Here is a 57,671-nt window from a genome sequence, read left to right as displayed (position 1 = left end):
TTCCACACCAGCAGCCGCATGCTCGAAACGCTCGATGTTGCGCTTCATTTCGCTGTACCAAGTCGCCAATTTAAGACCAAAAGTTGTAGGCTCAGCGTGCACACCGTGGGTACGCCCCATCATGATGGTGAACTTGTGCTCCTTAGCCTTATCAGCGATGATGTTGGTGAAGTTTTCAAGGTCACGACGAATGATGTCGTTTGCCTGCTTGTAAAGGTAACCATAGGCAGTATCCACCACGTCGGTAGAAGTCAAACCATAGTGAACCCACTTGCGCTCTTCGCCAAGCGTTTCAGAAACCGCACGTGTAAAGGCAACCACATCGTGGCGAGTTTCCTGCTCAATCTCCAAAATACGGTCGATGTCAAAATCCGCTTTTTCACGAATCAAAGCTACATCTTCCTTAGGGATTTCCCCCAACTCAGCCCATGCCTCGTCAGCCAAGATTTCCACCTCAAGCCAAGCACGGTATTTATTTTCTTCACTCCAAATATTCGCCATCTCAGGGCGAGAGTAACGGTCGATCATATTGTTAATTTTTCCTTTCTTCGTAAGCTGTTGGGAATAAGTTATCTAGGTAAACCAAGATTTCTACTCAAACTCCTCTTTTCCAATAAACACAGATGGATAGTGTGGTAATTCATTGAGATCAGTATCCAATGGTAAATCATAAATTGCTAAATAGTTTTCAGGATATTGTATAGCTAGTTCTTCATATTTAGCTTGTACCTTATTTTGGTCAGCACTAGCAAACAAGACTTCGACAACTGCTCCAGTCTTATCTTTTTCAATAAATGCATTAACGATAATTTGTATCATAGACTTGTCCTAAAAATCAATCCCTTTCCCAAACTCCTCAATCTCATCTGGCACATCACTAAACAAAGTCACATGTCCCATCTTGCGGTTGTGCTTGTCTTCTATAATCATTTATTTACCCCCCACTCCGCCGCTTTCTCTGCATGAATCACTGTTGTGTCGTAGAGAGGCAGGTCGGTGTCTGATTGCTTGACGAGGAGACCAATCTCGGTACACCCCAAGATAACAGCTTCAGCGCCTGCTTTTTTCAAATCATCTATAACGGCAAGATAAGTCTGCTTTGAGCTTTCTTTGATATTCCCTAGGCAAAGTTCGTCATAAATGATTCGATTGACCTCTGTAATACCAGCTTGGTCTGGAATCAGCACTTCTAACCCAGACTCTATTAATTTCTCCTTGTAAAAATCTTGAGTCATGGTGTACTTGGTCCCTAGGAGGCCGACTTTTTGAATACCGTCAGCCAACAAGGCCTGCGCAGTTGCCTGCGCAATATGCAAGATTGGAATCGTAATCTGCTCCTGTATCTGCGAAGCAACCTTGTGCATAGTGTTGGTACAAATAACGATGAAATCTGCACCAGCTTGCTCCAAGCGCTGAGCAATATCTGCCAAAAGTTGACCGCTTTTCTCCCAGTCTCCGACTGCTTGATAATGCTCAATCTCTGCAAAATCAACACTATAAAGTAGAATCTTAGCTGAATGCAAGCCACCCAGCTCTTTTTTGATGGTTTCATTGATGATTTGGTAGTAAGATGTGGTACTTTCCCAACTCATACCACCAATCAGACCGATAGTTTTCATAGGCTAATTAAACTCCTCCTTGCTTATCGCCACCGACAGATAATGCAGCAAGCTACTTAGATCCGTATCCAATGGCGAATTAAATCTAAATAACTTAAAAATTATTGATATAAGTGTTATACAGCTTAATTATTTAAATATTTAATAATCATTTCTGTTACAATTCTCACAGGATTTTGCTCAATATTATAAAATGCGTATCCCAGTAAGATGAATAATGATATACAATAAAAAGCTACAAAACTTTTAGATGATATTTTTAGATTTTCCTTTTTCTGCAATACAGATGTTCCTTCATAAAGTAGAACAAATAAAGTCATTATCAAAATTGAAAAAATTGAAATATTTCTGACTCTATCAATTTTAAAATTTGTAAACAACTTTAAAAACTCTGGTATAGGAGCTGAAATTGATTCAATGGTTGATTGTAAACCAGAAAACTTACTAAAATCAATTTTTGTATTTGTTTCCCAAAATTCTTTTACATTAGTTGGTAAAAAATTTAAAAGATAAAAAACTACAATACTTACTACTGGAGGAATCAGTTCAAATTTATAGTCAATTCCTAACCTCCAATATCTTAAAATTTTTATCAATGAAATTACCATAATTATAAGAATCATTAACTTTCCTGCCAATGAATAAAAAAGGTAGATCCCAAAAAATATCAAAAAACATAAAACCATAGGACCATAATCGCTATGATTTGTTGAATTAGAATTATTACTTTCTTTGTTGATATTCTGAGTAAAATAATACTTGTCACCAATATCAATATTTACCGATGGAGTAGATGGTTTGAAAAGAAAAACAACACCAATAAATGACATGATTAATTCTAGAATTGGCACAATATATTGAACAAAAGTTTCCAAAACTACCTCCTAAAAATCAATCCCCTCACCAAACTCAACCACACTATCCGGCACATTACTAAACAAAGTCACATGTCCCATTTTGCGGTTGTGCTTCGCTTCTATTTTACCATACATGTGGAGGTGGGCGCTTGGATTTTCTGTGACATATTTTTCAGCAGCCTCAACGTGTTGGCCGAGTACATTAAGCATAACGGCTGGCGCATACAGTTTGATAGCTGGCAATGGCGATCCCAGAACGCCTAGAATATGGGTATCAAACTGGGAGAAGTCGCAGACTTCAATCGAGTAGTGTCCAGAGTTGTGTGGGCGTGGGGCGATTTCGTTGACAATGATGTCATCAGCTGTCGCAAACATTTCCACGCAAAGAGTTCCAGACAAATTAAGCTGTTCAGCAATTCGCACTGCCATGGTTTTTGCTTTGGCTGCTAGACTTTCTGAAATGCGGGCTGGCACAATGGTTTTTGAAAGAATGTTGTTTCGGTGGATATTTTCCTGAACCGGGAAAACTGTCACGTCCTTGCCATTTCCTGACACGATGACAGAAATTTCAAGGTCAAAGTTGACGAACTCTTCCAAAACGCAGTCTGCTGAGTCGGCTAGTGCACGGGCTTCTCCCAAGTCTGCTTCCGAGCGAATGACTTTTTGTCCATGCCCATCGTAGCCACCGGTAGCAGTCTTTAGGACATAATTTTTAGAAAGGTCAATAACTTCCAAATCTTGGCTTGAGGTCACAACCTTGTAAGGTGCCACAGTGACTTGAGCCTTGTTTGAGAGAAAGTCCTTTTCAAAAATGCGATTTTGCGAAATGCGGAGCAGGTCGGTCCCTTGAGGGAGTTGTCCTTCCTTGATAACCGCATCCAAACCATCAGCATCGACATTTTCAAACTCATAGGTCAGGACATCACAACGCTCAGTCAGCTGACGAAGGGCGTTCACATCATTATAAGGCGCCACGATGATTTCCGCTACACGAGAGGCTGGGCAATCCGCTGCAGGGTCAAGCGCAATAACCTTGTGCCCCATGTAGATAGCAGAAATGGCCATCATCTGACCGAGCTGGCCACCACCGATGATTCCGATTGTTTTAGATGAGCTCATTTGTAGACTCCTCTGCGATTTTTCCTTGCTCTTCTGCGAAATCTACCAAAGCTGTCGCGATAGCCTGATCTTCTACTGAAAGGAGACGGAGGGCAAAGAGGGCCGCATTAGTCGCACCTGCTTCACCGATAGCCATAGTCGCAACCGGTACGCCACCCGGCATCTGCACGATAGAGTAGAGTGAATCCACGCCACTAAGGACACGCGATTTGACAGGCACCCCGATGACAGGAAGGGTTGTTTTAGCTGCGACCATACCTGGCAAATGGGCTGCGCCACCAGCACCTGCGATAATGGCCTTGATGCCACGGCTACGAGCCTCCTCCGCATGTCTGAACATGAGGTCTGGTGTACGGTGGGCAGAAACAACTTTCTTTTCGTAGGCTACACCGAAGCGGTCTAGGACTTCTGCTGTTTTTTGCATGGTTGCCCAGTCTGATTTTGAGCCCATGATAATGGAAATTACGGGTTTCATTTCTTCTCCTTTTTCTTCTTTTTCAACAATCACCTTAGGTTGTGAGGGACGGCAGCAGCCACCAAAGGTGTCTCATGTCTAAATCGGAAGTCCAAGGTCTTCCAATTTCCCTGAACGATTGGATTATCATCCAATCGTTCTTTCACAACAGTAGTAATTGTTCTATATTAGCTTGCTAACGCTCGCAAACCATACGACCATTAACGTATTTTGTGAATTTTTATTTTTCTTTTTAATAATCGTCTAATGTAGTGCGGACGTAAGCGAACGCTTGTGGCGTTCCATTACTAAAACTGGAGCTTAGGTCTCCAGTTTTCCGCTCCTAGTAGCAAAGCTACTAGGAGTTCCACTACTGCGACGATTATTCTATAGTGGCTCGCTTTCGCTCACCATGACAATTTTTGTGTCTGTTAATCTTTTATGGCCTTGCTTCCGATATCTGTTCGGTAAAAGAGGCCTTCTGTTTTTTGTTGGGCGAGTTCTTGGTAGATGGTGTCTTGAGTTTCTTTGACAGTATCTGCTGTGGTGACGAGCATATAGACACGTCCGCCGTTTGATAGCAGTGCTCTGCTATTTTCCGCAAACTTAGCCCCTGCATAATAGGTGATAATGTCACCTTCTGTCTTGGCTGGTAACTTGACACCTTTTTCATAGTCTAGCGGATAACCGTTGGATGCGACAACCACACCCAGAGTCACACCCTTGTCCGTCCAGGTGATGTTTGGCTCCTTGCCATCGAGGATATCCGTAATATTTTGTGCAAAGTCAGATGTTAAACGAGGCAAGATGATTTGCGTTTCAGGATCTCCAAAACGAGCGTTGAACTCGATGACCTTAGGTCCATCAGCTGTCAAGATAAGCCCTGCGTAAAGGATACCCAGATAAGGGCGACCTTCTTTAATCATCCCTTCGAGGACTGTCTTGACAATGGTGTCAACCGCTGTATCAACTACACTCTGTGGTAAGTGTGGAACTGGCGCATAGGCACCCATCCCCCCCGTGTTAGGCCCCTTATCGCCATTATAGGCACGTTTGTGGTCCTGAGCTGTTGGCATGATGTAGAACTTATCACCATTGACAAAGGCAAAGAGTGAAAATTCCTCTCCTTCAAGGAATTCCTCAATAACCACACGCGCACCTGAGTCACCAAATTTATTGTCCAAAAGCATCTCGTGAGCGGCTTCGACCGCTTGCTCAACCGTCTCCGCAACGACGACACCCTTACCAAGCGCCAAGCCATCCGCCTTGACTACGATAGGCGCACCCTGCTTTTCGATATAAGCCTTGGCTTCCTCGAAATCTGAAAATGTGCCATAGGCTGCTGTCGGAACGCCATATTTGACCATGATTTCCTTAGCAAAATCTTTGGACCACTCTAGCTCTGCCGCCAATCTTGTCGGACCAAAGGCTTTGAGACCAGCTGCATTAAAATCATCCACGATACCAGCAGCAAGGGCATCATCTGGACCGATAAAGGTCCAAGCAATATCGTTGGCCTTTGCGAAGTCAATCAATTTAGAATATTCGGAAATAGAGGTATTTACCAATTCCAGACCATCCAGAGTCATCCCATCATTCCCAGGAGCTACAAAGACCTTTTCAACGTCTTTTGATTCAAGCAACTTCTTAGCAATCGCATGTTCACGACCACCCGAACCGACAACTAACAGCTTCATTTCTCAACCTCTTTTGCGAATTATTTAATAATATTATATCATAAACGTTCGTTTTAATCTTGTTTCACTCCGCATTTTTACGCAAAAAAGAGTCTGGGACAAAAAGATTTTGATTTTAGGAATTCTTTATTATAAATTTTAAAAATCGATAGATTAGACAAAAAAGCGAACAAGACAGAATTCTGAGTGTCAGATAACTTGTTTTGTTCGCTTTTTATATTTAAGGTTAGACTTTTATCCCAGACTCTTTACGTTCTTAATGTCTAAAATGTCTCACTCCGTTATATATTCCTCTTTCAACACTTTAGCAATGTTCGGTTCCAATAAATTAATAAAATACCTTTTCAAATTTAAAATATTATCAACCTGTTCTTTATCTAACCTAAAAGAACGACCCGTTTGAGGCTCCTTTAATGTACGTAATAAATCTTTGCCAGTTGGCCACACTAATTTTCTTGCCTGAGGTTGAAAAGGGCTTACCCCCGTTCCTGGCATTGTTCCCCCAATAAATCCATTTGAATTTGCCGTACTTGAACTTTTGTTTATCAATGTAATAGTAGCAAATCCTAACGAATCTTCGCCAAATACAACAATAATGAACGGACGAATATCATACTCTGATTCACTATTAGAATAATAATTAAGCTCTTTTTCAATTCCATATTCATACTTGTTATTTTTAAAAATATTTTTCTTTAGTTTAACCACTGTTAAATCATCATCATTTAGCGAATGCTCTTTACTATTAAATTCTATCAGATTATCATTCTTTGAAAAAAGCATAAATACATCTGGATTTGGTCCAAATTCTCCTTCGAATGCTATCGAAGAGAAGGCATAAAAACCATGCTTGTAATCACCTCTAAGTTCCCATGACATAGTACTTTGACCCGCAAAAGGAAAATGTATATTATCAATCCTGCTTTTTCTGATATATCTCTTTTTATTTATAACATTTATAAATTCTCTAAAATCTGGACTAATTCCAATGGTTGGTCCTGATAATGACATCCCTATATTTAACGACATCTTAACTTCTCCATTCTATTGATTTACCTAATTATATAAAAATACCAGGTTCTTCTATAAACCTCATTTTTCAATGTCTAAAATGTCTCACGCCTGTGAAGACCATAGTCAAGCCATATTTGTCAGCGGCTTCGATAGACTCTTGGTCACGGACCGATCCACCGGGCTGGATGATAGCCTTGATACCTGCTTTGGCGATTTCTTCCACGTTATCCGCAAATGGGAAGAAGGCATCAGAAGCAAGGACAGCGCCGTCAAGACGGTCTTTAGCTTGATCAATGGCAATACGGACTGAAGCCACACGGTTAGTTTGACCTGGACCAACACCAAGTGTCATGTGGTCGTTAGTCACGATAATTCCGTTTGATTTGACGTATTTAATAGCCTTCCAAGCGAACTCAAGAGCTGTCGCTTCTATCTCAGTTGGCTGGCGTTTGGTCACCACTTGCCAGTCAGTTGGGCTTTCTTTGACCACGTCTTGGTTTTGAACGAGGAGTCCACCGACAACACCTGTGTATTCTGCTTCCACTTCGCTAGCCTCTTGAGCATCAAATGTCAAGGCAAGGATACGCAAGTTTTTCTTTTTATTGGTCAAAATGGCTAGCGCTTCATCCGTATAGCTTGGTGCAATGATGATTTCAAGGAATACACCATGCATCTTCTCAGCTGTCGCAGCATCCACCTCACGGTTGAGAACGACAATCCCACCAAAGATAGACACTGGGTCAGACTCATAAGCGTAGTCCCAAGCAGTTTCGATATCATCAGCCTGACCGATTCCACATGTGTTCATGTGTTTGAGAGCCACAACGGTTGGACGGTCTTTGAAGTCACGGATAATACGAATGGCAGCGTCAGCATCGCGGATATTGTTGAATGACAATTCTTTACCGTTGAGCTGTTTGGCTGAAGCAATGGAGTAATCAGTCGGCAAGGCTTTTTGGTAGAAGTCTGCGTCTTGTTGAGGGTTTTCACCGTAACGCATAGCTTGTTTAAGGTCATAAGTCAAGGTCAGTTTTTCTGGCTTACTTTCACCCACTTGAGCTGTGAAGTATTCTGCAATCAAGGCATCATAAGCCGCAGTGTGGCGGAATACTTTTGCTGCTAAACGTTGACGAGTTTCATAAGTTGTTTCACCATTTGCTGACAATTCGTCAAGAACCACACTGTAGTCAGCAGGGTCTACCACAACTGTCACGCTGGCATGATTTTTTGCTGCTGAACGAAGCATAGATGGCCCACCGATATCAATGTTTTCAACTGCATCAGCGTAAGTCACGTCTGTTTTGAGGATTGTTTCCTTGAATGGGTAAAGGTTGACCACTACAAGGTCAATGAGCTCGATTTGATTATCTTTGGCCGCTTCCAGGTGACTATCCAAGTCACGACGAGCGAGGAGTCCACCGTGGATATTTGGATGAAGGGTCTTAACACGGCCATCCATCATCTCTGGGAAGCCCGTCACATCATCGATCGCAATGGTCTCCACCCCAGCATTGTCAAGGGCAACCTTGGTTCCACCTGTTGAGATAATATCCCAACCAAGTTTTTTTAGTTCTTGGGCAAATTCAACAATGCCCGCTTTGTCTGAGACGCTGATTAAGGCGCGTTTAGTCATTATATTCTCCTTTTTAATCATTAGTTAAACACCAATTAAATGCAGTAACAGTAAAACAAAATAAGCAAAACCAAGGCTAATCATACCTAAGATATTGACCCATTTTCTAGTCTGTGATTTGAACACTCTTATAAAAATTTGATAAATCAGTAAGCCTACACAAACACCTAGCGTATTTAAAGCCAAATCCGTTATATCTGTTATACCTATTGCTAAAATATACTGTAAGCACTCAAACAATAGACTAATCAAGAAACCTGTCCCGACTATTCTTAAACTAGATAAATTAGTTTTTATCAGAGGGAAACAAACACCTAATGGAATAAAGGAAATCAGATTAAATAACATTTCAGCAAAAACAATTTTTCCGTCTACTATTAGTGGTTCTGAAAATGGAATCCAATTGATGTACCTTGGAGCTAAGAAAAATGCTATAAATTCAGGATTGGTCTCAAACTTAAATAAGATTCCCCAAGTTAATAACATCAGATAGACATAAAATACATATCGAGTTGTTTTTTTAGATTCTAACATTACAAATACCTCCGTTTGAAGCCGTTTTCAACAATCACTGACTCCAATTTTGAATCAAAGATATCATATGAATCATCAATGACACTGGTGCTCACCCCAGCATTATCAAGGGCAACCTTGGTTCCACCTGTTGAGATGATGTCCCAACCAAGTTTTTTTGAGTTCTTGGGCAAATTCAACAATGCCCGCTTTGTCTGAGACGCTGATTAAGGCGCGTTTAGTCATTATATTCCTCTTTCTTTAGGTCCAAGCGCATAGCGACTTCGTTATTTTCTTCTATAAATCCTGTTTCCTGAAAACCCAAACTAGTCAGCAGGTGCTTCATTTTTTCATTTCCAACCACATAATCTGCAATAATATGATTGCAAGCGATATCCATCTGAGCCTTTTTGATTAGAACTTCCAAGGCTTTTCGACCATGACCTCTTCCTTGGTACTGCTGACCAATCATTATCCGCCAGATAAAGTATTCCGCTTCATCCTTATCTATTTCCAACAGGAGAAAACCAACCACAAGCTCATTCCAATAAATTGCCATTGGAAACACATCCCCATTCTCTCTGTAGAGCCATGCGTCAGCTAAAGAGCGTACATTTGGAGACACGAAACGTGCTCGTTCATCAGCTTCAGATATTTTCAAATCCAGCACTGCCTGAAAACTACTCTCATCTACTAATTTTATCTCAATCATTTTTTCTCCTAGCAATATTGCAAAATCAAAACTTGATTTACTTCTTATCTTCTACCCACCCCTAAACTCTCCAACACTTGAGGATAGAGCTGATACTCGGTGGCATGAATACGTTCTTCAAAGCTGGCTATGGTATCATCAGCCAGCCGTGGCACACGTACTTGTTTGATGATCTTACCAGTGTCCACACCAGAATCTACCCAGTGAATGGTCACGCCGCTCTCAGCAACGCCAGCAGTCCAAGCATCCTCAATCCCATGAGCTCCTGGAAATTCTGGCAGGTAGGCTGGATGAATGTTGATAATCCGGCCTTCATAAGCTGCTAATAAGGTTGGTCCAACGATTTTCATGTAGCCTGCTAGGCAAACCAAGTCAATCTGGTGTTCTTCCAAGAGTTCGACAAGGGCTGCTTCGTAGTCTGCCTTGCTCTCAAACTCCTTGAGTTCAAAAGCATAGGACAGAACGCCGAGCTTGTCTGCACGTTCGAGCACATAGGCATTACGATGGTCTGAAAAGACAAACTCTACTGGAAATTGTTCCGCTACCACCTGAAAATTTGAGCCATTACCAGAGGCAAAAACCGCTATTTTTTTCATTTGATGATGACACTTTCGTTTTCTTTCTTGACGATACGACCAATTTCATAGACTGGTTCATCCAACAATTCCTTGACACGACTTACATTTTCAGGGCTAACTGCCAGCATGAGCCCCACACCCATATTGAAGATTTCAAACATTTCTTCATGTTTGATTTTACCATATTTTTCAAGAGCTTTGAAAATTGGAAGCACGGGAACCTTGTCTTCTTCAATCTCAGCAGCCAAGTCAGCTGCAAACATACGAGGGACATTCTCGATAAAGCCACCACCTGTGATGTGGGCAATTCCATTGACCAACTCTTCTTTGATGAGTGGCAAGACAGCCTTGACATAGATACGAGTTGGCTCAAGAAGAACTTCCTTAAGTTTCTTGCCTTCCAATTCTGGCAAGATTTCCTCACCTGTGTAATCCGCAAAGACACGACGGACGAGAGAGTAACCATTGGAATGAATCCCACTTGAAGCAAGTCCGAGAAGAACATCTCCTTCTGCCACCTTTGAACCGTCAATGATTTGAGATTTTTCAGCCACACCGACCGCAAAACCAGCCAAGTCATAGTCAGCTTCGCCGTACATGCCAGGCATTTCAGCCGTTTCCCCACCAATGAGGGCAGCGCCTGCCTGCACACAACCTTCTGCCACACCAGCGACAACTTGTTCTAGTTTAGCTGGTTCATTCTTCCCTGTCGCCACATAGTCCAGGAAATAGAGAGGCTCCGCACCTGCAGCGATGATATCATTAACACACATGGCCACACAGTCCTGACCGATAGTATCGTGCTTGTCGTACTTGATAGCCAGCATGATCTTAGTTCCGACACCGTCAGTCCCTGAAATCAAGACAGGTTCTTTAACCCCAGTCTTTGAAAGGTCAAACATACCACCAAAGCCACCAAGAGCTCCCATGACACCTGCACGCTCCGTACGAGCCACGTGCTTTTTAATCCGTTCAACAACTTCATAACCCGCTTCAACATCCACGCCAGACTGGGCATAAGCATTCTTATTTGTCATTTTTATATTCCTTTTCTTTAACGGAAGATCTGCCATCTATTTGTAAAAACTGGTCTTTTCTTCCAAACTTCGACGATAGTCTTCTTCATAATCGTAGAGAGGTGTTGGGTAGTCACCGTCAAAGTAAGCGACACAGAGACCACCATTTGGTGCATCTGTTTCAATCCCAATCGAATCAATCAAACCTTCAACAGAGAGGTAAGTCAGGCTGTCAGCTCCAATGATTTGGCGCGTTTCTTCAACCGTGTGATTGGCCGCAATCAGTTCCTGACGAGTCTGGATATCAATCCCATAGAAACATGGATAAGCTAGCGCTGGACTACCAATAGCAACGTGAACTTCAGTCGCACCCGCTTCTTTCAAGAGCTGAACGATACGACGAGAAGTTGTTCCTCGTACAATAGAGTCATCAATCATAACAACACGCTTGCCTTTGACAACACCAGAAACTGCAGACAATTTCATCCGTACCCCTTGCTCCCGCAATTCTTGAGTCGGTTGGATAAAGGTACGTTGGGTGTATTGGTTCTTGATAAGACCCATTTCATTTGGCAAACCAGATTCTTCCGCAAATCCCATGGCTGCGCTGAGGGAAGAATTGGGCACACCGACCACGATATCTGCCTCATGCTTAAATTCACGCGCCAATTGGGCACCCATACGTTTACGTGCCGTATGGACATTGACACCATGAATGTTAGAATCAGGGCGGGCAAAATAGATATACTCCATAGAACAGATTGCTAACTGAGTATCATCTGTATAGCTATCATACTGGATGCCCTTGTCATCAATGATCACAATCTCACCTGGCTTCAAATCACGAATCCATTCAGCACCAATGACTTCAAAAGCACAGGTTTCAGAGGAAACCACCACCGCTCCGTTGGCCATTTTCCCGATAGAAAGCGGACGGAAACCATTGGGGTCAAGAGCCGCAATCAACTTATCCTCAAACAGCAGGATATAGGCAAAGCCACCTTTGACAAGGCTGAGCGCTTCCTTGATTTTGCCCATCAAGTTCGGATTATGACTGCGACGAATAAGATGAGCCAAGATTTCAGAGTCCGAAGTCGCACTGAAAATGGCTCCTCTTTCTTCTAACTCCTTCTTGAGAGTGGCTGCATTGGTCAGATTCCCATTATGAGCCAAGCCAAACTGCATATCGTGAAAACGGAAGAGGAAGGGCTGGATATTATCTACAGAAGCTTCGCCAGCAGTCGCGTAACGCACATGCCCAATCGCACCAGTTCCTGTCAATTTATCTAAGTTAGCCGGATTTCTGAAGACTTCTGATAGAAGACCCATATCGCGATGGCGCTTCAGTTGTCCTTGATCATTGGAGAGAATTCCTGCCCCCTCCTGACCACGGTGCTGAAGACTATGGAGACCAAAATAGGTCAATTTAGCAGCATCTGGATGTCCCCAGATACCGAAAACACCACATTCTTCATTAAGAGATTTTACTTCGTATGTCATTTTTTATACCTAATTTTCATTTGCAATCGTCAAGAGATAAATCTACATAACTTTTACATTACTGATACTATCTATTAGAAAATCTGCAAGTCTTATTTTCCAGTGAAATATTTAACCGCTGACGCAAACAGGTGCTGGTCTTTATTTCCTGGGATGTTTTGGAAAAGACCTTCCTCATAACGCTCTGAGTGGCCCATCTTACCGATGATTTGGCCGTTCTTACTGGTAATTCCTTCGATAGCATGGACAGAACCATTTGGATTGTACTTAGAATCCATACTTGGTTTTCCATCAAAGTCAACATATTGGCTAAAAATTTGTCCATTGTCACGGAGCTCCGCAAATTCCTCAGCCGTCACGACAAACTTCCCTTCACCGTGCGAAACAGGAATAGCGTGGATATCTCCCACTTGCACTCCAGCAAGCCATGGTGAGTTGGTGTTGGCAATGCGAGTTTCCACCATCTTGGCCACGTGTTGGTTGGCATCATTGTAGAAGAGGGTTGGGCTAGTACTAGTAGCTTCTTCAAAATTCCCGTATGGAAGAAGACCTGATTTGACCAAAGCCTGAAATCCATTACAGATACCGATAATCAAGCCACCACGAGCGATAAAGCTATCAATAGCTACACGCACTTTTTCATTGAGCAGAATATTGACGATAAACTTAGCTGAACCATCTGGCTCGTCCGCAGCTGAGAATCCACCTGCAAAGAAGAGGATGTTAGCCTTGCCGATGTTGTCAACCATGGTTTCAACTGACTTGACAATAGCATCTTCATTCAAGGTAACAAATGGCACCAAGTTGACCTCTGCACCTTCTTTTTCGAAGGCCTTGGCTGAGTCATATTCCGAGTTGGTTCCTGGGAAGACTGGGATATAGACCACAGGTTTTTCAACCTTTTCTTTTGCTTTAATCACAACATCTGATACCACAGCTGGTACTTCAGCCAGTTCTTTGGCTTGGGCAAATTCTGTTGGGTAAACTTCCTCCAGTTTGCCTTGGAAGGCACTGTCAAGTTTCTGTCCATCTAGCTTCACACCGTTGACAAGGAGTGTAAAGTCTGCTTTCGTTTGACCGATTTTCTCTACTCCAGCAATTTCTTCAGGAGATGTGAAGACAAATCCGCCCAATTGAGCTGTCAAAGCCGTTTCAAGTTCAGGCAAGGTTACTTCTGCACCGATATGATTTCCAAAGGTAGCAAGGGCCAAACTTTCAAGCACACCACCGTATTTAACAGCTGAAGCTGCTGTTACTTTGTGAGCCTTTTGAAGGGCTTCAAACTGAGCAAAGTTAGACTTAATCAAGTCAAAATCAATCTCTGCAGCAAGAGCTTGACCTGGGATGTAGTAGATGTTTTCACCAGCATTCTTGAACTCTGGCGAAAGCACCTTACGGCTATCTGCCGTCGTCACCACAAAGGCTACCAAAGTTGGTGGCACAGTTAATTCTTCAAAGGTACCAGACATAGAGTCCTTCCCACCGATAGATGGCAAACCAAGCTGAATCTGAGCTTCGATAGAGCCTAGGAGAGCTGCTACTGGCTGACCAAAACGCTCAGCTTGTTTGTCCATGCGTTCGAAATACTCTTGGTAAGAGAAACGAGCCTTAGACCAGTTGGCACCAGCAGCCACCAAACGAGCAGTCGCTTCAATAACCGCATAAGCAGCACCGTGGTATGGAGACCATTCTGCTACATAAGGGTTGAAACCTTGAGCCATGACTGACGCAGTATGAGTCACACCGTGTTGAACTGGCAATTTCTGCACAGATGCCTCAGTTGGTGTGAGTTGGTAGCGACCACCAAGTGGGTGATTAACCGTAGAGCGTCCAACAGAGCAGTCAAAGATAGTCTGCAAGCCTTTTTGACTAGCATGGTTGAGGTCAGATAGAACCCCAAGAGTATCTGCTTCCAGTGTTTCAGCAGATGTTTGACGCTCTTCTGGGAGTTTGACATCCTTGTCAACCACCTTAGCATCAACGACCACGCGCACACCATTGGTATCAAGGAAACGGCGTTCCAAGTCTACAATGGTTTCACCATTCCAGTGCATGACTAGATTTGGTTTTTCAGTCACTGTCGCAACCACAACAGCGTCAATATTTTCTTTGTTACATTCCTCAACGAAGGCATCTACATCCTCAGGACGAACCACCACAGCCATCCGTTCTTGAGATTCAGAGATGGCAATTTCGGTACCGTTCAAACCTTGGTATTTCAATGGCACTTTGTCTAGATCAATTTCAAGACCGTCTGCTAATTCACCAATAGCTACACAGACACCACCAGCACCAAAGTCATTTGATTTTTTGATCAGACGTGTCACTTCACCATTACGGAAAAGACGTTGAATCTTGCGTTCTTCGATAGCATTTCCTTTTTGAACCTCAGCACCAGCAGTTTCAACAGACTCAACTGTTTGAACCTTAGAAGAACCTGTCGCACCACCGACACCATCACGTCCAGTCTTACCTCCAAGGAGGATAATGACATCACCCGCTTCCGGTTTTTCACGGACCACATTGCCCTTAGGAGCCGCACCGACAACAGCACCTAGTTCCATACGCTTAGCAACGAAATCTGGGTGGAAATACTCACGAACGTAGGTCGTCGCAAGCCCAATCTGGTTACCATATGAAGAATAACCATGAGCCGCCGTTTTAGAGATGACTTGTTGTGGCAGCTTACCAGCACGCGTTTCCGAAATCGGTGCGGTAATATCTCCAGCACCCGAGATACGCATGGCTTGGTAAACATATGAGCGACCTGATAATGGGTCACGAATAGCACCACCGATACAAGTAGCCGCCCCACCAAATGGCTCAATCTCAGTTGGGTGATTGTGGGTTTCGTTTTTAAACATGAGGAGCCATGGTTCTTTCACACCATCAACGTCCACTTCGATTTCAACTGAGCAAGCATTGATTTCGTCAGACACTTCCATGTCATCCAAACGTCCATTGGCACGCTCATAACGACCGAAAATAGTCGCCATATCCATCAAGGTTTGTGGTTTTTCAGAACGGCCCAACTCATCACGCATAGCAATATACTTGTCATAGGTCGCCTGCAATTGTTTTTGGAATTTAGAAGCTGAGAAATCAATCTGTTTCAACTCTGTCTCAAAAGTCGTATGACGGCAGTGGTCAGACCAGTAAGTGTCCAAAACCTTGAGCTCTGTTTCCGTCGGCACGCGCCCAATTGACTTAAAGTAGTCTTGGATAAAGAGCAAATCATCCACTTCCATTGCCATCCCTTGCTCGGCTTTGTAGCGGGCAAAATCTTCTGCTGTATAGCTTCCAAAGAAAGTCAATTTAGGAATGGTTTTGTCTGACTCAGAAAATTCCTGCTTGGCAATCCCTGTCGTGATGTCCTTGAAACGAGAATCAACTGGGTTGAGCAAGTAGTTCTTGACCGCTTTCAACTCAGTCGCATCAATATCTTTATTGACCAAGTAAAGTTGGGCTGTATTGACTGTCACATCACTCGAACTTCCTAGTAAAAGCAAGGATTCCTGTGAAGATGCTGCACGCTGGTCAAATTGGCCAGGCAGGCTTTCAATGGCAAAGAAAGCATAGTTGGCAAGATCCGCCTGCACAGCCGCGTCGTCCAAGACATGGTCTGTCACCTGCTCAGAGAAGATGTGTTTCTCTGCAGGCGCAAACAAGCCCTCTGACAAGTCAAATACATCATAAACCTGCACGATACGAATACTTTTCAAGCTTGAAAGTCCCAAGTTGTGCTGGAGTTCTCTCACCAAACTCTCTGACTTGACCTGAAAATCAGCCTTTTTTTCAACAAAAATACGTTTATCCATCAATTCTTATTCCTTTATTTCAGCTCTTGCAATGTTTCCAAATGACCTTGAGGTTGTTATTTCAAACCCTGCAACTTTTCCCAAACAATCTCATAAACGTCTGTCAGTTCTCCCAATCCCCTACGGAAAACATCCTTATCCATGTGGTTGCCATCCGCATCCCACAAACGGCAGTTATCTGGTGAAAATTCATCTGCTAAGATAATCTTGCCATCCTTGTCAAAACCGAACTCTAGCTTAAAGTCAATCAACTTGAGGCCAATCTCAGCAAACCAGGCTTTCAAGAGTTCATTGATACGACGGGTTTCTTCCTTCAAGTAAGCGATTTGCTGGTCATCCGCAATCTGTAGGAATTTCACATGCTCATCATTGATGAATGGATCATCCAAATCATCATTTTTGTAGTAAAATTCAACAATCGGAGTCTCCAAGGCGATTCCCTCATCCACACCAAAACGTTTTGAAAAGGAACCAGCCGTGTAATTGCGAAGCACGACTTCCAAAGGAATAATCTTAACCTTTTTATTGAGTTGTTCCGTATCTGAAAGCTTCTCCACAAAGTGAGTCGCCACACCAGCCTCATTTAATTTCTCAAAAATAAAAGATGAAATCTGATTATTCAACACTCCTTTGCCCGCAATCTGCTCCTTCTTGACACCATTGAAAGCAGTCGCCTGGTCCTTGTAAGTTGAAATAATAAGATTTTCATCTTCAGTTGTATAGATATCTTTAGCTTTTCCCGAATAGATCAATTGTTTTGACATTTTAAAGTTCGCCTTTCGTATTACTTGAGCACATTCTACCATAAAAAACCTAAAATTACAAGAATTTAACCGAATAAATAACGTAGCAACATCAAAAATCATAAAGAAAAAACCGCAAGAAGAATCTTTCTCACAGTTTTAAAATCATTTAACTCTAAAAATACGAACATTACTCTTTGTTCAAAAATTGATCCAAATAATAACGCAGGTAACTTTTCTTGCCCGTAATCATCTGTAGGCGACCTTCCACCCCGTACCGAAGTTTTGCAGCCTGCTCAGAAGTTAGATTAGTCTCCGCCTCAATTTTAAAGAAATTCCCTTTTTCAGTCTTGGTAGCTGTCGCATCAATACTTGTAATAGTAGAATCTAGGAAAAGTTGATTCTTGGCATCATGAGTCGTCGTATAGCGAACAGAATCACCGACCTTGATCCTTGCTACATCTTTTGAGCTTAGATAAGCTGTAAGTTTGGCTTTCCCTTCTTTTTCCAAGGATGGATAGAGTTGAGCTAGTAGGGTACCTTCTGCAACCATGGTAGAATCACTGGTCTCAGGATTAAGATGAAGCACCCCATCCTCACTCGCCGTAATTTTCCCCTTATCTAAAAGATTTCCCTGTACCTTCTTGCCTGACTCTGCCTCCAAGATTTTCTGGTCTACAAGAGTCAATTCCTGACCAACCTTTGCCAAGTGTTGGGATTTGAGAGACTCCAATTGACTGCTTAAGCCTGACGCATAGGCTTGTTGGGCACCTGAACCTGCATACTGGACACGGTAAGAAGCAAGACTAGATTCTAACTGAGAAAGCTGCGCTTCAACCTGCGCCACTGCCTGAGCCTTAGCTTGCGTATTTTCCTCGCCCTGAGACTTGTAGGACTGGTAGAGAGAGTAGGCTAGATTCTGATTGGCCAAGGAAGCGCCTGTTTCAATAGCTGACTTAGCTGTCTGGTAATCGCGAATTTTAGCCTCTGTTTGACTGATGAGGTTGCCGATTTCAGCTTGGGTTTGACTAGCTGCTGCATTCTGGGACGCGATGGTCTCATTTTGTTGCGATGTACTAGCCCTAAGACTGCCTGCTTGACTGATGTAGTCGCGAAAGGTGGCTTGATAGCCAAACTTATCCTCCTCTGGAAAGTGGTTCTCCCCTTCTTGCAGACTCTTTTGCAAATACTCCAATTGCTTTTTTTGATCCTTGAGCATGTCCAACTGACTGGCATAAGACTCCGCTTGGACACCCTCTGCCCCTTCCTGATATTGAACTAACAGTTCTCCCTTTTTAACCAGCTTATTTTCTTCCAAATGATTGACAAGCATACGATTGTTGCTAGTTGACTGGATATTTGCAAGGATTCGACTAGGCTCAACAGTAGCTCTAGTAGACAAACTCATCTCCTTCTCTGCAATAGTTGCAAATCCAAGCAAAAACACGAGCAGAAGGGACATGGGGACAATCACCCGACTGGAAAAATTATGGTAACGACGATTATAAAACTCCGCACTTTCTAAAAATTCTGGTTTCATCCTCTCCTCTTTCTAGCTATTCACCAAATGGGCGTAAAATCCACCCCGTGCAAGCAAATCAGCATGCTTTCCTTCTTCAACAATCTTGCCCTGATCCAAGACAACAACCTTCTCTGTCCGCTCAGCAATGGTCAAGCGGTGGGCGATGAAAATCAAGGTCTTGTCTAAAGCCATGAGATTATCGACAATTCGCTTCTCTGTCAAAATATCCAAACTGCTGGTCGCCTCATCCAAAATCAAGACCGGCGCATCTGTCAAGAGAGCACGCGCCAGAGCGATTCTCTGACGTTGACCACCTGAGATTCCTGCCCCATCCGAAGTCAATTCTGTTTGGTAATTCAGTGGCATACGCTCGATATCCTCCCGAATCTCTGCCAACTCGACCGCCCGTAAGATATCCTCTTGAGTCGTACCTTCCTTTGCTCCCAAAAGAAGATTCTCCAAAATCGTTCCGTTAAAGACATAGGGTTGTTGAGGCAGATAGTTGATGTACTGGCGTAAGGTTTTTTTGTCAATCTGATTAAGATTGACACCACCCAGACTAATCTCCCCTTGACTTGGGTCGTAAAAATTAACCATCATCTTGGCCAATGTCGTCTTACCTGACCCTGAAATTCCCACAAAAGCCACCTTAGAACCCTGCGGAATAGTCAAATTGATATCCGACAAGACATCTCGACCATAGCCATACTTATAGTAAACCTGCTTGAAAGTCATCTCTCCCTTCATCAAGCTCAAATCCTCAACTGTTTTCTTCTCCTCAAACTCAGAAGCTACCAGATAAACCTCATTCAGACGGTTATTGGCAACCTGCGCTGTCTGAAGCTTGGTTTGCAGGTTGATGATATTTTCCAAAGGATTGGTAAAGTAAACCAGCAAGGTATTATAGGTAATCAACTGCCCCAAACTCATCTTGCCATCCATGACCAGAACAGCCCCCATCCAGAGAATGCCGACATTGAGCAAGAGATGGGCAACTTTTTTCAGAGCCTTTTGCTGACTCTCTGCCCGACTATAGGTAAAGGACTTCTTCAGATAATCCACAAATTCCTTGTCAATTTTTTGGTAACGCTGACTTTCACTGGTCAAGGACTTAATAGTCTCAATACCATTGATGTCCTCAATGATAGAAGAAGACAAAACCGCATTGGCTTCCATGGTATCCCGATTCATCTTTTCAAACGGCTTCATAAAGGCAAAGATAATCACTGTGTAGATAGGAAGCGCTAATAAGGTCATGAAAAAGAGATTGGTATTTTGTGAAAATAAAACAAGGGAAATAATGACAACCGTTGACACATCTAGGAAAATCGAAAGAATGGTCGAAGCCAGCGCATCAATGATACTGTTAGCATCCGTGAAACGAGATACGATTTCCCCTGTCCTGCGTGTCGCAAAAAAGGACATAGGCAAGTGAAAAACATGCTTGATATAGGACAAAATCACATCAATCGACAAACGTTGCCCCAAAACAAGTAAGAGATACTCCTGAGCGTAAGACAAGATCTGCTGGAGGATATAGACGATAACCAGTCCAATAGAAATAATCCCCAGTGTCGAACGCATCTGATCTGGCACATAGGTATCAATGATAGACTGCAGATAATAAGAACCCACAATATTAATCAAGGTTACCAAGAGTGTCGCCAAAACGATATTGGCAATCAAGCCACGCTGCTTCACTAATATAGGGATAAAAGAGAGCAGACCATCCTTTTGATCCTTATGAGGCTTGTAGTCTGGACTAGGTGCCATAAACAGAGTCACCCCTGTCCATTCTTCCGCAAAACGCTCACGTGGCAGTTTGGTCAATTTCACCCCAGGATCTGGATCGGCAATATGAATGCTATCCTTATCCTGCCCAGTCACCACATAGTAGTGGAGTAATTTTCCTTCCTTAAGCACATGAGCAACAAAAGGAAAGGTCAAATCTGGCAAGTCAAAGAGCGTCATATCCGCCTTAATGGCCCGCGTCTCAAAACCAATCTCCTCTGCCACCTTGACCAAACCCAAAGCCGTCGTCCCATCCATGGTCGTCTTGGCCAATTCTCGTAAGTGTGCCAAAGAATAGTAACTACCATAGTAGCCAAAAACCATGGCTAATGAAGCTACACCGCAGTCCATCTGATCCACTTGCGGACGATAGTAACGTTTCCCAAATTTCATATTCATCTCCTTTTTCCTAATACTCAATGAAAATCAAAGAGCAAACTAGGAAACTAGCCGCAGGCTGCTCAAAACACTGTTTTGAGGCTGTAGATAGGACTGACGAAGTTAGTCACATATATACGGCAAGGCGACGTTGACGTGGTTTGAATTTGATTTTCGAAGAGTATAAACTCATCTGATAACAACTATCTTACCCCAATCCCCAAACAAAAACTGCACTTCCTTCCCAAATGCGCCTATCTCCCTCCCAAATGCACTTTTAGGATAAAGAAAATAGGCAGAACAAATGTCGTGCCTAAAATATATATTTATTTCTTTTTCTTCCTAATTCTTTTGTCAATCATATATAAAACGATAATCGAAAACACCGGTGGTACAATATAACTCTTTTCACTCATTGTCAGCTGAAATCCCAGAGTTGCTAGTATCTTAAAGATGAAAATATTCATCAAAAATAGAAAAATAAATACTAAAAAATATTTTAAAACCTTCTTCATTCCTTTTCTTCAACTTTCCTAATTTCTACGCCTATTTTATCAAAAATATATGTAAAACTCCAAATAAACACCTCAACTGCACTTTTGGGATAAAAATAGGCAGAACAAACGTCCTACCTACTAAAAATATGCTATTGAAAGGAAAATGATTTTTTTCGGACACCCTAGGCAAGCTTGGAACAAATAAATCATTGATAGCAACATTTACGACATCCTATTTAAAGTTACTTCAATTTTTAATGTCCCTGCTATTTCTAAGCCACCTATGGTATGATCTATTCATAGTCAGAATAGATTATACCGTTCTAAATTACGATTCATAGTTACTCCTTTTTTGATTCGTTACTATAAGACACCTATTCACTATAGAGCGTCTACTACCTCAAATTTATCCATTCTTTTTTTCTTTACTTCTGTATAAAAGAATGAAGACCATCATAAATAATGCAATCGTTGGTATATTGAAACTATCAAACCAAGTAGGTAAAGATACTTTATTCATATCAGCTACTAATCTGATGATTATATAAGACATCGAACTAAGTAATACCATGATTTCAGGCAAAACTTTCAATACTGATTTAACGAATTTCATATTAAACTCCAATGTGATGCATTCTTAGATTCTACCCTAGCCATTTTCAGCTCAGACTAACAAGTCATTCTTAGCTGCTTACTCTACTTGCTTTTTATTGACCTTATATCCTAGATAAAAGAGCCCAAATAAAACGGGGTAAATTTCTGGATAAAATAGGGTATTGATCGGATTTTTCAAAATCAAATACGTTGCGATGTAGATTATGAGAGATATGGTAAAATAACCCTCAGCAAAACCTAATAAGAATTGTTTCATGGTAGACTCCTATTTACCTGACAAGAATGGCGGAAAAATGCTGCCATTCACATACACAAAATCCTTTTGATTCATGTTCTTCATTACTCCTTTGTATTATATTTTATTGCTATGTAAATGAGTAAAATGAGTATTGGATAAGTAAATACTTCTGAAATATCCATAAAATTTACACTATACTGTCCAGATAATATTTTATAATCAATTAAAATTTGAACGATAGTAAAAATAATACGTAGCGATAACAATACCCCTAATAATATCACTTCTTTTTTTAAAAACATAGAAATGCCTCTCTGACTACAATCAGATTATGGTCTATTCGCATAATACCCCAAAGCTGCTCCAACTTATTCACTTTGCTCTACGATTTCAAATTGATTCAAATTTTGCATGTTATATCCCTCTTTAAATAATACTAGCTAAGCCAATAGTGACTCCCACTAATAAACCTACCATCCCTGAGGCTGATATAATAGCCACAAATTCGTTTGAAAAATTTATTGATTTCTCCAAAGTGTTTTATCTTATCTGAAGTAACCCCATGCAACTAGCCCTACAGCAGATAAACCACCGACAACATACCCTGCAACCTTGATTCCTACTGGAACTGCTACTACTGCTGCAGGAAGTACTCCTCCATCAACTGTTGCTAGTTCTTTTTCTGTCATTTCTGTAAACTGATTATCATTTACTAAAATATTCATTTTAAGTTCTCCTTGCTCCTATTCACTTTTGCTTTAAATATTTCTTTTTTATTAATATAGTATGTCAATGCTACTAACAAAATACAGATCCCCAACGATACCTTCTCTAAATTAAGTAGAGAATAAATTAATAATATGCTGTAAGCTATTAAAGCAGATCCTATATATATTTTTTTTAATATTCTATTCATAAAACTTACTCAAAGTCTTATTTTAGATTTTTTCCAACTTGATAAAGACCTGCTCCCAGTATAATAGCCCCTCCTGTTACAGAAAAACCTTTAAACGCCGCTACTCCAAACGCAACTACTAGTGGTGCAATTCCCCCATCTACATTCATCAACTCTTCTTCTGTAAGAGCTACAAAGTTCTGTTCCATTTTGTCAAAATTTGTCATCTTTTTTCTCCTTTATTTCTATTTTTTAGTTTACGATTTCTGGCTCTTAAACCATTTTAAAAACCAGAATAGATAAATTACTGAATTCCTTTTCGTCTCACTTATCTATTTGAGAAGTGATTTAAAATGAACAGGTAGATTTCATTTATTTTAAATACCATTTGATAAACCATGGCAATAAGATTGGTAAATACATCGCGTAGTCTCCTCCCTTTTCGTCTCACTTATTTATTCGAAAAATAATTCGAAAATGTACAACTAAATTAAATTTTATTTCAAAAATAATTTAATGTACCATGAATAGAAAATCGGTAGATACATAAGCCAGGCTCCTTTCCTTTTCCTCTTACTTATCTATTCGAAAAAAATTTCGAAAATGTACAACTAAATTAAATTTATTTGAAAAATAATTTAGTAAACCACGGATAAAAAATTGGTAGATACATAAACCAGGCTCCTTTCTTTTTCCTCTTACTTATCTATTCGAAAAACAATTCGAAAATACACAACTAAATTAAATTTTATTTCAAAAATAATTTAATGTACCATGAATAGAAAATCGGTAGATACATAAACCAGACTCCTTTCTGTTTCCTCTTACTTATCTATTCGAAAAAAATTTCGAAAATGTACAACTAAATTAAATTTATTTAAAAAATAACTCAGTGAACCATGGGTGAAACATTGATATAAACATGAACTAGGCTCCTTTCCTTTTCCTCTTACTTATCTATTCGAAAAGGAAGTCAAAAAAATAAGAATATCAGAAAATTTTCCGACATTCTTATTGATAAACTCATCCAAGTCTAACAGATATTAGACATTGAGATGTTTTTTAAGGGTTCTTCTGGCTGTTCGTGATACGGGGAAGTGCAGACCTTCTAACAGAGTTACTTCTGTCGCAGTCATCTCTTCAATGGCCTGTAAACTGACCAACGTATTGCGATTGGCATAGACAAAGTAATCTTTTTCAGCCTTTGCAGCGATATCCTTGAGACTACCATAAATGGTTTTGATAGAATGATTGGCATAATAAACCTTGATACGATGGGATTCCACTGAGGTTTCAAAGGCTAAAATCTCATGGTAGGGCAGAGTAAAGCCCCGTCTTCCCTCAAAACTATAGGTAAAGAGACGCATATTTTCCCTCTTGTCCACTGCCAGTACATAGTCCAGACAGCGCTCCAACTGATAACGGTAATCTTCCTCTGGCTGATCCTTGGAAATAAAATCCAAGGCAGACAAGTGATAGCGAAAAGCTAGAGGCAAGGCCTCCGAGTGCGTGGACACAAAGACAATACTTGTAAAGGGATCTCGCTCCCGAACCTGTTGAGCAACCTGAAAGCCCCGTTCACGCTCTCCATCAATCTCTAAATCTAATAAATAGAGCTGGTAATGGTCAAAATACTGAGAATACTTTTCAACATCTCCATAGCTTTTGGCAATATCAATTTCCAATCTCAAATTGCGAGAGCGACCGATATCTAGTAAAGTCTGCTCTATCCGTCCCTGCTGAACTCTATCGTCTTCCAAAACTAAAATTCTCATTCCTCTCCCCCTCGTTTCTCATCCTTAAATGGCAATTCTAAATCTTGTCTAAAAGTCGTCTCTCCTAGCTGGGTATCTAAGTTTAAATCATAATGAAAAACCATATCTTCCAAGGTCGCTAAGCCCAGTCCACTGTGGTTACCCTTGGTAGAGTAACCCTTTTGACTGAGAATGCTGGGATTCAGTTCTTCTTTCTTACGAGTGTTTTCAATGATAAAACGGACACTCCTATCACCTGCCAACAAAGCAACCCGAATCTGCGGATTTTCTGCCTCACTAGCTGCCTCTAAGGCATTTGTCGTGAGGATAGAGAGGATACGGATAGCCTCCAACATCGGCAAAGCCAGCTCTTCGACAACCCCCACCGTCTCCAAACTAAAATGAATTCCCTGATTATCTGCCACAATCATGGCTTTTGCCAAGGTATTACGAATGGCTATGTCATGGATATTGTGAAGATTAAAGGCCGTGTAGTCCGCCTTTCTCAGCTTTTCATTGGTCTTCAGAAAGACATCTTGATAAATGGTAGACACCTCAGCCATATCTTGATTCGCTATGGCAGGCTCCATGCTAGCGACAATCCCTGCAAAATCATGACGGAAACCTCGAACCTCATCATAGAGATGACCCAACTTATCCACCATCCCTTGCAAGGAACGATTTTCTTCTTCCTGTCTCTGAATGGTCTGCTCATCACGATAAACCTGCTCTAAGTGTCTGATATAAAAGAGCCAGGAGAAAAAGAGAATGAAAATCAGGAGAGAAATGGTCGTGTCAAAGCGAACGTAAAAAGAACTATTTCTATTGGTCATGAACGAAGAGAATATCCTAAATCCAGTCAGAGGTAGGATAATGAAAAAGCTCTTACGATAGTGGGTTTTAAAAGTATCTGAAAAGAATAAATCCAAATCCAAAGACCAACGCTTCATAATTTTACAACATAGAAAGATTGATAATAAATCAAATATAGATATATATAAAGTAGAAAACGAATCTACGAAACAACAATGCTCACCAGATAATACACGAATCCAAATTGTCAAAAATAAATAACGAATACTTTGAAAGAAGAGAAAAAGATACAGAGAAAGAAAAAGAGATTCCCCTTTTCCCTTGTGCAATACTAATAAAAAAATACAGTAAAAGTAGATAAGAACTCCTATATGAAATAATTCTCCAAATGTTTGACGAGCAGATAAACTAATTAAAAATATAAGTATCCAATAACGTTTTTTATAAAATTCTGGGGAAATTTGAGCACCCAAATAAATAGTAGGCACTATGGTTGAAACGACTACCAACAGTAGATATATCACAGAAAATAAGAATTCTAAAATAAGCATAAATAAATCTAATCTCTAACTAATACTGTGAATTTAAGCAACGTGTCTACCCGTACCAAATAATTTATTGCACCATTTTACAGTATCTTCAAAAATCCCTCCACCATTCACTTCCTCCAAAACCTCTGGAGTTAACTCTTCAAATTGTTCCAATTCTACAAATGTATTTTTCATTTCCATGACAGACTCCTTTTCATTATTTTATAGATAACTCTATCCCCTGCTCCATCTACAAAAGGCTTTAGTTTCCTTTTAAAATACAAGAAATCTAAAGCCTCCTGAAAATGGTATATTGGTTAGAGCGTTAACGATTAGTTGTGAAGATGTTATTTTTATTTAACCACAACCACTTTATAATATTCGTTTGAGTGTGGAGATTCAATCTTAATTTTTTCACCGTATAAACCATCGATTTCTTTATCCAGATAATCTGAAACTCCTGATGGCAAGCGTTTCATCTTAAGAATTTCACCAGATTGATCCGCATAGGCTAGGAAGTGATAGTGGGTTGTAGCCATACCATCATCAATTAATACAAAGTAACCTGTTTTGAGCTTACCTTGCTCATTTTCTAAATAGTATAGTTTATTGTTATTGATTGTAAAGTGGGTAGCTCCAAGACGAAGTCGTGCACCTGGATTTTCTAAATAGACATCATTGCCAACTTTTTTAATCTCTGAATAGGTTGTCATTGCTGGGATATTAACCACACGATGTCCATTTTCATCAAAGTAGTAGCGATTTGGTAAGTTTTGGAAGTTCTGTACAACTGCCTTAGGATCAATTTCTTGTCCTTCTTCTTTATTATCCACTAGAGCTAAGGTTGTATTTGCAACCTCATCTCCATATTTATTAGAAAACTTCTTGAACTCTGGTCTGATATACCAAGCATTTTTTTCAATAATAACATCGTCACCTTTAGCATTTAGCAAATATTCTTGCCCATCTCCAAGTTTGACAATATCATGAATACTGTATCCAGCATCTTTTCTATTTGCTAGATAGCCATCCTTACCAATAACATAACTTTCCCCATCACTGGCTGGGACAGCTCTATCTGCGACCATAGCACCTGATTTTTCAAAGTAAGACCATTTACCATTTGGAGTCGCCCATCCTGTTGCCATAGCGCCACTGTCTTTGAGGTAATACCATGTAGATCCTTCTTTGTACCAACCTGTACGCATAGCACCACTATTTGCTAGTGAGTACCATGTATTTCCTTCCTTGTACCAGCCAGTACGCATGGCGCCACTATCTGCTAGTGAATACCAAGTATCACCGTCTTTGAACCAGCCTGTCTGCATTTTTCCAGAACCGTCAAAATGGTACCAAGAACCAGCATTTTGTACCCATTTATCCTTAGCTAGACTGCCATCTTGAGAAAGATTCCAGTCAGCACCATTTTTAACCCAAGTATCTGCAGCCTGTGCTTGGTTGATAGATAAAAGCAGACCAGCACCTGCAAGCAAACCAAGAGTAAGTAATTTAGATTTTTTCATAGCTATTTCCTCCTTTATTGAACAGCTATAAGAGGGCTTCCCCTCTTTATTTAGCTATATTCTAATACTTTTCATTGTCAAAGTCAATAATATTGTGAAAAATTAGACAATATTACCAATATCTACGAATTGTATTTTGAGTAATACCGTATTGATCCATATAAGAAACATATTGACCTGGATACGGAGCATGAACTACCTTTCCACCACCAACATAAATACCTACATGGTCATTTGTCTCTTCACTATTATACAAAATCAAATCTCCAGCTTGTTGAGAACCATTACTTACATAGCTTCCTCCTGTTGCTTGACCATAGGTCACTCTAGGAATACTAATATCAAACTTAGCATGAATAGCCATCGTAAATCCTGAGCAATCTACGCCACTATTCAAATCTGCCCCACCCCAAACATATGGGATTTTCCCTACAAATGTCTCGGCATATTCACCAAGTGCCTGTCCACGATTTTCTACCCATACACCACTTTCTCTAAAGAAATATGGTGTACCATTCACACGTTGATAACCAGTGACCATAGCACCACTAGCAGATAAGTAGTAATAATTACCATCAGGTTGAATCCAAGTATTTTCTTTCATCCATCCTTGGTCATCAAAATAGTACCACTTGCCATCTAATTGTTCCCAATTTTTAGCATAACCACCTGAACCGTATTTAAACCACCATTTACCATTGGTTTGCATCCATGTTCCTTTCGGATCACGATATTGATTGAAAGCTTTCTTCTCTTGATTTCCCTCTGCTTGGGTTTCTTTATCTTCAAAACCAATCAATTTTACTTGATCAGCTTCTTCAGCTTTTATCTTGCCTTGATTAACTAATTGAGCAATCGCTTCTTTCTCACTTGCTGATGGGGAATCAGCATAGGCTACCGTAGTATTTGCTAGGAGAACGCCTCCTGCAAGAACTAACAAACTAGAATAAAGATATTTTTTCATCGTGAAAATCCTTTCTTTTTTCTCCTTTTTGGAGATTGATTTTTTCTGACTCTATTATATCCCTTATGTCTCCTCAGATTTCTACTGTCCCTAGAAAGACTAAATCTGTTCCTAAACGGTCACTTGAACCAAATAAAAAATTCCAAAGCAAGTGCCTTGGAACTCCTATATTTACTCAACAATCACTTTTGTCATATCAAGAGCCATTGGTTGATAGTATACATCAGGGTGCTTATTATCCCTAATAATCTCACCGTATTCAACAAAACCAAACGATTTATAAAAATTAATCACTTTATCTTCATTGACACTATCCAAATAAACCATTTTCCCCCCTAAAATGCTCTGGGCTAATTGAATTTTGTCAACAACTAATTCCATAACTTGCTGACCAGTAATTTTATTAAAGTGTAAATTTCTTCCAAATTGAGCAATCAAAAGTCCTGGTATATAATTTAAGTTTCTAGCGTTTTTCCCACTTAAAACAAAAGATTTTTTGCTGTCATTATCTAATTCTTGAACATTAACAATTTTTAATGTTAGTGTAAAAAAAACCTAAAATCTCAAATCTCTCTCCTGATATCTCTTGATCAATAATAATAAAATTTCTCGATTTATGTGTCAGCTCTGTTGTAATTGCATCATTTTTAAGATACTCTAACATATCCTCATTTTTACCAAACGACACTTGCTCAGAAACAATCTTAGAGAAGTTCTCACGGACTTTTTGACGTATTCTCTGTTCATTAGTATATTCAGGATTTCTAGTAATAACGGTTTGTCGTATGAATTTGATGACATCCCCTAGTGGTAAGGCATATAATTTCATACTTTATCTTACCAGCTTCTCTAGACCTAGTAAGGAAGGTTGTTCTTGTTTATCTGTATTCTTTTTGATAATATCAAGCAACAAATCAGTTGATTTAGAGGCTTGAATTTTTTCAAAATCTTCTTTTGTGAGTGTGATATCACGAGTAATACTAAATGTAGCCACGAGTATACTTCCTTTCTCTTCTAATAAGTCCATTATAACGTGTTTTTCCCATTTTTACAAGGATATCCGATATTCCTCATTTCTAAAAACCATCTACTTCCGTTGTCTTGGAACTCCGATTGCTATTTTCCTTGAATAATCTTAACCACATCTCCTACACTTTGGAGTTGGTCAATTTCCTCATCGCTGATTTCGATATTAAATTCATCTTCCAGTGTCAAGATAAACTCCATCAAGTCAACTGAGTCCGCATCCAAATCGTCTTTCAGACTCAAGGATTCTGTCACGACAAAGTCCTCTCCCTGTCGCTCTTGGATAATGGTCACAATACGGTCAAAAATTTCTTTTTCTGTCATCTCTTTTATTCTCCTGAAAATTCGCGCGCAGTCTGGGCAACTACGTCTGTTTCTAGCATGGTACGAATCTGGCGGATTGTACTATACACAGCCTTGGCATCGCTTGAGCCATGAGTCTTGACAACCGGTGCCTTGACACCAAACAAGACTGCTCCACCAACATCTGAGTAGTTGAGCTGTTTTTTCAAACCTCTAAGGCTATCCTTGAGAAGGAGTGCGCCTAGTTTCGCTCGAAGACCACCACCTGTAATAGCTGTCTTGAGCAAGCCCATGATTCCCATGGCTGTCCCTTCGATAGATTTGAGCACAGCGTTTCCCGTGAAACCATCTGCCACAACAACATCCGCAACGCCATTCATCAAATCACGCGCTTCCACATTTCCGATAAAGTTCAAACTCGCATCAGCCGCCAGTAATTCATAAGTTTCCTTACGAAGCGGGTCGCCCTTACTACTCTCTGTTCCGTTATTGAGCAAACCAACACGTGGTTGCGCAATTCCACGAACATTTTTAGCATAGAAAGAACCTAGAACCGCGTATTGATGGAGGTGCTGGGCTGTATTTTCCGCATTAGCACCAAGGTCCAGCATGTCAAACCCCTTCCCACCTACAGTCGGCAAGGTTGACATAAGTCCAGGACGGTCGATATTCTTGATACGACCCACGATGAAGAATCCTGCAGCCAACAAGGCACCTGTATTCCCAGCTGAAAGGACAGCGTCTGCTTCACCCTCTTTGACAGCCTTGGCCGCCAATACCATACTGGCATTTTTCTTCTTCCGAACAGCTCTCGTAGGTTCATCGTCTGAATCAATCTTTTCATCCGTATGGATAATGCTGACGCGCTCTGTGGCTGTCAGATATTGCTTGATTTTAGCTTCATCTCCGTAGAGTTGAACCTCGATATCTGAAAAGTCAGCTAGGGCTTGATTGACACCCTCAACGATGGCCTGGGGTGCGTAATCGCCTCCCATGGCATCTACTGCGATTTTTTTCATTTCTTTTCCTCTTTTAGTAATTGTCCCCAGTCTGCTAGGGAATCAATAAATTTCTTTGATTTTAGGTGAATCCCAACGTACTCTTCGTAGAGTTGATCCATAAATTGGCGTAAGTCTTGCTTGATTTCAGGCTTGAGCGAAATGGTCTCCAAGGTCTCAAAATCAATGGCTTGAAACTGATTGAGCAGATAGGGGATATTGGGATTGAGATGGCAACGTCTCTCATCTTCATGATAATGATCTGGACAGAGGCAGGCTCCATATTTGAAAGAAAAGTCAAAAGCCTGACCGACCCGATGGCAGAATACACACTCATTAAAATTGAGGCTGATTCCAAATCGAGTCAAGATTTGGATTTCAAAAATATTGGTCAAAACTTGATAATCCAAGCCAGCTTCCATCAACTCCAAAGTCTTTTGTAAAAAAGTAAACAAGGGGGCATCTTGCTGATTGTCCTGCAAACTAGCATCGGCAAGAGCTGCTACGTAGGTCGCATAAGCCATGACAAAGAGATCGCTATTAATCTTGGGAAAAGTCATCACCTCATGATAGTCCTCAATGTAACTGAGCCCATCATCATTGATTCGTAAGAGAAATCGTGCCAGCACCAAGGGCTGAATAACCGGTGCCAGCTTAGACTGGCCAGCATGTTTGACAAAAAACATGCGTTTGCCAGCCTGCTCTGTAAAAATCTTGACTAGCTTGTCATCCTCACGAAAGTTACGATTGTAGAGCACTAAGCCTTGACTCGTGATAGACTGAATCATGCTTCTCTCATGTACTCCTCAAGTCGTTTCATAGCTTCTTTGATAGTCTCCATGCTCGCTGCATAAGACAGGCGAACATATCCTTCTCCGTAACGCCCAAAGGCAGCTCCAGGGATAAAAGCAACGGCCTTCTTCTGAGCAAAATCCTTCAGAAAAGCAAAGGAATCTTGATTGTAATCCGCTGGAATCTTAGCAAAGATATAGAAGGCACCGTCTGGTTTGATAATCTCAAAACCAAGAGCAGTCATTTTCTCGATAATATAGTCCCGACGCTGGATGTATTCCTTCTTCATAGGCTCCGCATCGTTTTTACCAGCTGTCAAGGCTTCCACCGCAGCATGTTGAGCCATAGTATTTGCGGCAGTCACCAAGTACTGGTGACTCTTGATTAACTGGGCTGTGAAGGCCACAGGAGCGAAAATCAGACCCAAACGCCAACCAGTCATAGCATGCGATTTAGACAAACCATTGATAATGATAGCCTGGTCTCTCAACATAGTTCCCAGAGACACATGGGCTTCGCCTGTATAGGTCAATTCTGAGTAAACCTCATCACAGACAACGAAAATCTCATACTTGCGTAAAACAGCTGCCAAGGCCTCCAACTGCTCCCGACTATAGGTAATTCCTGTCGGATTAGCCGGATAGTTGAGAATAACCGCCTTGAGCTTATCACCCTGCTCGAGAATAGCTTTCTCTAGCATTTCTGGTGTCAAGACAAACCCATTTTCAGTTGTGTCAATCTCGACAACCTCTGCCCCAACTAGATTGACAATCGGTTCATAACCCGGATAAGCAGGAGCTGGCAAAAGTACCTTGTCTCCCTCTTCCAAAATAGCTGTCAAGGTAGCAGATAAGGCCTCTGTCGCCCCAATTGTAACCAAGATTTCATTTTCAGGAGCATAGTCCAGTTGATACTTTTCCTTAACAAAATCACTGGCCGCCTGACGTAGAGTCAGCAGACCACTCATCCCTGTATAGTAGGATTGGTTCTGATCAATCGCTCGCTTGGCCGCCTCCTTGACATGATCTGGCGTTGTAAAATCAGGTTCCCCCAAGGTCAAACGCAAGACCCCAGGAATCTCCGAAATAGCCTGGTCAAACTGACGAATCAACGAAACTTGAATCTTATCTAACTGTTTATTAAAGCGCTTAGTTAAGTCCATAGATACCTCCTACTGTAAAAACGTATCTCTATTATACTACAAAAGCCCCCCGACCGCAAAAATACATGATAGAATAGCTTTCCACTTTCTATTTTACTTTTCCTCTTTACAGGTCTATAATGGTAACAGATTCTATTTGGAGGTTTTTATGTCATTTCTATCCAAAAATGGAGCAGGCATCTTGGCCTGCCTTCTCATTTCCATCGTATCTTGGTACTTAGGAGGATTCTTCCCTGTTATTGGCGCGCCTGTCTTTGCAATTTTCATGGGCATGCTCCTACATCCCTTTCTCTCGTCTTATAAACAACTGGATGCTGGATTGACCTTTAGTTCCAAGAAATTGCTCCAGTATGCCGTTATCTTGCTTGGTTTTGGTCTCAATATCTCGCAAGTCTTCGCAGTCGGACAATCTTCACTCCCTGTCATCCTGTCCACCATTTCAATTGCCTTGATTGTTGCCTACCTCTTCCAGCGCTTCTTTGCACTGGACACAAAACTGGCTACCTTGATTGGAGTAGGTTCTTCTATCTGTGGTGGTTCTGCCATTGCAGCGACAGCGCCTGTTATTGATGCTAAGGAAAAGGAAGTAGCCCAAGCCATTTCCGTTATCTTTTTCTTCAATGTCTTGGCTGCGCTCATCTTTCCAACCCTCGGCACCTGGCTTCATCTATCCAATGAAGGCTTCGCCCTCTTTGCAGGGACTGCGGTCAACGACACTTCCTCTGTAACGGCTGCCGCCAGCGCTTGGGACAGTCTTTACCAAAGCAATACCCTCGAGTCTGCAACCATTGTTAAACTCACACGTACTTTGGCCATTATCCCTATCACGCTCTTTCTATCCTACTGGCAAAGTCGCCAACAAGAAAACAAGCAAAGCCTACAACTGAAAAAAGTCTTCCCACTTTTTATCCTTTACTTTATCCTTGCCTCTCTCCTCACTACACTACTCACCTCTCTAGGTGTGTCCAGTAGTTTCTTTACCCCTCTCAAACAACTCTCTAAATTCCTTATTGTCATGGCCATGAGTGCTATCGGTCTCAAAACCAATCTGGTCGCTATGGTCAAATCCAGTGGAAAATCCATTCTTCTCGGAGCCATCTGCTGGATAGCCATCATCCTCACTAGTCTTGGTATGCAGATCCTTATCGGCATTTTCTAACACAAAAGGTAGCCCACCAGCTACCTTTTTCTTATGCTTCCTCAATCAAGCGTGTATGTTCTCTCTTGATACAGCGATTCATCACGATGTCATCACATCCACCAGCACGCAAGATTTCTTCCGCTTCTAGACTTTCAAGTCCTAGCTGTGCCCAAAAAATCTTGGCATCAGCCTTGAGAAAATCACGCGCCACATCTGGCAAAAACTCGCTGCGACGGTAAACATTGACAATATCTACAGGAAAAGGAATCTCAGCGAGGCTAGCATAAGCCTTTTCACCCAAGATTTCGCCACCTGCCGCCTTGGGATTGACTGGAATGATTTTATAACCCCTAGCCTGCATTTCCTTTGTCACTCGATTGCTGGTTGTTTCCTCACGGTCAGACAAACCCACCACAGCAAGGGTTTTACTCGTTGCGAGATACTGACGAATCACACCATCACTTGGATTGATAAATTCTTGACTCATAGAAATCCTCCTTTTTCATCAGTATAGCACAATTTGAAAAGGCTTGCATAATTCTACTACAAAAAAGGAGGACTAGCCCCCTTTTTATTTAGCCTCGTACCAGGTTACCCCTTCATTTTCATCTGCGATGAGGGGAACACTGAGTTGAATGGCTTCTTCCATGGTTTGTTTGACCAATTTTTTCATCTCTGCCAATTCAGATTTAGGAACTTCAAGGACGATTTCATCGTGCACTTGCAGAAGCATCTTAGTCTGATAACCACCTGCAACTAAGGCTTTATCCAGCTGGATCATGGCAATCTTGAGAATATCTGCTGCCGAACCCTGGATAGGTGAGTTGATAGCAGTTCGCTCCGCAAAACCACGAATATTGAAGTTGCGAGAATTGATATCTGGTAACTCACGACGACGCTTGAAAAGTGTCTCTACATATCCCTTATCACGCGCCTCACGCACCACTTCATCCATGTAATTTTTAATACCTGGGAAGCGTTCAAAGTAGGTATCAATGTAGGCTTTGGCTTCCTTACGGCTAATGCCCAGATTATTAGACAAACCAAAATCTGAAATCCCGTAAACCACTCCAAAGTTGACAGCCTTGGCATTGCGACGATCGTTTGCAGTCACATCCTCAGGACACTCAATGCCAAAGACACGCATGGCTGTCGAAGTATGGATATCTGCCCCCTCTTGGAAGGCTTTAATTAAGTGCTCATCCTTAGAAATATGCGCCAAAACGCGCAATTCAATCTGTGAATAATCGGAGCTAAGAAGAACACTATCCTCCCACTCAGGCACAAAAGCCTTACGAATGAGACGACCTTGCTCCAAGCGCACAGGGATATTTTGCAGGTTTGGATCCACACTAGACAGACGCCCAGTCTGGGTCAAATCCTGCACATAGCGAGTATGAATCTTGCCATCAGCCAAAAGCCAGTCCTGCAAGCCAATCACATAAGTAGACTGAATCTTGGCAATCTGACGGTAGTCGAGAATTTTCTTAACAATCGGAGCAATAGGAGCTAAACGTTCCAAGACATCCACCGCAGTCGAGTATCCAGTTTTGGTTTTCTTAGTGTACTCTAGAGGAAGTCCCAATTTTTCAAAGAGAAGCACGCCCAACTGCTTAGGCGAGTTGATATTAAACTCCTCACCAGCCAGTTCGTAAATCTCCTGAGTCAGTTTTTCAATAACAAGCTCATTTTCAGCCTGCATCTCAAGCAAGGTCTCTTTCTTGACCGTAATCCCAGCAATTTCCATCTTGGCAAGGACAAAAGCCAGAGGTTGCTCCATATCATAAAGAAGCTCTAACTGACCATTTTCGCTAAGTTTTTCAAGCAAAATAGGTTCTGTTTCGACCAAAACAGCAAGCTTACGAGCCAAATGCTCCAAGAATTTCTCGCGTTCAGGAATGGCCTTCTTGACTCCCTTACCATAGAAAGTCTCATCATCGGCCAAGTAAGTCTGACCATAAAGACTAGCGATGGTCGCAATTTCATTGTCCTCCACAGTCGAAAGGAGGTATTTAGCCAATCGGCTATCAAAAGCAGGCGCCTGCAAATCCACACCCAAACGATGCAAGAGAACTTTAGCCTTCTTAAAGTCATAAACTCTCAAAGGTGTTTTTTCTAGAAAGTCCTTGAAAATCGGCTCTTGCAAAAGTTCAAGTTTGTCTGTGGCATAGAGCTTATCCCCACAAGACCAAGCAAAACCAACCAAATCATCCGTATGGTAATTCTCACCAAAAAGCTCAAAATGGAAGATAGATTCTTCAGTCAGCATGTCTTGAGTGACTTGATCAACGATAGTAAAGTTCAAACTTTCAGCCACATCAGCTGACGAAACATTTAAAGCCTGTTTGAGCTGTTTGAAGCCCATCTCATCGTAGAATTTCCCAAGATTTTCCACATCTGGACCACTATAGACCAAATCCTCCAAACAAATCTCAATCGGTGCCTTAGTATCAATGGTCGCCAGTGTTTTAGACAAAAAGGCCTGTTCCTTATCATTGATAAGATTTTCCTTCATCTTAGAAGCCTTCATCCCATCGATGTTTTCATAAATTCCCTCGAGTGAGCCATGCTCCAGCAAGAGCTTGATACCCGTCTTTTCACCAATTTTGGTCACCCCAGGGATATTATCCGACTTATCACCCATGAGCGCCTTGAGATCGATAAACTGAGTCGGTGTGATGCCCATCTTTTCCATGAGATAATCTGGCGTAAAGGCCTCGAACTCAGCCACACCTTTCTTGGAAATTTCAACCACCGTATGCTCATCCGTCAGCTGAATCAAATCCTTGTCCCCACTGACAATGGTAATATCAAAACCATCCTGCTCTGCTAGTTTATCCAATGTCCCAATGATATCATCTGCTTCATACTGAGCCAACTCATAATGACGAATCCCCATATGATCCAGCAACTCACGAATGAAAGGAAATTGCTCACGAAACTCATCAGGAGTCTTAGCCCGACCACCCTTATAGTCCGCATACATCTCTGTACGGAAGGTCGTCTTTCCCGCATCAAAAGCCACCAAAATATGACTCGGCTCAACCCGCTCCAACAAATGGCTCAACATCAACTGGAAACCATAAATCGCATTGGTATGCAAGCCAGCCGCATTCTTAAAACGATCCAACTGCTGATAGAGCGCAAAAAACGCCCGAAAAGCAACAGAAGACCCATCAATCAATAATAATTTTTTCTTATCCATACACCCATTATAAAGGAAAGCACCAAAAAATACCATTGGGAAGAGCCAGACCGAGTATTTTTCATCCTTTTTCCGAATAAATAGATAGAGCCAGAGAATCTAGTAAACCTAGATTTAAAAATGTGCTATAATGAAAGGAGAAAGAATATGACATTACGTCATCCGGGCATCAGCCCAACTAATGACTTGGTTGCTAAGAAAATCTTTAGCAACCCAGAAATCACTTGTCAATTTATTCGTGATATGCTGGATTTACCAGCAAAAAATGTGACCATTTTGGAGGGAAGTAATATTCACGTCTTGTCTTCCCTGCCCTACTCGGCGCAGGATTTCTATACCAGTATAGATGTTTTGGCGGAGTTGGACAATGGCACGCAGGTAATCATTGAAATTCAGGTGCATCATCAGAATTTTTTCATCAATCGCTTGTGGGCTTATTTGTGCAGTCAGGTCAATCAAAACCTAGAAAAAATTCGCCAACGAGAAGGTGGTACACACCAGAGTTACAAACACATCGCACCAGTTTACGCAATCGCTATTGTGGATAGCAATTATTTCTCAGATGACCTAGCTTTTCATAGCTTTAGCATGCGAGAGGATACGACAGGTGAGGTCTTAACTATCACAAACAATGGACAGGAACACCATCTAGTCAAGATGGCATTCTTGGAATTAAAAAAATATAGAGAAACCAGCAAAGACAAGGTTCGCAAGCCATGGTTGGAGTTTTTCGGGAACAAACCCTTTACCCAGCGCCCCGAGCGAGCCATCAGCCAGGCAGACCAACTGCTGGACTACAAGAGCTGGTCCGAGGAGGACAGGGAAATGTTTAGTCAACTACGTATGCGTGAAGAACAAGCTTTGTTAGCGCAGGACTATGCCTTGGAACAAGCTGAAGAAAAAGGCTTAGAACGTGGGAAAGTTGAAGGAAGGGAAGAAGGGAAACTTTTTGCCTTCTTAGACATGGTTCGTCAACATGTTTTAACTTCCGAATTTGCGAGTGAACAATTGGGTATGACCGTGGCTGAGTTTGAGGAGCTATTGAAAGACCATCATAAATAAGATCTAAAAATACAGAGAAATCAGCAAAGACGAGGTTCGCAAGCCCTGGTTGGAGTTTTTCGGTAATAAGCCCTTTACTCAACAACCCGAGCGAGCTATCAGCCAGGCAGACCAACTGCTAGACTACAAGAGCTGGGCCGAGGAGGACAGAAAGATGTTTAGTCAACTACGTATGCGTGAAGAACAAGCCTTGTTAGCACAGGACTATGCCTTGGAGTAAGCTGAGGAGAAAGGTTTAGAGCGTGGTCTTGAACGCGGTCGTGCTGAAGGGATTGAACAAGGACTTGAACGAGGACTTGAACGAGGACGATCTGAGGGTCTTGAACAGGGTTTAGAACGTGGAAAACTTTTTGCCTTCTTAGACATGGTTCGTCAACATGTTTTAACTTCCGAATTTGCGAGTGAACAATTGGGTATGACCGTAGCTAAGTTTGAAGAACTATTGAAAGAGCATCTCAAATAAGAACTAAAACAATACAGAGAAACCAGCAAAGACAAGGTTCGCAAGCCGTGGTTGGAGTTTTTCGGCAACAAGCCCTTTACCCAACAACCTGAGCGAGCCATCAGCCAGGCAGACCAACTGCTAGACTACAAGAGCTGGGCCGAGGAGGACAGGAAGATGTTTAGTCAACTACGTATGCGTGAAGAACAAGCTTTGTTAGCGCAGGACTATGCCTTGGAAACTGCTAGGGCGGAGGGTATCGAACAAGGTCTAGAGCGTGGCCGTGCTGAGGGGATTGAACAAGGACTTGAACGAGGACGAGCAGAGGGTATCGAAGAGGGATTAAAAGTAGGTCTAGTAAATCTCGTTTGTCAAGGTCTTTTGACTTCCGAGGTTGCTAGCCAGCAGTTAGGTATGACCGTCTCTGAGTTTGAGGAGCTCTTGTAAGACCATACAATAACTAATAACATAAAAGTGAACAGGACTAAAATACTATCCTGTTCACTTTTTATTTTATGCTATCCAACAAAGCCCTCACGCGATTATATGCCACAAAAAATAGGACACCGTCTTACCGCTGCCCCGTCAAAAATTTAAAATTTTTATTTGATGAATCTATTATACCAATCTTTTTTAATGTATCAAGTATAATCTTTATTTTTTGATATTTAGAAGTGAATTTTTTCTCAGCCTCTATATAATTACGCAAAACAATAATTGCCTTTTAAATCGGATTTAGATATTGCACCTTCTTCGAAATCGATAGAATCTTTCTTGATTATATCTATATTATCGTGAGTTCGAAGAGTTGAGATTGTAATACAAGCTAAGAAATACCAATGCATTACTCGCAATAATTCAGGATTTTTTTTGGATGCAATTATTTCATCTATTTCTTTATCTAACTGTTGCTTCAGAGAACCCTCAACTTTTTTCGAATTTTTCACTATCGTTGAAACATCTGACTGTGTCTCTACAAAAGACAATACAACTTTAGTTAAAGCTGGATATTTCTCTTCGTATTCACAAATCATGTCTTTTATTATATATTTTTCTTGGAAAAGTGTGTATAGAAGATTATATACAAACATTTTCTTATGTTTTTTTGTATCTTGTAGATAGAAAAAGAAACCAAGTAATACAACAATAATTAAAAATAAAATTGTACCCATATTATTCTACCTCCTTTTATTATGAAACATTTTTCTAAATCGTTAATTCTCTTATCTCTATTAACAATTATTTTATTGAGCTCTTCAATCACCTTGGCTTGACTGTTAAAGGTCGTCTTATAATCTTTCCGTCTTTCTTCTTGTAATTTAAAAACAAAATAATAAGCACCTAACGCTACTATGATACAGACTCCCAATGGAACATCATACCCAAAAAATTCTTTTAATGGCTCAATTATATTCATTTATTTAATCCTATTCAAAAAATATGAGACTAAATATAATCCCTATCACTAGTGTAGTAATCTTTTGATATTTTGTCAACACCTTTGTCAACACTTTTTCAATTTTTTTCCAACAAATAACATCCCTATTGACAAAAAAATAAGAGGAATTTCCCCTTATTTCTTTATTATATCCATTACACCCACTCACCGTTGGCGTTTACTGTGTAACCATTGATTGTAGTGCTGACAGCCAGGGCACCTGAGCTATAAGCATAGTACCACTTACCATCTACTTTGAACCAGCCTGTCTTCATAGCGCCTGAACCATCAAGATAATACCATGTACCACCTTGTTTCAACCAGCCAGTTTTCATGGCACCTGAATTATTAAGATAATACCACTTACCATCTACAAGTTTCCAACCTGTCTGCATAGCACCTGAGCCATCTAGATAATACCATGTACCATTTTCTTTTATCCATCTAGTACTCATTTTACCTAAACTGTCGAGATGGTACCAACTACCATTTATAAGTTTCCAACCAGTTTGCATGGCACCTAAATCGTTTAAATAATACCAATTGCCATCAACTTGTTTCCAACCAGTTCTCATCACACCAGTTTCATCCAAGTAATACCATGAACCATCTTTCAGCCAACCTGTCTTCATTCCATCTTCTTTAGAGAAATAATACCAGTCACCGTCAATTTTCTTCCATCCAACAGAGCGATTTCCCTTATTATCAATAAAGAATTTTTTACCATCAATTACAGCAATATTTGGTGTCAGAACACCATCTTTTAGATAGTAAGTTTTTTCATCTATTTTGATAAATCCAGTTTTCTTCTCACCATTTTCAACGAAATAATAAGTCTTATCAGCAACTTTTACCAATTCCAACTGCTTGAAGCCTTCAGTTTCAAAGTAGTAGGTCTTACAATCAATTTTTTGCCATCCAGTCATATAGACAAAACTCAACCCACTACCATTGTTTAAAGTCAAAAAAACAGGAGATTTCTCTCCTGTTATGATTCAATTATTTAAAATTAAACCCATTCACCGTTTCCGTTTACAGTGTAACCATCTACAGTAGTGTTTACTGACAATGCACCTGAACCGTCAACGTGGTACCATTTGTCTTTTACTTGGAACCATTGGCTAGCTTTCATAGCACCTGATGCTTCAAGGAAGTACCATTTACCACCGTCAAACAACCAACCTGTTTGCATTTCACCTGAACCGTTTAGGTAGTACCAAGTGTTACCAACTTTAACCCACCATTTTTGCATTGCGCCTTCAGCGTTAAAGAAGTACCATTTGCCATCAATTTGTTTCCAACCAGTAGCTTTAGTTCCTTGTTCATCAACAAGATAGTTCCATTGACCTTTATCATCTTTAACCCATGCTGATTTAACTACTTCACCATATGATTGACCTGGTTGTGCTGGATGAATTGTGTTGCGGTTGTTTTGAACTGTTGCTGGGCGAATTGAGAATGTTGCAGGAACATCACCAGCAACGGCTGTAACATGACCATTGTATGAGTCTTCTGCATATCCAGCTGGAACATTCAAACGATACGCAACGGCTGTACCTGGTTTAACATCTGCCAATTTAGCAACACCATTAGCATCTGTTGTTACTGATGAAACTTTACCACCAGCATTGAAATCAACAGTAGCACCTGCTACTGGTTTACCAGTTGAAAGATCGATAATTGTTACAGTAACTGTACCTTGTGTATGTGTTGGAGTACCGTAACCGTTGTCGTTAGAACCACGTGGGTTAGTAACTGGTTTAGCTGGTTTGTATTGGTTAGCTGGAGCAACTACACCATCGTGGTGTGTTGGGTTTCCTGCACTACCATCCCATCCTGACCAGTTGCCATATGCATGAACTGGAGCTGCGTTAAGAGCTGCTGCTGCAGCTACAACTGCTGCGCTTGTCAATAAAACTTTTTTCATCGTTTTATCTCCTTCTTTTTTCTTTATATTATTTTCGTAAGACTATCTTACTACCATACAGTATATAAATATTTGCAGAATTTGTCAAGGGTTTTCTTATGTTTTTTAAACTTTTTACCTATTTCTTAGAAAAAAGGAGAAGAAAACTTACTCGCGAAAAAATTCCCCTGAAAGACTCTAGCCTCCAAGTTGACATTTCGCAAACACTCATCCCTCAGATGATAGCTTTTATATCCAAAGTATACAGATAGTTAGACAGAACTTACTTCCTTGGTATTATCTTACAAACCCTTGTAAAAGTCAAGTAAAAACGGCAAGTATTTGGATAACACTTTCCATTTCATAAACTTCCTACTATTAGATGAAAGATCGAACTCACAGTAAAGCCTCAAACTCAGCTACTGTCATACCTAATTGCTGGCTAGCTATCTCGGAAGTCAGAACATGTTGGCGTACTAAATCTAGAAAGGTAAAGATTTGTCCCTCAACTTTTCCACGCTCTAAGCCTTTTTCTTCAGCTTGTTCCAAGGCATAATCCTGAGCCAATAACGCCTGTTCTTCGCGCATACGTAGTTGACTAAACATTTTCCTGTCCTCCTCGGACCAGCTCTTATAGTCTAGCAGTTGATCTGCCTGTCTGATGGCTCGCTGGGGGTGCTGGGTAAAGGGGTTATTCCCGAAAAACTCCAACCACGGCTTGCGAATCCTATCTTTGCTGGTTTCTCTGTATTTTTTTAGTTCCAAGAATGCCATCTTGACTATTAGTGCTAGTCTTACAACAACGCCTCAAACTCAGCGACTGTCATGCCCAATTGCTGGCTAGCTACCTCAGATGTCAGAAGACCTTGGCGGACCATATCCAGGAAGGCAAAGAGTTTCCCACGTTCTAAGCCTTTTTCTTCAGCTTGTTCCAAGGCATAATCCTGAGCCAATAACGCCTGTTCTTCGCGCATACGTAGTTGACTAAACATTTTCCTGTCCTCCTCAGACCAGCTCTTATAGTCCAGCAGTTGGTCTGCTTGGCTGATGGCTCGCTCGGGTTGCTGGGTAAAGGGCTTATTACCGAAAAACTCCAACCACGGCTTGCGAACCTCGTCTTTGCTGGTTTCTCTGTATTTTTTTAATTCCAAGAACGCCATCTTAACCAAATGGTTTTCTTGTCCATTAGTTGTGATAGTTAAAACCTCACCTGTCGTGTCCTCGCGCATACTAAAGCTGTGGAAAGCCAAATCATCTGAGAAGTAATTACTGTCCACAATTGCGATAGCGTAAACAGGTGCGATGTGTTTGTAACTTTGATGAGTATTGCCTTCTTGTTGGCGAACTTTTTCAAGGTTTTGATTGACCTGGCTACACAAATAAGCCCACAGGCGATTGATGAAAAAATTCTGATGATGAACTTGGATTTCAATAATTACTTGCGTTCCATTATCTAGCTCCGCCAAGACGTCTATACTAGTATAGAAATCCTGGGCCGAGTAAGGTACGGAAGGCAAGACGTGAATGTTACTTCCCTCCAAAATGGTTACATTTTTGGCTGGTAAATCCAACATATCGCGAATAAATTGACAAGTGATTTCTGGATTGCTAAAGATTTTCTTAGCTACCAAGTCATTGGTTGGGCTGATGCCCGGATGACGTAATGCCATACTCTTTCTCCTTTCATTATAGCACATTTTTTAATCTAGATTTCCTAGATTCACTGTTACTATCTATTTATTCGCAAAAGAGACGAAAAAAACCTGAGAATTATCTCAGGCTTGGTCATTAAATCTTTTTCTCAATACTGAAAAGTGGAGAAAGTGGGCGTTTTTCATGGATACGCACAATAGCATCCCCTAGGAGATGAGCGATTGAAATTTGCTCAATCTTATCAATCAAACGCTCTTCTGGCAGATAGATGGTATCCAAAACAACCAATTTCTTAATAGCTGAATTTTGGATATTGTCCATAGCAGGACCAGAAAGAACTGGGTGCGTACAGCTTGCATAGACTTCAACAGCACCAGCTTCTGCAAGGGCATCTGCCGCGTGACAAATCGTTCCAGCCGTATCAATCATATCATCAATCAAGATACAAGTCTTGCCTTCGACCTTACCGATAATGTTCATGACTTCACTGGTATTCATCTTATCAACACTACGACGTTTATCAATAATAGCGATAGATGTTTTCAAAAATTCTGCCAACTTACGGGCACGAGTCACCCCTCCATGGTCTGGGCTGACAACCACATAGTCAGAACCAACCATACCACGACGCTCAAAATAATCCGCAATCAGAGGAGCTCCCATTAAGTGATCCACAGGAATATCAAAGAATCCTTGAATCTGCGCAGCATGCAAGTCGATGGTCAATAAACGATCCACTCCAGCTACTTCAAGCATATTTGCGACAAGTTTTGAAGTGATTGGCTCACGCGCTCTCGCCTTTCTATCCTGACGTGCATACCCATAGTAAGGCATGACAACATTGACAGATTCTGCACTCGCACGCTTCAAAGCATCTACCATAATCAAAATTTCAAGCAGATTGTCATTTACAGGCGAACTAGTTGATTGTAGGATAAAGACGTGTTTCCCACGGATTGATTCTTCGATGTTGACCTGAATCTCTCCATCTGAAAATTGGCGAACACTTGATTTCCCCAACTCTATCCCAATCTCCTGCGCCACACGTTCTGCCAATTCTTTATTAGAAGAAAGGGCAAACAGCTTTAAATCAGAAAAAGACATGATTTCCTCCGGTATATATGTATCGCTTGTGCTTTTCACAAGATTTTCCATCTACCATTGTAGCGCTTTTTGCACTATTTTTCAATCAAAAATAAAAGAAGGGCACCATATTTGTACCCTTGCATCATTCTTTTAAAAAATATTCTAGTTCATCAACTCATTGTGCTTCTCAACAATGCGATAAGCCTGATAAAAACCATAGAGAGCAATAGCCGTAACCACTGGAATCGCTAAAGGCAACTCTGTCTCTAATTCTACAAAAGGAGAATTAAACAAGAAGTGAGTTCCCAAGGCTAAACCTAGGAAAATAAGCCCCTGTTTCTTGCCAACCTTCTGCCCTTTATATGCTCTGTAAAGCAAGTAAACACCTACTACAGCCAGGCCTGAAAAAGTCCAGTGAGAGGCAATTCCTGAGATGATACGCTCTAAAATCCTCGAAATAGTAAAGTCAAAGCCCTCTGGCAAATCCGTACGAATGTAGCCAATATCCTCAATCATTTGGAATCCCAAACCTGAAGCAATCCCAAGTAAAAACAAAGATTTTAATTTTCGCACAGGAACCAAAGCCAAAACAAAAACAAGTGGCAATAATTTCAAGGGTTCTTCTACTAAAGGAGCCACAATCGCACTTTCAAAGGCATTTAAAAATGCACTATCTGGGAAAAGAACGCCCAGCAAATCATGGATATAGGTATTCGCAAAGCTAGACAACCAGCCTGAAAGGAACATCCCACCCAATAAAGACAGAATCAAGGCCTTCTTTGGTAATTCCCATTTTTTCCCAATACGGAAAAGGAAATAAAGAGCCGGAATCATGTAAAAGAGAGCTAGAAAGATAGAAACTCCCATTAGTCCATATTCCGCACCTGACATCGAACCGTCAGTATAGTAGATAGTTTCATACTGCAAACCAATACATAGCAATAAGATAAAAATAAATAAAATGCTGTTTTTCTTCATACACTTTCTTTCTAAATGGAATTTTTACAATTCTACAACCGTCATACTTCCTGTATCTACATCATAAATGGCACCAGAGATAATGACATCGTCTGGGATTAGGAGAGAATCGATAAGGAGTTGCATATCCTCGCGTACACTCTCCTCTATATCTTGGAAGGGCAAGAAGTCCTGGTCTGACACATCGACACCTAGTTCCTCTTTTAAATACTCCTGAAAAGGACCATTTTCAAAAGTCTGAGCACCACAGTCTGTATGGTGCAACACCACGATCTCTCTTGTCCCCATTTGTTGCTGGGAAATAACCAGCGAACGAATCATGTCCTCAGTCACTCGGCCACCTGCATTCCGCAAGATATGAGCATCCCCAAGTGCCAAACCTAGAGCTTGCGCAACGTGCAAACGAGAGTCCATACAGGTCACAATGGCAACTCTTGTTTTGGGTTTAAGTGGCAGATTTAACTGCCCATGTAGAGCAACATAAGCCTGATTGGCTTGCATAAACTGTTCAAAATACGACACGATTCCCTCCTTGAAAATTTGATAGTCAAATATTTCTCCTATCTTATCATTTTTAAGAGGATTTGTCACGGATTATGCAAAGACCTTTTTCAAAACTTCCTGAATCGTTGTCACCCCAATGACCTGAATTTCCTTGGGCGGAGTGATTCCTGTCAAGGAATTCTTAGGTACATAAATCTTAGTAAATCCCAGTTTAGCAGCTTCGTTAATGCGTTGTTCGATACGATTTACGCGCCGAATTTCTCCAGTCAAACCTAGTTCTCCTACAAAACATTCCTGAGGATTGGTTTGCTTGTCTTTATAGCTCGAAGCAATGGCAACAGCAACGGCTAAGTCAATGGCAGGTTCGTCCAATTTGACACCGCCAGCAGATTTGAGATAGGCATCCTGATTTTGCAAGAGAAGCCCTGCCCGCTTTTCCAAAACAGCCATAATCAAGCTAGCACGATTAAAATCAAGTCCTGTCGTCGTACGCTTGGCATTTCCAAACATGGTCGGTGTCACCAAGGCCTGAACCTCCGCCAAAATCGGACGCGTCCCTTCCATAGTCACAACGATTGACGAACCAGTCGCCCCATCCAAACGCTCTTCTAAGAAAACTTGACTCGGATTGAGTACCTCAACCAAACCGCCCGACTGCATCTCAAAAATCCCAATCTCATTAGTGGAACCAAAACGATTTTTGACCGCTCTCAAAATACGAAATGTATGGTGGCGCTCCCCTTCAAAGTAAAGCACCGTATCCACCATATGCTCCAACATTCTCGGCCCAGCCAAGGTTCCTTCCTTGGTCACATGACCTACGATAAAGATGGCAATGTTATTAGTTTTGGCCAGTTGCATGAGCTCAGCCGTCACCTCACGCACTTGAGAAACAGACCCCTGCACCCCTGAAATCTCAGGAGACATAATGGTCTGGATAGAGTCAATGATGAGGAAGTCTGGCTGGATGCGCTCCACCTCAGCTCGAACACTCTGCATATTGGTCTCTGCATAGAGATAAAACTCGCTATCAATATCTCCCAAGCGCTCTGCTCGTAGTTTAATCTGCTGGGCAGACTCCTCCCCACTGACATAGAGAACTGTCCCCACTTGAGACAACTGGGTTGAGACTTGTAGGAGAAGGGTTGATTTCCCGATTCCAGGATCCCCACCGATTAGGACGAGACTTCCTGGTACCACTCCGCCTCCAAGTACACGGTTGAATTCCTCCATCTCCGTCTTGGTTCGATTGACATTGATTGAAGTCACCTCAGCCAATTTCATGGGCTTGGTTTTCTCACCTGTCAAGGACACACGCGCATTCTTGACCTCGGCAACCTCAACCTCTTCTACAAAAGAAGACCAAGACCCACAGTTGGGGCATCGTCCCAGATATTTAGGGGAATTATACCCACAATTTTGACATACAAATGTCGCTTTTTTCTTTGCGATGATAAACCTCTTTCTATATCTCTAACTCATACTCAATCACTTGGCAAAAATCAATCTTCTCATTTGGTACAAACTGGCGCATGAGCATGTTGTGAGTTACCACTACCACAGTCTGATATTCTCGATACTTAGCCATGCATTCTAGAAAACGAGACTTCATCTCCGTAGCTGTCTCATATTGAATAGGACTATTAGGAAACAACTCCCCCTTATTTTCTAAAAACAGTCTTCTAGCTGTTTCAAAGTTTTCTATTCCAGTTCCATAGACCTGCCATTCATGTAATAAAGTCTCTACTCTTAAAGGAAGTCCCGTAGCACAAGTCACATAGCTAGCAGTCTCTAAAGCTCTTGTGACTGCAGAAGATATGATTATTTCTGCTGAAGAGAGTAAAGGGTTGATGCTCAGTTCCTGAGCTTGCAGTCGTCCCTTCTCAGACAAAGGCGCCAAATCTATCCCAAATCCCGTATAAGAACGCTCCTCTAACTCACGGTAATCTGGCTCCCCGTGACGTACAAAGATAATCTTCATCCTAGTTCCCAGTCGATCCAAATCCACCAGTTCGAACGCCATCAGCCACATCTCCATCTGCAATTAAGAAAGGAGCAAAAACAGCCTGGACAACACGTTCCCCAACTTCAAGAACAACTTCTTGATCTGTAATATTCTTCATCTGAGCAAAAATATGCCCTTCATTCCCAGGATTTCCATAATAATCCCCATCAATGACCCCAACTGAGTTAATCAAGACCAAACCCTTCTTACGAGGATTTGAGGAGCGATCATAAAGGTAAAGAACCTCAGTCGGCTGCATATAAGCCTTAACACCTGTCGGAACCAAGACAATCTCTCCTGGCGCAATAACCGTACGCACAGCAACCTTTAAGTCGTAACCAGCCGCATGTGCTGTCTCACGCTTGGGCAATAAATTTTCATCTGTAAAACTAGAAACCAATTCAAAACCACGAATTTTCATCATCTTCTCTTTTCTATTATCATTTATTCTAGATTATTCTATCTTATTTATTCGGAAAAAGCACGAAAAAAAGAGCACACAATTCAAATCGCTTAGGGCTGCTGGATTCCTCCCCTGACCCGCTTCACGCAGAACTGTTGCTCCACTATTTATTATATCACATTCCTATTCATTTTAAAAGCAAAATTATTTTTTCCGTCTATTTCTAAAAAAGTCCTGCATAATAGCTGCGCATTCATCTTCCAAAATTCCCGTTTCAACCTCCACACGATGGTTAAGACGCTCATCTGTCAAGATATCGTACAAACTCCCAGCAGCGCCAAATTTCTGGTTTTTAGCCCCATAGACCACGTTTGGAATACGGGCAAGTCCAATCGCCCCACTACACATGACACAAGGCTCAATGGTCACAAAAAGCGTGCAGTCCAGCAAGCGCCAGCTCTCCTCACTTAGGTTCGCATTCTCTATGGCCATAATTTCCGCATGCATAACCGCTCGCTGCAGTTCCTCACGCGCATTATGCCCACGGCCAATGATTTCTCCGTCCTTGACAATCACACAACCAATTGGAATTTCATCGTGTTCAAGAGCAATCTCAGCCTCTCTCAAGGCCTCCCTCATAAAGACTTCTTTTTCTTCAACTGTATAATTCATCAATTTACCTTTTCCTACTTGTCAGTTTTATTATTATATCATGAATCCCAAGACAAAAAAAGCCACCGAATGCGGTGACTTTATAGGGAGATTATTATGAAAAAGAAAAGTTTAGGATATTTGTTACAACAAGTTAGGAGGTCTTCTTGTAACTGTCTATAGTATACCCGACCTATCTTAAACAAATCTTAAAAATCTCTTAGGACCAAACACTTTCTAAAATATTTGTTTGTTCACGACCAGGACCCACTGAGAAAGTAGAAATACGAACGCCAACCAATTCACTCACACGACGAACGTAGTTACGCGCATTCTCAGGAAGATCTTCCAAATTACGAACTCCGGTAATATCTTCTGACCAACCTGGCAACTCTTCATAGATAGGCTTGCAACGTTTCAATTGCTCAAGACTAGCTGGATAGTAGTCAATACGTTGACCATCAAGATCATAGGCCACACAGATTTTCACTGTATCTAAACCACTCAAAACATCGATAGAGTTCAATGAAAGGTTAGTAATACCAGAAACACGACGGCTATGACGCATCACAACTGAGTCAAACCAACCTACACGACGTGGACGACCAGTTGTTGTACCATATTCATGACCTACTTCACGGATACGTTCTCCCACTTCATCAAACAACTCAGTTGGGAAAGGACCGTCTCCTACACGACTCGTATAGGCTTTACATACACCAACAACCTTGTCAATCTTACTTGGACCAACACCAGAACCAATCGTAACACCACCAGCCACAGGGTTTGATGACGTAACAAATGGATAAGTACCTTGGTCGATATCTAGCATAACTCCTTGTGCACCTTCAAAAAGCACACGTTTACCGTTATCAAGCGCATCATTCAAAATGACAGATGTGTCTGTCACATATTTCTTGATTTGTTGACCATATTCGTAATATTCTTCAAAAATATCATCGAAAGCAATCGCTTTACTGTCATACAATTTTTCAAAAAGACGATTCTTTTCAGCAAGGTTACGTTCTAAACGCTCACGGAAAATATCTTTATCCAAAAGATCGGCGATACGAATCCCAACACGAGCAGCCTTGTCCATATAAGCTGGACCAATTCCCTTGATTGTAGTACCAATCTTATTGTCGCCCTTAGCCTCTTCTTGCAAACGGTCTAACTCGATATGATAAGGCAAAATAACATGCGCGCGATCAGAAATACGCAAGTTATCAGTTGTCACACCCTCCTCATGAAGATAGCTCAACTCTTTCACAAGAGATTTAGGATTTACAACCATACCATTCCCAATAACAGAGATTTTTTCAGGGAAGAAAATTCCAGATGGAATCAAGTGCAACTTAAATTTCTTACCATCGATCACAATCGTGTGACCTGCATTATCACCACCCTGGTAACGTGCAATCACTTCTGCATTCGCTGAAAGGAAATCTGTAATCTTCCCTTTACCTTCATCACCCCATTGGGTACCTACAACAACAACTGAAGTCATAATCTTGTCTGAGCCCTCAGGCTCTTCCTTTCTCACATACATGGCAGGAATCTCACCTGCAATTATATCTTACAATTTATTATAAGAAAAAATCGACTTTTTATCAAGAAGAAACAATAGAAAGATTTGCTATTTCCAACTATTAAAAAATGATTTAGAAAAATAACTAGCTATTTATTATTATCTTTCTATAAAAAAGTAAATTTGTTCGGAAATTAACTCAGACTATCTCAACAAGAAATAAAACCTTGTTTCATTATCATCTTTTCAAGATACAAACGATAAGCAACACGATAATGGTAAACAATAAAATCCCTACGACACCCAATACCATATCTAACTAAATAATAAATCAAAAATTTAAAATGAAAATGTTCCCAGTCCCAACTATTACCAAAGAAAGTAGCATACTCTTCTTCGATACTGTCATAGAAATCAGTCATCTGATCATAAATATTTTGTAGCATAAGCATACACTCCTTTACTTTTTATGATCTTATTCTAACAAAAAATTTTAATTAATCATTAATAACTCCTGAATTGTTAAAATACCAACCTCAACAAGAGAAAAAATAGGAAAAGTTGACAGAATAGAAATAAATTTACTACCTAAATTAGACTTTGATAAAAACCTTATTGACTGCGTTAAATACTAAAAGAGACTGAGGAAAAAATCTTAAAATAAGAAAAACGCATATTATCAGATATTCAAATCTATGTAATCTTGCATTATCTATAATAGCTGATGGTATGCTTAATTTTGTATAGTCGCTTAGTTTAAAATGCGCATGTTATAATAAAGCTATGCATATCTAGTAAATTGAAATAAGAGATGAATAAATCGATTAGGAAAGTCAAATTAATTTCTAGAAATATTTTTAGTAGTTGTAACATACTATTCTAGTTCCAATCTACTATATTGACGAAACGGGAATCGCCCCCTACCTCTATCGTCCTTATGATGCACGGACTCCTAGAGAGGAGAAAGTATATGAAAATATTATCGGACGGCGTTTTGAGCGGACTTCAATTGTTTCAAGAAAAGTAGAGGGAGAGTTTATAGTTCCTATTTGTAAAGTGGTTCAAAATGCAACTCCTACCTACTTTGAAGAGACTTCATATTACAACTTACAACGCTAAATTAGAAGCGACTAATAATCTCATTAAACTTATCAAGCGAAATGCCTTTGGATTTCGGAACTTTGAAAACTTCAAAAAAGGATTTTTATCGCTCTGAATATCAAAAAAGAAAGGACAAAATGTGTCCTTTCTCGAGCTTAGCTTTTCTTCAACCCACTACAGTTGAAAAAGAGCCTAGATTATTAATTACATAACAAAAAAGAGGCTGAAACCTCCTTTAATTAACTACTCCGCCAGTAGGACTCGAACCTACGACATCATGATTAACAGTCATGCGCTACTACCAACTGAGCTATGGCGGAATAAAGCTAAGCGACTTCCATATCTCACAGGGGGCAACCCCCAACTACTTCCGGCGTTCTAGGGCTTAACTTCTGTGTTCGGCATGGGTACAGGTGTATCTCCTAGGCTATCGTCACTTAACTCTGAGTAATACCTACTCAAAATTGAATATCTATTCAAATCAAGAAAACCTCTCGCTTTCATATTCTCAGTTACTTTGGATAAGTCCTCGAGCTATTAGTATTAGTCCGCTACATGTGTCGCCACACTTCCACTTCTAACCTATCTACCTGATCATCTCTCAGGGCTCTTACTGATATAAAATCATGGGAAATCTCATCTTGAGGTGGGTTTCACACTTAGATGCTTTCAGCGTTTATCCCTTCCCTACATAGCTACCCAGCGATGCCTTTGGCAAGACAACTGGTACACCAGCGGTAAGTCCACTCTGGTCCTCTCGTACTAGGAGCAGATCCTCTCAAATTTCCTACGCCCGCGACGGATAGGGACCGAACTGTCTCACGACGTTCTGAACCCAGCTCGCGTGCCGCTTTAATGGGCGAACAGCCCAACCCTTGGGACCGACTACAGCCCCAGGATGCGACGAGCCGACATCGAGGTGCCAAACCTCCCCGTCGATGTGAACTCTTGGGGGAGATAAGCCTGTTATCCCCAGGGTAGCTTTTATCCGTTGAGCGATGGCCCTTCCATACGGAACCACCGGATCACTAAGCCCGACTTTCGTCCCTGCTCGAGTTGTAGCTCTCGCAGTCAAGCTCCCTTATACCTTTACACTCTGCGAATGATTTCCAACCATTCTGAGGGAACCTTTGGGCGCCTCCGTTACCTTTTAGGAGGCGACCGCCCCAGTCAAACTGCCCGTCAGACACTGTCTCCGATAGGGATCACCTATCCGGGTTAGAGTGGCCATAACACAAGGGTAGTATCCCAACAACGTCTCCTTCGAAACTGGCGTCCCGATCTCTTAGACTCCTACCTATCCTGTACATGTGGTACAGACACTCAATATCAAACTGCAGTAAAGCTCCATGGGGTCTTTCCGTCCTGTCGCGGGTAACCTGCATCTTCACAGGTACTAAAATTTCACCGAGTCTCTCGTTGAGACAGTGCCCAAATCATTACGCCTTTCGTGCGGGTCGGAACTTACCCGACAAGGAATTTCGCTACCTTAGGACCGTTATAGTTACGGCCGCCGTTTACTGGGGCTTCAATTCATACCTTCGCTTGCGCTAAGCACTCCTCTTAACCTTCCAGCACCGGGCAGGCGTCACCCCCTATACATCATCTTACGATTTAGCAGAGAGCTGTGTTTTTGATAAACAGTTGCTTGGGCCTATTCACTGCGGCTGACTTAAAGTCAGCACCCCTTCTCCCGAAGTTACGGGGTCATTTTGCCGAGTTCCTTAACGAGAGTTCTCTCGCTCACCTGAGGCTACTCGCCTCGACTACCTGTGTCGGTTTGCGGTACGGGTAGAGTATGTTTAAACGCTAGAAGCTTTTCTTGGCAGTGTGACGTCACTAACTTCGCTACTAAACTTCGCTCCCCATCACAGCTCAATGTTATAGATATAAGCATTTGACTCATATCACACCTCACTGCTTAGACAGACTCTTCCAATCGTCTGCTTTAGTTAGCCTACTGCGTCCCTCCATCACTACATACTCTAGTACAGGAATATCAACCTGTTGTCCATCGGATACACCTTTCGGTCTCTCCTTAGGTCCCGACTAACCCAGGGCGGACGAGCCTTCCCCTGGAAACCTTAGTCTTACGGTGGACAGGATTCTCACCTGTCTTTCGCTACTCATACCGGCATTCTCACTTCTATGCGTTCCAGCACTCCTCACGGTACACCTTCTTCACACATAGAACGCTCTCCTACCATACCTATAAAGGTATCCACAGCTTCGGTAAATTGTTTTAGCCCCGGTACATTTTCGGCGCAGGGTCACTCGACTAGTGAGCTATTACGCACTCTTTGAATGAATAGCTGCTTCTAAGCTAACATCCTAGTTGTCTGTGCAACCCCACATCCTTTTCCACTTAACAATTATTTTGGGACCTTAGCTGGTGGTCTGGGCTGTTTCCCTTTCGACTACGGATCTTAGCACTCGCAGTCTGACTGCCGACCATAATTCATTGGCATTCGGAGTTTATCTGAGATTGGTAATCCGGGATGGACCCCTCACCCAAACAGTGCTCTACCTCCAAGAATCTTAATGTCGACGCTAGCCCTAAAGCTATTTCGGAGAGAACCAGCTATCTCCAAGTTCGTTTGGAATTTCTCCGCTACCCACAAGTCATCCAAGCACTTTTCAACGTGCCCTGGTTCGGTCCTCCAGTGCGTCTTACCGCACCTTCAACCTGCTCATGGGTAGGTCACATGGTTTCGGGTCTACGTCATGATACTAATTCGCCCTATTCAGACTCGGTTTCCCTACGGCTCCGTCTCTTCAACTTAACCTCGCATCATAACGTAACTCGCCGGTTCATTCTACAAAAGGCACGCTCTCACCCATTAACGGGCTCGAACTTGTTGTAGGCACACGGTTTCAGGTTCTATTTCACTCCCCTCCCGGGGTGCTTTTCACCTTTCCCTCACGGTACTGGTTCACTATCGGTCACTAGGGAGTATTTAGGGTTGGGAGATGGTCCTCCCAGATTCCGACGGGATTTCTCGTGTCCCGCCGTACTCAGGATACTGCTAGGTACAAAGACTATTTTAAATACGAGGCTATTACTCTCTTTGGCTGATCTTCCCAAATCATTCTTCTATAATCTTTGAGTCCACATTGCAGTCCTACAACCCCGAAGAGTAAACTCTTCGGTTTGCCCTTCTGCCGTTTCGCTCGCCGCTACTAAGGCAATCGCTTTTGCTTTCTCTTCCTGCAGCTACTTAGATGTTTCAGTTCACTGCGTCTTCCTCCTCACATCCTTAACAGATGTGGGTAACAGGTAGTACCTGTTGGGTTCCCCCATTCGGAAATCCCTGGATCATCGCTTACTTACAGCTACCCAAGGCATATCGTCGTTTGTCACGTCCTTCTTCGGCTCCTAGTGCCAAGGCATCCACCGTGCGCCCTTATTAACTTAACCTTATTCTTTGACCTTTCAGTCATAAACTCTTATTAATACTACAGCGTTTTCGGTTTATTTTCTTGTTACTATTTGATATAGATATTCAATTTTCAATGTGCATTACTTGGTGATCTCTCACCAATGGAGCCTAGCGGGATCGAACCGCTGACCTCCTGCGTGCAAAGCAGGCGCTCTCCCAGCTGAGCTAAGGCCCCACAAGACCTCTCAAGACTAAACAAGACCAATGCGCAGTTCCTTATCCTTAGAAAGGAGGTGATCCAGCCGCACCTTCCGATACGGCTACCTTGTTACGACTTCACCCCAATCATCTATCCCACCTTAGGCGGCTGGCTCCTTACGGTTACCTCACCGACTTCGGGTGTTACAAACTCTCGTGGTGTGACGGGCGGTGTGTACAAGGCCCGGGAACGTATTCACCGCGGCGTGCTGATCCGCGATTACTAGCGATTCCGACTTCATGTAGGCGAGTTGCAGCCTACAATCCGAACTGAGACTGGCTTTAAGAGATTAGCTTGCCGTCACCGGCTTGCGACTCGTTGTACCAGCCATTGTAGCACGTGTGTAGCCCAGGTCATAAGGGGCATGATGATTTGACGTCATCCCCACCTTCCTCCGGTTTATTACCGGCAGTCTCGCTAGAGTGCCCAACTGAATGATGGCAACTAACAATAGGGGTTGCGCTCGTTGCGGGACTTAACCCAACATCTCACGACACGAGCTGACGACAACCATGCACCACCTGTCACCTCTGTCCCGAAGGAAAACTCTATCTCTAGAGCGGTCAGAGGGATGTCAAGACCTGGTAAGGTTCTTCGCGTTGCTTCGAATTAAACCACATGCTCCACCGCTTGTGCGGGCCCCCGTCAATTCCTTTGAGTTTCAACCTTGCGGTCGTACTCCCCAGGCGGAGTGCTTAATGCGTTAGCTGCGGCACTAAACCCCGGAAAGGGTCTAACACCTAGCACTCATCGTTTACGGCGTGGACTACCAGGGTATCTAATCCTGTTTGCTCCCCACGCTTTCGAGCCTCAGCGTCAGTTACAAGCCAGAGAGCCGCTTTCGCCACCGGTGTTCCTCCATATATCTACGCATTTCACCGCTACACATGGAATTCCACTCTCCCCTCTTGCACTCAAGTTAAACAGTTTCCAAAGCGTACTATGGTTAAGCCACAGCCTTTAACTTCAGACTTATCTAACCGCCTGCGCTCGCTTTACGCCCAATAAATCCGGACAACGCTCGGGACCTACGTATTACCGCGGCTGCTGGCACGTAGTTAGCCGTCCCTTTCTGGTAAGATACCGTCACAGTGTGAACTTTCCACTCTCACACTCGTTCTTCTCTTACAACAGAGCTTTACGATCCGAAAACCTTCTTCACTCACGCGGCGTTGCTCGGTCAGACTTCCGTCCATTGCCGAAGATTCCCTACTGCTGCCTCCCGTAGGAGTCTGGGCCGTGTCTCAGTCCCAGTGTGGCCGATCACCCTCTCAGGTCGGCTATGTATCGTCGCCTTGGTGAGCCGTTACCCCACCAACTAGCTAATACAACGCAGGTCCATCTGGTAGTGATGCAATTGCACCTTTTAAGCAAATGTCATGCAACATCTACTATTATGCGGTATTAGCTATCGTTTCCAATAGTTATCCCCCGCTACCAGGCAGGTTACCTACGCGTTACTCACCCGTTCGCAACTCATCCAGAAGAGCAAGCTCCTCCTTCAGCGTTCTACTTGCATGTATTAGGCACGCCGCCAGCGTTCGTCCTGAGCCAGGATCAAACTCTCATTAAAAGTTTGAGTTCTCACTCATTTCTGTCACTGACAGATTTATTGTTTTTCATTGTTCAGTACTACAACCTTAGTTGTAGTGCCCTGCACATTGGTTCGTCTTGTTCAGTTTTCAAAGGTCTTTGTCACTCACTTCTCTCAAGCGACAACTATATTAGTATATCACAGTTGCTTTCGCTTGTCAACACTTTTTTGAAACTTTTTTAAAACTTTTTTCATCAAGTGCCTCAACCGCAACATACCATAGTCCGTACGGGATTCGAACCCGTGTTACCGCCGTGAAAA

54 protein-coding genes, 2 tRNA genes, 3 rRNA genes, 1 other RNA gene and 8 pseudogenes (1 of these 68 running past the window's edge) are annotated in these 57,671 nt (G+C 41.7%); 5 read left to right on the top strand and 63 right to left on the bottom strand.

Annotation, left to right across the window (positions count from 1 at the left end):
• The 40 genes and pseudogenes from purB to SK608_RS00235 all read right to left on the bottom strand — a co-directional run.
• Window positions 1-528, bottom strand: the 5' portion of a protein-coding gene (gene purB, locus SK608_RS00415) for an adenylosuccinate lyase (RefSeq protein ID WP_033675692.1). The gene continues 768 nt to the left of window position 1, outside the view; 528 of the gene's 1,296 nt are visible here — the first part of the coding sequence; its start codon is at window positions 526-528; the stop codon falls past the left edge of the window.
• Window positions 529-591: 63 nt separating this feature from the next.
• Entirely contained in the window at window positions 592-819 is a 228-nt protein-coding gene (locus tag SK608_RS00410) for a hypothetical protein (RefSeq protein ID WP_033675690.1), read from the bottom strand.
• 9 nt (window positions 820-828) lie between these two features.
• Window positions 829-924: pseudogene (locus SK608_RS11560) on the bottom strand (hypothetical protein); the annotation flags it as partial.
• A 2-nt stretch (window positions 925-926) separates the two neighbouring features.
• On the bottom strand, window positions 927-1,619 hold the full coding sequence (locus SK608_RS00400; RefSeq protein ID WP_033675686.1) for an aspartate/glutamate racemase family protein: 693 nt from the start codon (window positions 1,617-1,619) through the stop codon (window positions 927-929).
• A 3-nt stretch (window positions 1,620-1,622) separates the two neighbouring features.
• Window positions 1,623-1,703 (bottom strand): annotated as a pseudogene (locus SK608_RS12020) (phosphoribosylaminoimidazole carboxylase); the annotation flags it as partial.
• 41 nt (window positions 1,704-1,744) lie between these two features.
• A complete protein-coding gene (locus tag SK608_RS00395) occupies window positions 1,745-2,494 on the bottom strand; it encodes a hypothetical protein (RefSeq protein ID WP_033675685.1) in 750 nt (249 codons plus the stop codon).
• Between the two features lie 9 nt (window positions 2,495-2,503).
• Complete coding sequence (gene purK, locus SK608_RS00390; protein ID WP_033675683.1) at window positions 2,504-3,595, bottom strand: 5-(carboxyamino)imidazole ribonucleotide synthase; 1,092 nt, start codon at window positions 3,593-3,595, stop codon at window positions 2,504-2,506.
• Complete coding sequence (gene purE / locus SK608_RS00385; protein WP_033675680.1) at window positions 3,582-4,070, bottom strand: 5-(carboxyamino)imidazole ribonucleotide mutase; 489 nt, start codon at window positions 4,068-4,070, stop codon at window positions 3,582-3,584. Before purE ends, purK begins: the two co-directional genes overlap by 14 nt.
• Window positions 4,071-4,099: 29 nt before the next feature.
• Window positions 4,100-4,216 (bottom strand): phosphoribosylaminoimidazole carboxylase, encoded by a 117-nt coding sequence (locus SK608_RS11555; protein WP_082242374.1) that lies wholly within the window; start codon window positions 4,214-4,216, stop codon window positions 4,100-4,102.
• A gap of 264 nt (window positions 4,217-4,480) precedes the next feature.
• Window positions 4,481-5,746, bottom strand: coding sequence for a phosphoribosylamine--glycine ligase (purD, locus tag SK608_RS00380; RefSeq protein WP_033675678.1), 1,266 nt, complete (start codon window positions 5,744-5,746; stop codon window positions 4,481-4,483).
• Between the two features lie 273 nt (window positions 5,747-6,019).
• A complete protein-coding gene (locus SK608_RS00375; RefSeq protein WP_033675672.1) occupies window positions 6,020-6,775 on the bottom strand; it encodes a hypothetical protein in 756 nt (251 codons plus the stop codon).
• A 70-nt stretch (window positions 6,776-6,845) separates the two neighbouring features.
• Window positions 6,846-8,393, bottom strand: coding sequence for a bifunctional phosphoribosylaminoimidazolecarboxamide formyltransferase/IMP cyclohydrolase (gene purH / locus SK608_RS00370; protein WP_033675670.1), 1,548 nt, complete (start codon window positions 8,391-8,393; stop codon window positions 6,846-6,848).
• 24 nt (window positions 8,394-8,417) lie between these two features.
• Window positions 8,418-8,927, bottom strand: a complete 510-nt coding sequence (locus SK608_RS00365) for a VanZ family protein (protein WP_033675669.1) — start codon at window positions 8,925-8,927, stop codon at window positions 8,418-8,420.
• 71 nt (window positions 8,928-8,998) lie between these two features.
• Window positions 8,999-9,152, bottom strand: a pseudogene (locus SK608_RS00360) (bifunctional phosphoribosylaminoimidazolecarboxamide formyltransferase/IMP cyclohydrolase); the annotation flags it as partial.
• Window positions 9,145-9,618, bottom strand: coding sequence for a GNAT family N-acetyltransferase (locus SK608_RS00355; protein WP_033675667.1), 474 nt, complete (start codon window positions 9,616-9,618; stop codon window positions 9,145-9,147). The gene SK608_RS00355 and the pseudogene SK608_RS00360, both read right to left, overlap by 8 nt.
• Before the next feature lie 44 nt (window positions 9,619-9,662).
• Window positions 9,663-10,214 carry a phosphoribosylglycinamide formyltransferase gene (purN, locus tag SK608_RS00350; protein WP_033675665.1) on the bottom strand — a complete coding sequence of 184 codons (552 nt, stop codon included), beginning with the start codon at window positions 10,212-10,214 and terminating at the stop codon, window positions 9,663-9,665.
• Window positions 10,211-11,233 (bottom strand): phosphoribosylformylglycinamidine cyclo-ligase, encoded by a 1,023-nt coding sequence (gene purM, locus SK608_RS00345; protein WP_000182561.1) that lies wholly within the window; start codon window positions 11,231-11,233, stop codon window positions 10,211-10,213. The genes purN and purM overlap by 4 nt, the downstream gene beginning before the upstream one ends.
• A gap of 36 nt (window positions 11,234-11,269) precedes the next feature.
• Window positions 11,270-12,712, bottom strand: coding sequence for an amidophosphoribosyltransferase (gene purF, locus SK608_RS00340; protein ID WP_000220655.1), 1,443 nt, complete (start codon window positions 12,710-12,712; stop codon window positions 11,270-11,272).
• A 92-nt stretch (window positions 12,713-12,804) separates the two neighbouring features.
• Complete coding sequence (locus SK608_RS00335; RefSeq protein ID WP_033675661.1) at window positions 12,805-16,530, bottom strand: phosphoribosylformylglycinamidine synthase; 3,726 nt, start codon at window positions 16,528-16,530, stop codon at window positions 12,805-12,807.
• A gap of 56 nt (window positions 16,531-16,586) precedes the next feature.
• Window positions 16,587-17,294: a phosphoribosylaminoimidazolesuccinocarboxamide synthase gene (purC, locus tag SK608_RS00330; RefSeq protein ID WP_033675660.1), complete on the bottom strand. Its 708-nt coding sequence runs from the start codon at window positions 17,292-17,294 to the stop codon at window positions 16,587-16,589.
• Window positions 17,295-17,463: 169 nt separating this feature from the next.
• The gene (gene comB, locus SK608_RS00325) at window positions 17,464-18,813 is read right to left on the bottom strand and encodes a competence pheromone export protein ComB (protein WP_033675658.1); all 1,350 of its coding nucleotides are present in this window, start codon (window positions 18,811-18,813) and stop codon (window positions 17,464-17,466) included.
• A gap of 12 nt (window positions 18,814-18,825) precedes the next feature.
• A complete protein-coding gene (gene comA, locus SK608_RS00320; RefSeq protein ID WP_033675656.1) occupies window positions 18,826-20,979 on the bottom strand; it encodes a peptide cleavage/export ABC transporter ComA in 2,154 nt (717 codons plus the stop codon).
• 311 nt (window positions 20,980-21,290) lie between these two features.
• A complete protein-coding gene (locus SK608_RS11550; protein WP_033675654.1) occupies window positions 21,291-21,479 on the bottom strand; it encodes a hypothetical protein in 189 nt (62 codons plus the stop codon).
• A 388-nt stretch (window positions 21,480-21,867) separates the two neighbouring features.
• Window positions 21,868-22,074: a hypothetical protein gene (locus tag SK608_RS00310; protein ID WP_033675653.1), complete on the bottom strand. Its 207-nt coding sequence runs from the start codon at window positions 22,072-22,074 to the stop codon at window positions 21,868-21,870.
• A gap of 78 nt (window positions 22,075-22,152) precedes the next feature.
• Window positions 22,153-22,332, bottom strand: a complete 180-nt coding sequence (locus SK608_RS00305; RefSeq protein WP_033675650.1) for a hypothetical protein — start codon at window positions 22,330-22,332, stop codon at window positions 22,153-22,155.
• A gap of 83 nt (window positions 22,333-22,415) precedes the next feature.
• Window positions 22,416-22,616: a hypothetical protein gene (locus SK608_RS00300; protein WP_000478866.1), complete on the bottom strand. Its 201-nt coding sequence runs from the start codon at window positions 22,614-22,616 to the stop codon at window positions 22,416-22,418.
• A gap of 243 nt (window positions 22,617-22,859) precedes the next feature.
• Window positions 22,860-23,039, bottom strand: a complete 180-nt coding sequence (locus SK608_RS00295; protein ID WP_033675647.1) for a Blp family class II bacteriocin — start codon at window positions 23,037-23,039, stop codon at window positions 22,860-22,862.
• Between the two features lie 208 nt (window positions 23,040-23,247).
• A complete protein-coding gene (locus SK608_RS00285) occupies window positions 23,248-23,436 on the bottom strand; it encodes a class IIb bacteriocin, lactobin A/cerein 7B family (RefSeq protein ID WP_000180826.1) in 189 nt (62 codons plus the stop codon).
• An 816-nt stretch (window positions 23,437-24,252) separates the two neighbouring features.
• Complete coding sequence (locus SK608_RS00280) at window positions 24,253-24,984, bottom strand: response regulator transcription factor (protein WP_033675642.1); 732 nt, start codon at window positions 24,982-24,984, stop codon at window positions 24,253-24,255.
• Complete coding sequence (locus tag SK608_RS00275) at window positions 24,981-25,913, bottom strand: GHKL domain-containing protein (protein ID WP_235202138.1); 933 nt, start codon at window positions 25,911-25,913, stop codon at window positions 24,981-24,983. The genes SK608_RS00280 and SK608_RS00275 overlap by 4 nt, the downstream gene beginning before the upstream one ends.
• A 447-nt stretch (window positions 25,914-26,360) precedes the next feature.
• On the bottom strand, window positions 26,361-26,507 hold the full coding sequence (locus SK608_RS00270; protein WP_000425304.1) for a smi_0057.1 family bacteriocin-like peptide: 147 nt from the start codon (window positions 26,505-26,507) through the stop codon (window positions 26,361-26,363).
• Between the two features lie 152 nt (window positions 26,508-26,659).
• Window positions 26,660-27,829 (bottom strand): PspC-like choline-binding domain-containing protein, encoded by a 1,170-nt coding sequence (locus SK608_RS00265; RefSeq protein WP_033675638.1) that lies wholly within the window; start codon window positions 27,827-27,829, stop codon window positions 26,660-26,662.
• A 112-nt stretch (window positions 27,830-27,941) separates the two neighbouring features.
• A complete protein-coding gene (locus tag SK608_RS00260) occupies window positions 27,942-28,793 on the bottom strand; it encodes a C40 family peptidase (RefSeq protein ID WP_033675636.1) in 852 nt (283 codons plus the stop codon).
• Window positions 28,794-28,964: 171 nt separating this feature from the next.
• Window positions 28,965-29,231, bottom strand: coding sequence for an N-acetyltransferase (locus SK608_RS11545; RefSeq protein WP_235202137.1), 267 nt, complete (start codon window positions 29,229-29,231; stop codon window positions 28,965-28,967).
• Between the two features lie 85 nt (window positions 29,232-29,316).
• The gene (locus SK608_RS11540; RefSeq protein WP_235202136.1) at window positions 29,317-29,622 is read right to left on the bottom strand and encodes a hypothetical protein; all 306 of its coding nucleotides are present in this window, start codon (window positions 29,620-29,622) and stop codon (window positions 29,317-29,319) included.
• A gap of 3 nt (window positions 29,623-29,625) precedes the next feature.
• Window positions 29,626-29,820: a hypothetical protein gene (locus tag SK608_RS11020; RefSeq protein WP_102211087.1), complete on the bottom strand. Its 195-nt coding sequence runs from the start codon at window positions 29,818-29,820 to the stop codon at window positions 29,626-29,628.
• A gap of 89 nt (window positions 29,821-29,909) precedes the next feature.
• Window positions 29,910-30,143 (bottom strand): acyl carrier protein, encoded by a 234-nt coding sequence (locus SK608_RS00250; RefSeq protein ID WP_000136446.1) that lies wholly within the window; start codon window positions 30,141-30,143, stop codon window positions 29,910-29,912.
• Between the two features lie 5 nt (window positions 30,144-30,148).
• Window positions 30,149-31,141, bottom strand: coding sequence for a phosphate acyltransferase PlsX (gene plsX, locus SK608_RS00245; protein WP_033675634.1), 993 nt, complete (start codon window positions 31,139-31,141; stop codon window positions 30,149-30,151).
• Window positions 31,138-31,908, bottom strand: coding sequence for a DNA repair protein RecO (gene recO / locus SK608_RS00240; RefSeq protein ID WP_033675632.1), 771 nt, complete (start codon window positions 31,906-31,908; stop codon window positions 31,138-31,140). Before recO ends, plsX begins: the two co-directional genes overlap by 4 nt.
• Window positions 31,905-33,074, bottom strand: coding sequence for a pyridoxal phosphate-dependent aminotransferase (locus SK608_RS00235; protein WP_033675630.1), 1,170 nt, complete (start codon window positions 33,072-33,074; stop codon window positions 31,905-31,907). The genes recO and SK608_RS00235 overlap by 4 nt, the downstream gene beginning before the upstream one ends.
• A 148-nt stretch (window positions 33,075-33,222) precedes the next feature.
• On the opposite strand from SK608_RS00235, the gene SK608_RS00230 reads away from it, so the two are divergent.
• The gene (locus tag SK608_RS00230) at window positions 33,223-34,233 is read left to right on the top strand and encodes a YeiH family protein (protein ID WP_033675628.1); all 1,011 of its coding nucleotides are present in this window, start codon (window positions 33,223-33,225) and stop codon (window positions 34,231-34,233) included.
• 31 nt (window positions 34,234-34,264) lie between these two features.
• Here SK608_RS00230 and SK608_RS00225 read toward each other — a convergent pair whose 3' ends face one another.
• Both SK608_RS00225 and polA read right to left on the bottom strand, forming a co-directional pair.
• Entirely contained in the window at window positions 34,265-34,702 is a 438-nt protein-coding gene (locus SK608_RS00225; RefSeq protein WP_000076477.1) for a CoA-binding protein, read from the bottom strand.
• 84 nt (window positions 34,703-34,786) lie between these two features.
• Window positions 34,787-37,420 (bottom strand): DNA polymerase I, encoded by a 2,634-nt coding sequence (polA, locus tag SK608_RS00220; protein WP_033675828.1) that lies wholly within the window; start codon window positions 37,418-37,420, stop codon window positions 34,787-34,789.
• Window positions 37,421-37,567: 147 nt separating this feature from the next.
• Here polA and SK608_RS00215 point away from each other — a divergent pair, with 147 nt between their 5' ends.
• From SK608_RS00215 to SK608_RS00205, 3 genes and pseudogenes are all read left to right on the top strand, one after another.
• Window positions 37,568-38,482 carry an Rpn family recombination-promoting nuclease/putative transposase gene (locus SK608_RS00215; RefSeq protein WP_033675626.1) on the top strand — a complete coding sequence of 305 codons (915 nt, stop codon included), beginning with the start codon at window positions 37,568-37,570 and terminating at the stop codon, window positions 38,480-38,482.
• Between the two features lie 7 nt (window positions 38,483-38,489).
• Window positions 38,490-38,945, top strand: a pseudogene (locus SK608_RS00210) (Rpn family recombination-promoting nuclease/putative transposase); the annotation flags it as partial.
• Window positions 38,946-39,371 (top strand): annotated as a pseudogene (locus SK608_RS00205) (Rpn family recombination-promoting nuclease/putative transposase); the annotation flags it as partial.
• 254 nt (window positions 39,372-39,625) lie between these two features.
• Here SK608_RS00205 and SK608_RS00200 read toward each other — a convergent pair.
• The 16 genes and pseudogenes from SK608_RS00200 to comW all read right to left on the bottom strand — a co-directional run bounded on the left by SK608_RS00200 (window position 39,626) and on the right by comW (window position 51,522).
• Complete coding sequence (locus tag SK608_RS00200; protein ID WP_033675621.1) at window positions 39,626-40,096, bottom strand: hypothetical protein; 471 nt, start codon at window positions 40,094-40,096, stop codon at window positions 39,626-39,628.
• A complete protein-coding gene (locus SK608_RS00195) occupies window positions 40,075-40,341 on the bottom strand; it encodes a hypothetical protein (RefSeq protein WP_033675619.1) in 267 nt (88 codons plus the stop codon). Before SK608_RS00195 ends, SK608_RS00200 begins: the two co-directional genes overlap by 22 nt.
• A 176-nt stretch (window positions 40,342-40,517) precedes the next feature.
• Window positions 40,518-41,288, bottom strand: a pseudogene (locus SK608_RS00190) (PspC family transcriptional regulator); the annotation flags it as partial.
• Between the two features lie 83 nt (window positions 41,289-41,371).
• Entirely contained in the window at window positions 41,372-42,289 is a 918-nt protein-coding gene (locus SK608_RS12015; protein WP_033675617.1) for a carboxypeptidase-like regulatory domain-containing protein, read from the bottom strand.
• Between the two features lie 375 nt (window positions 42,290-42,664).
• A pseudogene (locus tag SK608_RS10425) lies at window positions 42,665-43,051 on the bottom strand (Rpn family recombination-promoting nuclease/putative transposase); the annotation flags it as partial.
• Window positions 43,052-43,062: 11 nt separating this feature from the next.
• Window positions 43,063-43,938, bottom strand: a complete 876-nt coding sequence (locus tag SK608_RS00175; RefSeq protein WP_033675613.1) for an Rpn family recombination-promoting nuclease/putative transposase — start codon at window positions 43,936-43,938, stop codon at window positions 43,063-43,065.
• Window positions 43,939-44,056: 118 nt separating this feature from the next.
• Entirely contained in the window at window positions 44,057-45,025 is a 969-nt protein-coding gene (locus SK608_RS00170; protein WP_000010160.1) for a ribose-phosphate diphosphokinase, read from the bottom strand.
• A gap of 144 nt (window positions 45,026-45,169) precedes the next feature.
• Entirely contained in the window at window positions 45,170-45,985 is an 816-nt protein-coding gene (locus SK608_RS00165; protein ID WP_033675611.1) for a PrsW family intramembrane metalloprotease, read from the bottom strand.
• Window positions 45,986-46,009: 24 nt separating this feature from the next.
• The gene (locus SK608_RS00160) at window positions 46,010-46,507 is read right to left on the bottom strand and encodes a beta-class carbonic anhydrase (protein WP_033675609.1); all 498 of its coding nucleotides are present in this window, start codon (window positions 46,505-46,507) and stop codon (window positions 46,010-46,012) included.
• A 72-nt stretch (window positions 46,508-46,579) separates the two neighbouring features.
• Entirely contained in the window at window positions 46,580-47,941 is a 1,362-nt protein-coding gene (radA, locus tag SK608_RS00155; RefSeq protein WP_082242370.1) for a DNA repair protein RadA, read from the bottom strand.
• Between the two features lie 13 nt (window positions 47,942-47,954).
• The gene (locus SK608_RS00150) at window positions 47,955-48,470 is read right to left on the bottom strand and encodes a histidine phosphatase family protein (protein WP_033675607.1); all 516 of its coding nucleotides are present in this window, start codon (window positions 48,468-48,470) and stop codon (window positions 47,955-47,957) included.
• Window position 48,471: 1 nt separating this feature from the next.
• Complete coding sequence (locus tag SK608_RS00145) at window positions 48,472-48,915, bottom strand: dUTP diphosphatase (protein ID WP_033675605.1); 444 nt, start codon at window positions 48,913-48,915, stop codon at window positions 48,472-48,474.
• Window positions 48,916-48,971: 56 nt separating this feature from the next.
• Window positions 48,972-49,069: signal recognition particle sRNA small type (ffs, locus tag SK608_RS10420), an RNA gene on the bottom strand.
• A gap of 32 nt (window positions 49,070-49,101) precedes the next feature.
• On the bottom strand, window positions 49,102-49,569 hold the full coding sequence (gene tadA / locus SK608_RS00140) for a tRNA adenosine(34) deaminase TadA (protein ID WP_001110112.1): 468 nt from the start codon (window positions 49,567-49,569) through the stop codon (window positions 49,102-49,104).
• A gap of 199 nt (window positions 49,570-49,768) precedes the next feature.
• Window positions 49,769-51,055, bottom strand: a complete 1,287-nt coding sequence (locus SK608_RS00135) for an adenylosuccinate synthase (protein ID WP_001832534.1) — start codon at window positions 51,053-51,055, stop codon at window positions 49,769-49,771.
• A 230-nt stretch (window positions 51,056-51,285) separates the two neighbouring features.
• Window positions 51,286-51,522: a sigma(X)-activator ComW gene (gene comW / locus SK608_RS00130; RefSeq protein WP_000940045.1), complete on the bottom strand. Its 237-nt coding sequence runs from the start codon at window positions 51,520-51,522 to the stop codon at window positions 51,286-51,288.
• 665 nt (window positions 51,523-52,187) lie between these two features.
• On the opposite strand from comW, the pseudogene SK608_RS10410 reads away from it, so the two are divergent.
• A pseudogene (locus tag SK608_RS10410) lies at window positions 52,188-52,336 on the top strand (transposase); the annotation flags it as partial.
• Window positions 52,337-52,423: 87 nt separating this feature from the next.
• Here SK608_RS10410 and SK608_RS00125 read toward each other — a convergent pair.
• The 5 genes from SK608_RS00125 to SK608_RS00105 all read right to left on the bottom strand — a co-directional run bounded on the left by SK608_RS00125 (window position 52,424) and on the right by SK608_RS00105 (window position 57,389).
• Window positions 52,424-52,497, bottom strand: a tRNA-Asn gene (locus tag SK608_RS00125).
• Between the two features lie 5 nt (window positions 52,498-52,502).
• Window positions 52,503-52,618: ribosomal RNA gene (rrf, locus tag SK608_RS00120) — 5S ribosomal RNA — on the bottom strand.
• Window positions 52,619-52,694: 76 nt separating this feature from the next.
• A 23S ribosomal RNA gene (locus SK608_RS00115) occupies window positions 52,695-55,595 on the bottom strand.
• 124 nt (window positions 55,596-55,719) lie between these two features.
• Window positions 55,720-55,792: transfer RNA gene (locus tag SK608_RS00110), tRNA-Ala, on the bottom strand.
• Between the two features lie 51 nt (window positions 55,793-55,843).
• Window positions 55,844-57,389 (bottom strand): 16S ribosomal RNA (locus tag SK608_RS00105).
• The 16S, 23S and 5S rRNA genes sit together here with 2 tRNA genes alongside, the layout of an rRNA operon.
• Between the last annotated feature and the right edge of the window lie 282 nt (window positions 57,390-57,671).

Source organism: Streptococcus mitis subsp. hohhotensis, from assembly GCF_000722775.1.
Classification (GTDB): Bacteria; Bacillota; Bacilli; order Lactobacillales; family Streptococcaceae; genus Streptococcus; species Streptococcus carlssonii.
The sequence above is the reverse complement of the archived record's forward strand: the minus strand, read 5'-3'. Positions and strand labels throughout refer to the sequence as shown.

Coding starts and splice junctions, on each gene's coding strand:
- SK608_RS00410 (WP_033675690.1), bottom strand. CDS start 819: ATGATACAAATTATCGTTAATGCATTTATTGAAAAAGATAAGACTGGA.
- SK608_RS00400 (WP_033675686.1), bottom strand. CDS start 1,619: ATGAAAACTATCGGTCTGATTGGTGGTATGAGTTGGGAAAGTACCACA.
- purK (WP_033675683.1), bottom strand. CDS start 3,595: ATGAGCTCATCTAAAACAATCGGAATCATCGGTGGTGGCCAGCTCGGT.
- purE (WP_033675680.1), bottom strand. CDS start 4,070: ATGAAACCCGTAATTTCCATTATCATGGGCTCAAAATCAGACTGGGCA.
- purD (WP_033675678.1), bottom strand. CDS start 5,746: ATGAAGCTGTTAGTTGTCGGTTCGGGTGGTCGTGAACATGCGATTGCT.
- SK608_RS00375 (WP_033675672.1), bottom strand. CDS start 6,775: ATGTCGTTAAATATAGGGATGTCATTATCAGGACCAACCATTGGAATT.
- purH (WP_033675670.1), bottom strand. CDS start 8,393: ATGACTAAACGCGCCTTAATCAGCGTCTCAGACAAAGCGGGCATTGTT.
- SK608_RS00365 (WP_033675669.1), bottom strand. CDS start 8,927: ATGTTAGAATCTAAAAAAACAACTCGATATGTATTTTATGTCTATCTG.
- SK608_RS00355 (WP_033675667.1), bottom strand. CDS start 9,618: ATGATTGAGATAAAATTAGTAGATGAGAGTAGTTTTCAGGCAGTGCTG.
- purN (WP_033675665.1), bottom strand. CDS start 10,214: ATGAAAAAAATAGCGGTTTTTGCCTCTGGTAATGGCTCAAATTTTCAG.
- purM (WP_000182561.1), bottom strand. CDS start 11,233: ATGACAAATAAGAATGCTTATGCCCAGTCTGGCGTGGATGTTGAAGCG.
- purF (WP_000220655.1), bottom strand. CDS start 12,712: ATGACATACGAAGTAAAATCTCTTAATGAAGAATGTGGTGTTTTCGGT.
- SK608_RS00335 (WP_033675661.1), bottom strand. CDS start 16,530: ATGGATAAACGTATTTTTGTTGAAAAAAAGGCTGATTTTCAGGTCAAG.
- purC (WP_033675660.1), bottom strand. CDS start 17,294: ATGTCAAAACAATTGATCTATTCGGGAAAAGCTAAAGATATCTATACA.
- comB (WP_033675658.1), bottom strand. CDS start 18,813: ATGAAACCAGAATTTTTAGAAAGTGCGGAGTTTTATAATCGTCGTTAC.
- comA (WP_033675656.1), bottom strand. CDS start 20,979: ATGAAATTTGGGAAACGTTACTATCGTCCGCAAGTGGATCAGATGGAC.
- SK608_RS11550 (WP_033675654.1), bottom strand. CDS start 21,479: ATGAAGAAGGTTTTAAAATATTTTTTAGTATTTATTTTTCTATTTTTG.
- SK608_RS00310 (WP_033675653.1), bottom strand. CDS start 22,074: ATGAAATTCGTTAAATCAGTATTGAAAGTTTTGCCTGAAATCATGGTA.
- SK608_RS00305 (WP_033675650.1), bottom strand. CDS start 22,332: ATGAAACAATTCTTATTAGGTTTTGCTGAGGGTTATTTTACCATATCT.
- SK608_RS00300 (WP_000478866.1), bottom strand. CDS start 22,616: ATGTTTTTAAAAAAAGAAGTGATATTATTAGGGGTATTGTTATCGCTA.
- SK608_RS00295 (WP_033675647.1), bottom strand. CDS start 23,039: ATGAATATTTTAGTAAATGATAATCAGTTTACAGAAATGACAGAAAAA.
- SK608_RS00285 (WP_000180826.1), bottom strand. CDS start 23,436: ATGACAAATTTTGACAAAATGGAACAGAACTTTGTAGCTCTTACAGAA.
- SK608_RS00280 (WP_033675642.1), bottom strand. CDS start 24,984: ATGAGAATTTTAGTTTTGGAAGACGATAGAGTTCAGCAGGGACGGATA.
- SK608_RS00275 (WP_235202138.1), bottom strand. CDS start 25,913: ATGAAGCGTTGGTCTTTGGATTTGGATTTATTCTTTTCAGATACTTTT.
- SK608_RS00270 (WP_000425304.1), bottom strand. CDS start 26,507: ATGGAAATGAAAAATACATTTGTAGAATTGGAACAATTTGAAGAGTTA.
- SK608_RS00265 (WP_033675638.1), bottom strand. CDS start 27,829: ATGAAAAAATCTAAATTACTTACTCTTGGTTTGCTTGCAGGTGCTGGT.
- SK608_RS00260 (WP_033675636.1), bottom strand. CDS start 28,793: ATGAAAAAATATCTTTATTCTAGTTTGTTAGTTCTTGCAGGAGGCGTT.
- SK608_RS11540 (WP_235202136.1), bottom strand. CDS start 29,622: ATGAAATTATATGCCTTACCACTAGGGGATGTCATCAAATTCATACGA.
- SK608_RS11020 (WP_102211087.1), bottom strand. CDS start 29,820: ATGGACTTATTAGAAGAGAAAGGAAGTATACTCGTGGCTACATTTAGT.
- SK608_RS00250 (WP_000136446.1), bottom strand. CDS start 30,143: ATGACAGAAAAAGAAATTTTTGACCGTATTGTGACCATTATCCAAGAG.
- plsX (WP_033675634.1), bottom strand. CDS start 31,141: ATGAAAAAAATCGCAGTAGATGCCATGGGAGGCGATTACGCACCCCAG.
- recO (WP_033675632.1), bottom strand. CDS start 31,908: ATGATTCAGTCTATCACGAGTCAAGGCTTAGTGCTCTACAATCGTAAC.
- SK608_RS00235 (WP_033675630.1), bottom strand. CDS start 33,074: ATGGACTTAACTAAGCGCTTTAATAAACAGTTAGATAAGATTCAAGTT.
- SK608_RS00230 (WP_033675628.1), top strand. CDS start 33,223: ATGTCATTTCTATCCAAAAATGGAGCAGGCATCTTGGCCTGCCTTCTC.
- SK608_RS00225 (WP_000076477.1), bottom strand. CDS start 34,702: ATGAGTCAAGAATTTATCAATCCAAGTGATGGTGTGATTCGTCAGTAT.
- polA (WP_033675828.1), bottom strand. CDS start 37,420: ATGGATAAGAAAAAATTATTATTGATTGATGGGTCTTCTGTTGCTTTT.
- SK608_RS00215 (WP_033675626.1), top strand. CDS start 37,568: ATGACATTACGTCATCCGGGCATCAGCCCAACTAATGACTTGGTTGCT.
- SK608_RS00200 (WP_033675621.1), bottom strand. CDS start 40,096: ATGGGTACAATTTTATTTTTAATTATTGTTGTATTACTTGGTTTCTTT.
- SK608_RS00195 (WP_033675619.1), bottom strand. CDS start 40,341: ATGAATATAATTGAGCCATTAAAAGAATTTTTTGGGTATGATGTTCCA.
- SK608_RS12015 (WP_033675617.1), bottom strand. CDS start 42,289: ATGAAAAAAGTTTTATTGACAAGCGCAGCAGTTGTAGCTGCAGCAGCA.
- SK608_RS00175 (WP_033675613.1), bottom strand. CDS start 43,938: ATGGCATTACGTCATCCGGGCATCAGCCCAACCAATGACTTGGTAGCT.
- SK608_RS00170 (WP_000010160.1), bottom strand. CDS start 45,025: ATGTCTTTTTCTGATTTAAAGCTGTTTGCCCTTTCTTCTAATAAAGAA.
- SK608_RS00165 (WP_033675611.1), bottom strand. CDS start 45,985: ATGAAGAAAAACAGCATTTTATTTATTTTTATCTTATTGCTATGTATT.
- SK608_RS00150 (WP_033675607.1), bottom strand. CDS start 48,470: ATGAAGATTATCTTTGTACGTCACGGGGAGCCAGATTACCGTGAGTTA.
- SK608_RS00145 (WP_033675605.1), bottom strand. CDS start 48,915: ATGAAAATTCGTGGTTTTGAATTGGTTTCTAGTTTTACAGATGAAAAT.
- tadA (WP_001110112.1), bottom strand. CDS start 49,569: ATGAATTATACAGTTGAAGAAAAAGAAGTCTTTATGAGGGAGGCCTTG.
- SK608_RS00135 (WP_001832534.1), bottom strand. CDS start 51,055: ATGACTTCAGTTGTTGTTGTAGGTACCCAATGGGGTGATGAAGGTAAA.
- comW (WP_000940045.1), bottom strand. CDS start 51,522: ATGCTACAAAATATTTATGATCAGATGACTGATTTCTATGACAGTATC.